Raw genomic sequence first — 57,671 nt, 5'->3', positions numbered from 1 at the left:
TGGATTTCTTTTCGAACTCCGATTCGATATGTATCCATTGTGAGATAGAGATCGGGAACGGCGCCTCCGGTGGAAGTCGGTATCGTTTGTTTGATCGGATCTCTTTCCAGAGTCGAAAGGTTTGAAATTTCAAAGTAAAGATATGTATTATAAAAGATCGAATCTTCGAAAAACCTTCCGATATTGTATTCGTATAACAATCGTATTCCGGATACAAAACGGGCTCGATTTCTGGTGGAGGAGATTCTCAATTCTTTTTCCAAAACGTCGAAATCGTAGATGCTGAATCCGACGTTGATCCCGATTCCTAAATTCCAATTTAGAAATTCTAAAAATGCTAGATAGATCGTCGCATACGCCTGATAGTCCGCGTAGAGATATTCCGCCTTTCTTCCGAAAGGATCCGGAAGAGGATAAAGGCCGTAAATTAAATGCTCCATAACGTTAGTCGCAACACGTCCGTCGTCCGGAAAGTTCAATAAGTTTCCGCGAAAAGTTCTCGGCGCGGTCAATGTAAAACCGTAGGCCATGTAGTTTAGAACTTTCAAATATCCTTCAAAAGGTGTTCCCGGAATTCTTCTCGGAATCGATCCGATCGTATAAAACGGCACGGATTTAAACGGATCTTGGTTTACGCTACGATCGTTGTTCGCGACGTCTTTGGTTCCGACGCCGGTGCGAACTACGTTTTCCAAAGGACTGTAGTGTGTGGAAAAAGTCAAACGTGTGGAATCCACACCACCCGTGAGGACGATCGTTTCAAAAAAGGATTCTAAGGTTCTGCAGGAATAACTGAAAGAAAGAAGAATTAGGAAAAACGAGAATCGTATTCTTTTGAACGAGAATGGAAAGAGGACGGAAGATCGGGAATTCTTCTTTGAAAGAGTCGTCATTTTTTGATTCCCGCGCGATTCGCCGTCGAATGAATGACGGAGGATCCTTGACCGAAGGGTTTAGAAAAAAAAATCTGGTAAGAAGTTGTATGATCGAACTCGGAACAAAAATTCCAAAACCGTATCCGGTTTCTCTGGCCCCTATGATGGACTGGACCGATCGTCATTTCCGTTATCTTTTTAGAATGATTTCCAAACATACGTTTCTTTATACGGAGATGATTCATACGGGTGCGATTCTTCGCGGAGATAGAAAACGATTCTTATCATACAATCCGGAAGAATTACCCCTCGCGATTCAGTTGGGCGGTGATAACCCAAGTTCTCTCGCTGAATGTTCCAAGATCAGTGAAGACTACGGATATTCTGAGGTCAATCTGAATGTAGGTTGTCCGAGCGATCGAGTGAGAGAAGGAAACTTCGGCGCTTGTCTGATGGAAACACCGGAGAAAGTCGCCGAACTCGCGGCCGCCATGGACGCCGCCGTTTCCATTCCGATTACCGTTAAGTGTAGAATCGGAATTCCCGGAAAAGAAAGTTTTGAGGATCTTTATCGTTTTGTGGAAACGGTAAAGTCCGCCGGTGTAAAACGTTTTATCATTCACGCAAGGATTGCGATCTTGGGAGGTCTTTCTCCCGCGCAGAATCGGCAAATTCCTCCTTTGCGTTATGCGGACGTGGAAGAGATCAAACAAAACTTTCCCGATCTGATCGTTGAAATCAACGGAGGAATCCGGACCTACGCTGAGATCGAAGAGAGATTGAAAAAAAACGACGGAGTGATGATCGGAAGGGCCGCCTATGAAACTCCCTTTCTTTTTTCGGAACTCGATTCTTTGTTTTTTCAAGACGATACTTTGTCTTTGAGTCGAAGAGAAATTCTGATACGAATGCAGGATTATATCGATCGTTTTCTCCGAAACGATACAAACTCAAAACCTCACTTTGTTTTAAAACATCTTTTGGGTCTATTTCACGCGGAGAAAGGAGCGCGAAGTTATCGAAGAATTCTTACGGAGAAAATGTTTTCCGATTATAGCCGCGATCTTCTGATCGAAGCGACGAGGGAGATTCCGGATTCCGCGTTAGATTTCATTCCTTCTCAAAAGAAAAATCGAAACTCGGCAGAGTTGGAATCTACGGTCTTTCCTTCGTAACGTTTCTTCATTCTTTTATTTCCAATCCAAATTTAACTTTACAGACGCATACGCAGAGTTAGTTTGATCCCCTCTTTTTGTATGAAACCGATTTTATTCGGATTAATCCTATTATGTCTAATTCCCTCCGCAGTATACTCGGAACCGATCGATCCGGAAAAGGTTCAGCTATTGAGCGAAGGATGGGAATACTATAACGTAGACGGCAGAAGTTTTAAGTCGATTCTTCCCGGTGTCGGTTTAACGAGCCAAGGTCTGGAAATTCCGCTTAAGGGCTATTATACGATTTCGATAGAATATCCGAATACGGCGCCTTCCGGGTCTCAGGGAATTTTTTTAGATAGAATTCAGTCCGCAGACAGGGTTTACTTTAACGGGAAACTGATCGGAAAAACCGGCGAGATCGATCCTTATTCTCCGGCTTGGTTTCGAAGTCGTTTGTATAAAATTCCTCTCGAATGGATCGAAAAGGGAAAAAAGAATACGATTCGAATCGAGATCGAATGCCAAGAGCTCGGATTTCACTGCGGAATTTTCAGAAGTATTCCCAAGTTAGGCGATTTCGACGAACTCAAAGACGCTTTGATTCAGGAAGACGCCCTCCAACTCGTGCTGATCGTTTTATTCTTAGGGGTTTTTTTACAACAATCGATTTCGTATTCTCTCAATCGTTATTCCAGAGCCAGTATCTTTCTTGCGTTATCCGCCTTTCTTTTCGTTTTTTGGAGATTGCCGCTTCTTCATAAAATGCACTATATAGACGTTCCTTTCGGGATTTTGTCCCGTTCTTTCTTTTTGGCTCAGACGGTTTTTCCGACTTGTATATTATATTTTCTGTATGCGTTGTTCCGAAAAAAAACGGGGACGGCGGCTAAAATGATCATGAAGGCGAGTCTTGTGATCGGAACCCTTCATCTTTTGGAACTCGACGGAACTCAAAGGGTTTTGCTCGTTTATGCGTGGGAAGGAATTTTGTTTTCCATGTTCTTACTTCTGGTTCCGATCTTTTACTCCGAGTTGAGAAAAAAACTTATGGAAGCTTTGATCATGGTGGGAGGAGTGGGCCTTCTCGCGCTGTTTGCGATCATCGACGTCGTTTTGGACAACGTTTCAGGAAAGAATATGTTTTTATCCCAATACGGTTTTTTCGCGCTTTTGATCTCCGGCGCCGTGAGTATTTCGTATCAAAACGCGAGAGCCCATTCGGAACTCAAAAGATTAAACACGACTCTCGAAGCCAAGGTGGAAAAAAGAACCGAGGAGTTGAAAAAACAAAATCGGATTCTTCATGAAGAATTGGGAATGGCGGCCAATTTGCAGACGAGATTGATTCCCCAACTAGACGGGAGAATTCACCGTTTATCTGTGAACTCGGTTTATATTCCCGTGGATCAAGTCGGCGGCGATTTTTTAGATTATTATATTCTAAATGAGAAAAAGGTAATGTTTATTCTCTGCGACGTTTTGGGTCACGGAGTCGCGTCGGCTCTGGTTTCTTCGATGCTCAAGGTTTCGTTTTTGGAACTGAGCCGTAAGATGGAGGAACCTTCCCGGATTCTTTCGGAATTGAACAACCGGATGTTTCAGGTTTTGGAGAAAAATTTTATTTCCGCTTTTGTCTGTTTATACGATCTCGAAAAGGAAGAATTTCGATATTCAGTTGCGGGACATCCTCCGCCCGTTTTGATTCGAGAAGATCTCGCGGAACCCGAATTTTTAAAAGGAAGGGGAATGATTCTCGGAATGTTGAAGACGATCGAACCCGAAACTTACACGATCGCGCTCAAAACCGGGGATCGATTTTTCTTTTATACGGACGGAGTCACGGAAGCGCTCAGTCCTGAGAGGGAAATGTTCGGGGAAAGGAGACTTCTGGAAGTTTTGAAGAATAATTTCTTTCGAAATCCTAGAAATCTGAACGAAGAAATTTTGGCTACGGTGCGATCTTTTTCCTCTTCTAAGATTCCGGACGACCTGACTTACTTGACTGTGGATATAATGTAGAATAAACTTTGCTCCGAGCAAAGAGATCCGGTTTACCGGGATTCTTAAATAGAAAAAACGCCTTGCGACGTTTGTAGAGGAATTTCGATTCTGAAATCAGGAGAATCTTTATGCCGCCTTTTGAGAAAGAACCCTTTCCCGGATTGTTTACGATCGACTGCGATTATATTTCCCCCGGCGTCGCTTGCGCTTATCTTGTTGTGGAAGGGAACGAGGCGGCCTTTGTCGAAAACAATACAAATCACGCGGTTCCGATTCTTCTGGAAGAATTGGCAAAGGTCGGACTTAAACCGGAAGACGTAAAATACATCATCGTAACTCACGTTCATCTCGATCACGCGGGAGGAACCGGACTTCTTGCAAAACACTGTCCGAACGCGACCATTCTCGCACATCCAAAAGCGGCAAAACATCTTATATCACCCGAAAGACTGGTCCAGAGTTCGATCCAAGTTTACGGAGAGGAGAATTTCAAAAAACTCTACGGTGAAATCATTCCGGTTCCGGCGGATCGAGTGAAAAGTCCGGAAGACGGGGAGGAGATTCGATGGGGAAAAAGAATATTCAAATTCTATCATACACGCGGTCACGCAAATCATCATTTTTGTATCTATGATTCTTTGAGTAACGGGATTTTTACCGGAGATTCTTTCGGTCTCGGTTATAGGGAATTTGCGGTCGGCAAAAATCCGGTTTTGTATCCTTCCACAACTCCGACCGATTTTGACGCGGAGGAGGCGATGAACACGGTGGATACGATTCTCGCGACTGGAGCCGATAAGGCTTATCTGACTCATTTCGGCGTTTGGAAGGATCTACCATCCGGCGCACGCCAGATGAAACAGGGACTTCACGCGATGCAAAACATTCTTTCCTCCGGGGAAAGATCGGGTTTGGAGGGAGAACCTCTTTTGGAATTTTGTACGGGAAGAATTCGTTCTTATTTGGAAAGAGAAATTTCCACACAAGGAATTGCCGTGGGGGAAAGGGAAGAAATGCTTCTTGGGTTTGATTCTAAGATCAACGCCCAGGGGCTGGTCTTCCAGATTGAGAGGAAAAAGCGAAAGAAGACCTGAAAAAGAATTGTCTTTTAGAATGATTCTAAATAGAATCCATTTTTAGAATCATTCTAAAATAAATAGAGAGAGGAACTGGTATGAAAAAATCTACATTCGGAGTCCTGTTTTTGGCGCTCCTCGGGGTTGTTTTGGTTTCCTGTGGGCCGTCTGAAAAGACGAAAAAACTGATCGAAGATTCCAAAAAAATCTTCGGAACCATTCCGGAAAAAGTTCCGGGCGGAGAAGGGGATACGCCTGAATTGGTCCAACTCGGGGAAAAGTTATACTTTGAAAAGAGACTTTCCGCAAACGACACGCAGGCTTGTAATTCCTGTCACAACGTCGCCGGGAAAGGCGCAGGCGTTGACAATCTTCCGACTTCTCCGGGAGCCTTTGGGAAGAATGGAGACAGAAATTCTCCTACCGTTTTGAACGCGGGTTTTCACATCGCTCAGTTTTGGGATGGAAGAGCGAAGGATTTGAAAGAACAGGCGAAAGGTCCGATTCTAAATCCTGTGGAAATGGCGATGCCAAGCGCAGCCGAAGTGGAAAAGAAAATCGGCGCGATCTCCGAATACCAGGATCTTTTTGGAAAGGCCTTTCCTAAAGACGATAAAAAAATCACCTATGAAAATCTCGCGGGTGCGATCGCCGCTTTCGAGAGAACCCTTGTCACGAAAGACCGTTTTGACGATTTTCAGAATGGAGATCACAAGGCCCTTTCTTCGGAAGAACAAGAAGGTCTGGAGAAGTTTCTGGCGACCGGTTGTACGGCTTGTCACGTAGGTCCTCTTTTGGGCGGAAATTCTTTCCGGAAATTAGGTCAGGTGAATCCGTATGAAAATACCACCGACAAAGGCCGCGTTGCGGTTACGAAAAATCCTGCGGATGCTTTTGTTTTTAAAGTTCCCTCTCTCAGAAATATTGCGATCACCGGTCCTTATTTTCACGACGGGAAAGTCGCTTCTCTGGAGGATGCCGTGAAAAAAATGGCCCATCTTCAGCTCGGGAAAGATCTTTCGGATTCGGATACAAAGTCAATTGTCACTTTCTTGAAGGCGTTGACCGATAAGAAGAGGTCTAATTAACTGGACTTACAGAATTGAAACCTATTCAGCCGGCGGTTGCTAACGCGATTGGCCGGTCTTTTTTGTACAAAGTGTGAGTTCCTACTTTTTCGAACTCCACAGAAAAACTTTGGTCTTCCGAGGAATGTAGGAACTCCATCGTTTTTCTTTTCGGGATTTGCCGTGAAGGGACGTCTCCGAGAAAAGTGTGAGTTCCTACTTTTCGAACTCCACAGAAGAACTTTGGTCTTCCGAGGGATGTGGGAACTCCCAAAAATCCTCGGCTTCGCACAAACCCGCCTTCCTTCAGCGCCTCTTAAGAAAACTTCCCTTTCAGTCCCGATAAACCTTTCCCGCTAGTATCCGCGTTCGCAAGGAGTTCCCGCAAATCTTCCGGAAGAGGAAGTGATGCAAGGATCGGAACATTCGCTCCACCCGTATTTCCTACCGGAACCCGATTGAAAAGAGAACCCAATCCTCCGACGGAAACCCGCAGGAGTTGACCGAAAAATTCTCTTCCATTTCCGGTTCTAACTGCGAAAACGAGCATTCTAAAATGAATCCCCGTATGCGGGACCGGATGGTATTGACCGATCAGATGAGCTCTCTCCAGAAATTTCCAAGCTTCTCTCCAATCCTTCTCTTTGAGTTTGGAACGATACGAAGCAAGTTCCTCTTTGTATGCGGCTTTGAAATGATTTGGCATTCTAAAATTCATAGAACCTCTTGGATGAAAGATCTTTCTATGATAGAACAAAACGAACGAAACGTCTTGAAGAAAGGGGCTGTTCTGAAGAAACCTTTTTCGATCGGAAGAAGAATTTTTACGGGAGAATCGCCAACGCCCTTTGGAAAATTTTCGACCATTTCTAACAGCAGTTTTTATAAGAATGGGGATTGGGATTGTATCAAACCGAATGTCGAGTGAAAAGAAACAAATCAGAGGACGGGGGTTGGAGATTCGAACGATTTTGGATCCGTGTTGAGAATCAAAACGAAACTATACTTTGAAAGAAGTATATTACAAAAGTGGAATCATTTCTGCAAAGACCGTTTTCCAAAAACCGGGATATTGGCTTTGTTCTCGGATTTTTTCCCATTCTTCTTCCGTATAAACGAATAAGTTCCACTCGACGGGAAGTTTTAGAAGTTCCGGAAAAAGTTCCTGTCTTTTTAAAAAGGGAAGATCCGTTTTTGTAATTACGATCAGGTCCACGTCGCTATAAGCGTGCTCCGAATTTCTTGCAACACTTCCGAATAAAAACGTCTTGTTTACTTTTTCCCGAAGAGACGATTGAATTTTTTGGATCAGTTCTTCTCGAGTCATTCCGCCGAGGGGATCTCTTTTCGGGAAAACGATTACGCTCATCGGAGTTTTTCTTTTACGATGCCGATCAATTTTTCCGCAAATGCGACGGCTTCCCCCACTTGCTGACAGACAAAACACGTCTGCGCAAAAAAACCCGATTGTAAAGAAGCTTCCGCTCATTCCAAATCTCTTTCGGCTTGGGAGAGCCAGTCTTTCCATCTCGGGTTCTGCATCGTAGTTTATCTTTCGGAAAGTGGAACGTATTTTCTTCCGATCTCTCCGGTATAAATTTGTTTTGGACGAGCCTTGCTGTAGTTACCGGAAACCCTTTGTTCTCTCCAATGGGCGAGCCATCCGGGGAGTTTTCCTATCACCTGCATCGCGGTAAAAAGTTCTTTTGGAATTCCGATCGAATTGAAAATCACGGCGCTGTAGAATTCAAGATTCGGATACAGATTCTGATTGATATAATATTCATCATTTTGCATGTATTCGTCGATCTTGAGGGCGACTTCGGCGATCGGATTGAGAGGATGTTTTTTGTAGAATTCGTGAAAGAGTTTTCCGGCGATGATCGCCCTTCTACTTTTTGCGGCGTAGGCCTTGTGACCAAAACCGTTTGAAAAAAGTCTTTCCGAATCCCCTTTGAACTTCTCGAAATATTCCGCGACCGTCTTTCTGGATTTGATGATGTCTTCGATCAGACCGACCGCAGCTACTTGACGCCCGCCTTCTCTGGAACCCCAGAGAGCGTTGATCGCGGAAGAAATCGAAGCAAAAAGATTCGCCTGAGTGGAACCTATCACTTGAACCGTAGTGTTGGAAACGTTCTGTTCGTGATCCGCGTAAAGAATCCAGAGTTGATTGAGAATCCGGTCCACGTCTTCGCTCGGAACGTGATCCTTGGAAGGTATCGAAAACAACATATAAAGAAAGTTCGTACAATAAGGATGTTTGTCCAAAGGATAAACAAAAGGTTGTCCCACGATCTTTTTGTAACTAAAGGCCGCGATCGTTCTGATCTTTGCAAGAAGTCTTGCGGAATGATCGATCCCTTTGTCCAGGGATTCTTCATATTCTTCCGGATAATAACTGGAAAGGGAAGTGACCATCACGGAAAGGACCGCGAGAGGATGACCTTTTCCTGGAAAGCCGTCGAAAAGATTGATCATGTCCTCGTGAATCAAAGAGTGTTTGGAAAGTTTTAAGGAGAAGTCCTTGAGTTGTTGTTCGGTGGGAAGTTTTCCATAGATCAAAAGATAGCTCGTTTCCACAAAGGTGGAATGTTGAACGAGGTCCGCGACGTCGTAACCTCTATAATGAAGATCCCCCGAATCCGGATCTCTTCTGGAAATGCGGCTCACTGCATAGGCGGTATTAAAAAAGCCGGGATCGTAGGAAATGAGTCCGGTTTTTTGATGGAGTTCACGAATATCGATTCCTTTTTTTCCATCCGTTCCGGCGATCAATGGCAACTGGTAGGATTTCTCCCCAACTTTGATTTCAACGAATTCACTCATACCGATAGGGAACCTCGGAGAATGGTATGCGTCAATTCTTCTAATTTTGCGAACGTCGATTTTTCCCGATTCTTCTGGACAAAACTTCGGGGTCGGCTTTCCTTCTCGCATTTCCTATGCACCCGATTTCAGCTCCGGATCTACTCTGGCTTGGTCTCCAATTTTTGATTCAACTTGGTCCGGGATATTGTATCCTCCTTTTTTTTACCGAGCTCGCCAAACACAAACGTGGAGAAGAATTTACGGGGATGTTTTTTTTGGCCTTTCTTATGGCCTCCGTGGAATCTCGGATCGGTTTGGTATCGGTTCCCGGAACGGGCGGGTATCCGTTTCTTTGGATCTTCTTTTTTTCGTCCCTCTTTGCGATGGGCCCCGTACTTCTCCTTGTCTTGGGAAGAATGCTCGAATTTGCACTGGAAAAAAAGATTCCCCTCAAGAGACATTTTTTTCCGGCGTATCTGGCGATTCTTTGCGAGATGATTTTTTTTCTTTTTCCGATGGATTCGAAATCGGAACTCATTCAGGACGCGTTTGTACATCGAGGCAAAAGTCCGATTTCTCTTCTGATCGGAATCGGTTATCTCCACCTAACGTTCTATTGTTTTTATTCGGTCTATCTTTTTTGGAAATCCTTTCGAGAGATCGACTTCCATCTATCCAGGCTTGCGTCCTGGATTCTTCTGATCACGATCGTATCGGTTCAACTTTCCGGAATCGGATTCTACCTTGATTTTCCAAAACTATTCGCGTTTGCTTCTGTTTTGATGACGTTTGGGAACGGACTCGTCTTTGTGTTCACGGCGCGATATCCGAACTTCTTCAATTCTCTCAAGTTGGAATTACAACAAAAACGATACGAGAAAACGCAGTTAGGCGGACTCAACCTGGATGCGATCCGAACTCGTCTGAACGAACTTATGGAAGAGGAAAAAATTTATCGAGAGGAAGAATTGCGGATGCAGGATCTCGCCGAAAAACTTCTCATCACTCCGCATCAGCTTTCTCGGATCCTCAACGAATTGTATGAAAAGAATTTTAACGAATTCATCAACGGATTCCGAGTGAGAGAGGCCAAAAAGATTCTTCTCGAAGAACCGGAAAAGACGATTCTTTCGATCGGCTTCGAGGTCGGTTTTAATACGAAGTCCACATTCAACGCTCAATTCTTAAAAATCGCCGGAATGACTCCCGCAGAGTGGAGAAAAAAAATCTAAAAAGCGGTCGGAAATCATAAGATTGGACGATTACTCCCGTAACATACGTTACAATCTCCGAACCGAACTCGCTTCCGAGAGTTTGAGAGGAGAGGAAGAATGTCTCGAGAGTATTATACGGCCGCCGATCTAAACGATTTTAAGAATGTGCAAAAACTTGCATACGATGCCGTGGAATGGGTCCGCGGCCGCCTCGTGGCCGGAATGACTGAAAAAACCGCGGCTTCTTTGATCGATTCTTATATTTACGAAAGGGGGGGAAAGAATTTCTTTCATTACGGATTTGCGTGGTTCGGAGATCGAACCTGCTTTCGAGGATTCAGAAGACCTCTCACTTGGAAACGGATCGGAGGCGAAGGACTTCTTCCGCACTTCGGATTTCAGTTTCAACCATCCAATCGAAAGTTAAAGGAAGGAATGGCGGTGATCCTGGATGTTGCGCCTAACGTGAAAGGTGTGACCGCGGACGTGGGATATTCTTTCTCCTTCGGAAAAAATTCCGAAGTGGAACAAGGACTCAAGGATCTCAAAGAATTCAGAACTCTCATCTTAGAATTGGTCCGGGCCGAAAAAAACATGGGCGATATCTATCAAGTCTGCGACGATCTCATCCACGATCTCGGCTATTCCAATTGTCATACGATTTATCCTAACGGGGTTCTTGGTCACAAAGTCGGAAAGGTTCCGGCTTCTAATTTTCCAGCGGGCAGGCTGCTAGGTTTTCCACCGCAGACCTTTCTTTATTTGGTTCCTCAGATTTTAAAAGGAATCTTTGCTCCTTCTTCCAACGCCTCTCCACTCTGGGGAGAATTTACAAAGTCCCGAGTAGACGCGGGGCTTTGGGCAGTCGAGCCGCATATCGGAAAGATCCATTCGGGTTCCAGAGCGGAAGAAAGTTTCGGAGTAAAATGGGAAGAGATCTTAGTCGTAAGCGACACCGACGCGTTCTGGCTCGACGAGGATCTTCCACACGTTCGTTTCTGGAAAGAATCGGAAAGGATTTCAAAGACGAAAAAGGTTTCCTCGTTGTCGAAGACGAAAACGACAAAACTCAAGGTAGGAGTAGCTTAAGACGGACTGAAATGTTTCTAAAAATTGAGATATTTTGGAAAGAAGGTTCCGTAAGGAAGAATGTCTCGATCTTATTTTTTATCCCTATGAAGTATACAATAAAAGAAGAATATTCTAAAATAAGAATGCGAATGGAACAACTATGAATCAGATCCAAAAACCGGATTATCCGGTCCGAAAACCCAGATTCCAATTTTCGAGCGACGTGCCAAAACATTGGTGCGGAGGAAACGCGTCTCTTACCCACGTATTGAACGCTTGGACGATTCTCTTTCCGGAAGGGGAAAAATACTTTATCAGAACGATTCAGAGACAAATACCGAAACTCAAAGAGGGCAAGGTAAAAAGAAACGCGATCGCCTTTGTGGGTCAGGAAGCTCAACACGCGGGGGAACACAAAAAGTTCTGGCAAAATCTCAAAGACCAAGGGTATCGATTCGAAGGTTTTATGAATTTTGTGGTTTGGTTCGCCTTTGGTCTTTTGGAAAAACTTTTTTCCGAAAGAATGAATCTGGCCGCCGTCGCCGGTCTGGAACATTATACTTCTCTCGTCGCGGATCTCGGTTTGAGAAGCGGACTTCTCAAGCCGGCTCATCCTGAGATGAGAAGGCTCTTTGAGTGGCACGCGGCCGAAGAGTTGGAACACAAGTCGGCGGCCTTTGACGTCTTGAAAGAGGTAACACAGAGTTATTGGATTCGTGTGATGGGAATGTGTATCGCGTCCGGAATTTTTTTCGCCTTTACGTTTGTTGCGGTTTTGCTGTTTCTCTGGCAGGATGGAATTCTTTTTCGATTTCAAACTCAGAGAGAACTCTTTCGACTTCTCTTTACAAAAGAGAAAGTTTTGCCTTTAACGATGCGGGCCGCGTTTCGATACTTTCGGGTTTCTTTTCATCCCGACGAAGAGGACAATCTCCACTTAGCCAAAGAAATTTTTTCATCCCAAGAACACCAATACAGAGAAGCGATATGAGCAAATTGAAAGAGAAAACGATCTTAATCACCGGAGCTAATGGAGGTTTCGGAAGAGAACTGACAAAACAACTTTTGGAAAAAGGAGCCGATCTGATTCTTACCGATCTAAAGGCTCCGAGTACGGACTCCGATTTTTATCTACAAAGAAAATGGCTTGAACACTACGGCAACGGATCTCAACAACAACACGTTGGAAAGATTCTCGGAAGTTTTTCGGGAGATCTGCAAACACAAGAAGGTTGTAAGGACGTATATCAGAATACTCTAAAGTTTTCTCCAAAGGGTGTGGACGTGTTGATCAACAACGCGGGACTTGCATTCAAAGGCGGGCTTTTGGATGTTCCCGATAAAAACTGGAATCTCATTCTGGATGTAAATTTGTACGCGCCGATTCATCTGAGTCGTTTGTTTGTTCCCGCGATGTTGGAAAGAAAACAAGGACAGATTGTAAACCTTTCTTCGGTTGCGGGTCATGTCGCCGCCGGAGAATTGATCTACTATTCCATTTCCAAATTCGGAATCAGGGCGATGGGAGAAGCGATGGACGCCGCTCTTCGAAAGAAAGGAGTCGCCGTTACGAATGTGTATCCGTTTTTTGCGGATACCGGAATTCTCAAATCGCAGCAATTCGGAAAACAACAGGATATTCCGATGGGAATCGTGGATAGTCCGATAACGGTCGTAAAAGCGATCGTAAAAGGAATGGAAAAAAGAAAACTTCACGTCTTCCCCGGAATCAAATCCAAGACTATCAGTTTTTTGAGTCGAATGACTCCGAATATCGTTCATAAGATTACGAGCTTGAACGATCGATTATAAAAAAAGTATATTAAGAATTAATTGTGCTACTTCCGCTCTTATCTTAAGAAGCGGCATTTTGCAGATGCCGATTGTTTTTAAACGAGAATTCGGAATCGATCTAAAAACGTGATCTGTTAGGAAAGGGAAGAGATTCTTAAAAATGGGAAAGGATATGATTGCTCTGTCATTTGAAAAACAAAAAACATTCCAAAAATCAAAAGCATCCCTCTCGTTTCAAACGACGTTTGTCCGCAACGGGAACTTGGATCTTTTTTTAAAATACAATACAACCGCCTTGGAAAGACCGGACCGGGAAACGATTCTATTTGTGCACGGATATCCGGACGAACATTCGACTTGGAATTCGCAGTTACAATTCTTATCCAAAGAATTCAACGTGGGCGCGTTGGATCTGAGGGGCGCCGGGAATTCGAGTAAACCGGAAAGACAAAAAGATTATAACGCTCGTATCGTGTTTCAAGACTTTGAGGCTGTGATTCGATTTTTAGGAAACGGAAAACCGGTTCATCTTGTAGCTCACGATTGGGGCGCCATCTTATCTTGGGCTTTTGTCGGTGATTTAGAATATTCTAAACTGATTCTTTCCTACACCGCGATGGGAGGACCACATCCGATTCTCGCGAGAAATCTGATGTTTCGTTATTTTTTCAGTTTTAGTCCGAGAAAGATTTGGATTTCGCTGAAACAATCCTTGAAGTCCTGGTATATCCTATTCTTCCAGATTCCGGGACTTCCGAACTTTTTACTCTCTAAGTTTACGATGTTTTTTTGGAAATATCTTATGTATACGGCGGAGATCCCGAAAGGAGATCCGATGCGGAATTTTACAAAAGAAGAAATTCTCAAAAGCGCTCTTTATCCGGTCAATTTATATAAAGAGCTCATTCAAGGAAAAAAATTTCCAACTCCTAAACGAATCATGATCCCGGTCCGAGTTTTGATTCCGTTACGCGACATGGCGATTTGTCCCGAAAGTTACGATTCACACGCGAACGTATGCGATTTTTTGGAAACAACTCTTGTGGATTCCAATCACTGGATTCAAAAAGAAAAACCCGACTTTGTAAGCGAAGAGATTCGAGTTTTTGTGAATCGAAATTCCGCCCGAAAAAATGGAAATCGGAGCTAAATCGGGAATCTAACTGCGTATATCTTGAGAGATGGATTTTCTCTCCGAGTTTGAGACGAAGTAAAAGAAAAAAACATAGCCGTGAGACCGACTCGCGTAATTTTAGTATTTTGATATACTAGATTAGAATTTTTCATCCTCTCAATGATATACGCACAACTTAGAAATCAAACGATTTCAATCCGGTCGATTTTCGGTGTTTTTCTTTTTTGTTTTTTAGTCCTTCCTAACGTTGCGGAAACAAAATCAAAAGATAAAGATTTACAAGACATCGTTCCCTTTGCTCAGGCAAACTTGGAGACAAAAACCGAACCCGTTCCGGCTAACGTAGATCCCAAAAAGGCCGAAGTTGAACGAAGGGTCGATCAACGCAAAGGGAACTGGAGTTTTCAGTGGGGTTACAACCGCGATTATTACACGCAGAGCGACATCACTTTTAAGGGACCAGGTTATAACTTTACGCTCAAAGACGTCGTCGCAAAAGACAAACCCGAAAAGTTCGATCCTTCGGTTTATCTAAATCCCAGTCTTTGGGAAATTCCGCAATACAACTTCCGTCTAACGTATTATTTCGCGGACCGGTTTTTTGTAGCCTTCGGTCAGGATCACATGAAGTACGTGATGAGTCGCGGTCAAGCGTCCAATATCACCGGTTACATAGACCCGCTTGCGATTCAAAGGGCGCATCTTGGGACCGCTTCCGATATGGCCGTTTATCTTTTTCTCTTTCCGGACGCATACAAACGATTGGAGGGGTATCACGGAGGAGAGACGATCAACATCACCCCCGATTTTTTGAAATTCGAACACACGGACGGTCTAAATTTTCTCTATCTGGATGTGGGAACGATTCAGCCTTTATGGGTTTCGTCTAACGGAGAAAACGCGTTGAGTTTTGTCTCTTCCGTAGGCGGAGGTCCGATCGTAGCCCGAAGCGACGTACGCCTGTTTGGCGAAGGAAAGAACAATCACTTTCACACGTCCGGTTACGGAGTATCCGGTTATGTGGCGGGAAGAGCGGATTTATATAAATATTTTTTCTTCGAATTCGGAGCTAAGGGAGGTTATATCGACCTTCCTAATATTTTTACGACCGGGCGTTCCAAAGACCGCGCGAGTCAGAATTTCGGATTTTTGGAGATCATAGTTTTCGGCGGAGTGAACTTTTAAAACGTCTAAACTAAAAATGTTTTCTTCCAAACTCGTTCTCTTTTTTACTCCGTGCATTTTCGCGCTTTGTTTTACGATCTTACACGGAGAAAAGAAGAATCCGGACGAATCCGAACTTCAGAATTACTTTCTTCTACAGCATAAAATCTCCATCGGTCCGCAAGATTCCATTCTTCTTTATAAGGAAGTTTATCGTTGGTTGGGAACCCCTTACAAAGATTATGGAACCGACGAATCGGGTATCGATTGCTCCAGCTTTACCAGTAAAATCTTATCAAAAGTCTACGGATCTAATCTGAGCGGGCCGAGTTATACGATGGTTCCTCGAACGTTTCCGATTTCAAAAGAAGAATTGAAGGAAGGAGATTTGATCTTTTTCACAATATCCGGAAATAAGGTGAGTCACGTCGGGATTTATCTCAAAGACCGGAAGTTTGTTCACGCTTCAGTAAAACGAGGTGTGACGATCAATTCCTTAGAGGAAGAATATTATAAAAAGTATTATACTTCTTCCGGGAGACTTTAGATTTAAGATTAGATCTCTGTGCGCGGTTTTTGATCCGAGTTTTCCCGGTCAGGAATAATAAATTCCGAAAACGGAATATTCAGAAAAAAGTATGTTCCCCGCCGGCGAATCAATCAGAGGGCGGGGAACCTTGGAAGACCGAGGTCATTCTCAAGTTGTTCTATTTGACTGTAACTGAACAATCACCTGAAATTTTATTATCAGTATCGATCTTGATATCGCATGCGACGTCGTAAGTAAACTTATCCTTATTATAAGTCCTGCTTACGTTTACGGAGCCGCCGCCGACTGAACCAGAAACAGAAACGGTTCCGGTTACAACATCCACATAACTTGCCTTGAACTTGAAGTTATTATTCGAAAAAGTAGGGGCTTCCGTAATCGTAGGTTTACTATTGAGTTCGATATTTACGTCTTGCGTAACGTTGACTGTTTGAGCTGAGCCGCCGTTTATTGCCAAATTAGGAGAAGTTGTAGTATTTTTTTCCACATATTTGATGGTAGCGGTCTGTGTAGCCATATCCATACTTGCAAATTCTACTTTAGAATCTCCTGTTAGAGTGATGTCTCCGCTCGAGACTGAGGTTGTCAAGCTCGGATAGTTGAACCAGTCGCTGCTTTGAGAGGCGCACTTATCCATTTTTACTTTTCCGTCCATGTTCATGGAAAAGGACATTCCACCCGCTCCCATACTGGCCGAATAAACAACTTTCATTTTGTCGAGGGTTGCGGTTCCAGAATTGTTGCCTCCGATCTTACAATCGACGGTTCCGTTTAACGTGGCAGAACAAGAAGTTGCGTTGCAGGTTCCAGACTCTTTGGAAAGAGCCGTAGGAAAGGATTGGAAACCTCGCTGTAAAACGGCTATACTCGATTTTTTTTGGACATAGGCTACCAATTTATTCTTTTCCATTTTTGGAATCGGAAAATTAAAATTCGTGGCAACGCCGCCTTGAATACTTGAGCTGATCGAATTGGATAAACCGGAAACTGCGGCTCTCACCTGAGTACTTGTTTTAGTCGCGTTTTCATTCGCGCTCGAAGCGATTCCAAGCAGAAGTAATGCGCTAATATCATCGGACTTCTCCTCTTTACACACGTAAAATTGACTGATCAATATCGTTAGGCAAATTATTTTTGTAAACTTTCTCATCGTTAACTGCACTTCCTTATAAGCAAAAAAGTGATAAAATGACGCGACCGTTTTGTCAAATAAATATTTCTGAAATAATACAACTTCGATTATAGGTCGCGCAAAAAAACTTTGATATAGCCGTAAGGAATCACCAATCCGATTTGGCTTCCTTCGGAGATGCCAATAGAAGAGCGGACGATTCCGAATACTTTTCCGTTTTCCAAAAAAACGCAGGAGCCGCTGGCGCCAGGATACGCAATCTGGTTTACTTGAATAAAAGGAATATTAGGAAAGGTAGGATCAAATTGAGTTCGTTCTACATGAGAAATATACCCGAAATAAATTCCCGGTGTTCCTCCGTAAGCCCCGGTCCATGCAAAAACCTTAAGGCCTTCTATAATTTCGGAGCGGTCGACGAATTCTAAATCATCTTTCGGAAAGATTTTCGAAGTTCCTTTGAGTTCGAGTAAAGCTAAGTCGAATTTTCTCTCTCTCTTAAGTAATGCCGCTTTGAAGAAATTCTTTCCATCATAGGAAACGAAAATTTCGTCATAAAGATCCCGAAGAATATGTTCAGTAGTCAATATCCGGTTATTTCCAAAGACACATCCGGTTCCTAACGGAGCTAAATTTTTATCTCTGTAAATCAAGACGGATCGATTTTTTTTATCTTCCCATTTTCCCGCGGATTCTTTAGGAAGTCGGCAATGAGTTATCAAAAGAAAAAGTAAAACACATAAGAAAGATATTTCTTTATATTTTTGCATGAATCGTCTCCGAGGAACTTTCGATACAACCAAAATGACCCCAAAGACCTCATCAAGAAAATTATTGTTTTGAATATCCAAAAATCAACGTTGAATCGTTCTCGATAAAAGTAGATTGTATGATAGTTGTTTTTACGCGGAATATTTCGCGACAAATTTTTGGATAAGGTCAGTCACTACTTTTGGTTGTTCTCTATGAACCCAGTGGTTCGAATCTAATTTATGAATTTCTAATTTTTCCACATAGTCCCTTGAATTCTCGTAAACTTCGGGAAGAACTATAAAGTCCTTTTCAGGAACGATCAATTGTACTGGAACTCGAATTGTGGAAGGTTCTGCAATCACGGTTTTACCGAACAATAATTCTCGGAAGAGGTGGATCGGAGCCATGGTCGCACTATAAATATCGTTTCGACTCATCTGTCGTAGGTGATCCTTTTTGGGAACACCTCCTAAGTCCATGACCAATTTGTAAATGGGTTCTCCGAAATTCTGCCAGAGAAACTCTGGTAACATAGGAATTTGATAAAACCAAATATACCAGGAACGCAAGCCTTGATCCAATACCTTTTTCCAATTTTCAAGTTTGAGACTGAAAATATCGTCGATCATCCTTTTGCCGGCGAGCCAGGGGTGCGGACCGGAGATCGCAGTAAAGGATCGCACATAACTTGAATATTCAGGATCACTAATGAGCAACCATCCTAGGGCGGCCCCCCAGTCGTGTCCCACAAGATGTATTCTTTTATCCTTGGAAAGAAATCGGATCGCTTCCAAAAGATCCGGAAGAATCATTGCATAATTGTATTCGGCTTGTTCCAAGGGTTTTGAGGATCTTCCAAAACCTCTCAGATCGATCGCTCCAAGTCTATAAGAAGTTTCCAGAGCTTCGATTTGTAAATCCCAGGTTCTATGAGTATCCGGATAACCGTGTACAAAAAGAAGCACGTCCTTGGATTCGGTTTCGGAATAAGTAAGAAACAATTTTACTTTTTGATTTTCAAGGTAAGTGTATTTCAAAAGTTCATCTCCAAGGTTACGAACCGAAGCTTCGTAAAAGGCCAGGCTATCCTCGATCTATACTGCAAATTTTCCAGTCTTTTTAAAGATTTTTAATTTTTGTTCTGGTTGGATTTTCGGGAGTAGATTCTATCTTGGTTTCATGTCAGAGAATGGATCCGAAGAAGCAAATTCGCTTAACGATTCCGGGAATCCGACGGTGATGTTTCGAAACCGTCTTTCCAGAATGTCCAAACACTGGAAGAAATGGGCTCGAAAACGGGGGCTTCAGTGTTTTCGAATTTACGACAGAGATATTCCTCAAGTTCCGGTGAGCGTCGATCTCTACGGACCCTATTGTCAAATCTCCGCCTATAAAAACAGCTATGAAATTTCGGAAGAGGAAAGAGAAAAAGAAAATCGAGAAATCGATAAAATCGTATCCGAAGTTCTAAACCTCGGTCCGGAAAATATCTTTTGGAAAAAAAGGGAACCCAAAAAAGGCGCATTACAATACGAGAAACAATCCGAACAATCGGAGTTGTTGGAAGTGGAAGAGAACGGACTTCGTTTTTATGTGAATCTTTCCGATTATCTCGACACCGGTTTATTTTTAGATCACAGAATCACCCGGGATCTTGTTCGTAAGGAAGCAAAGGATAAGAAATTCTTAAACTTGTTTTCTTATACCGGCTCCTTTACGGTTTATGCCGCGTCAGGCGGCGCTTCCAAAAGTCTCAGCATCGATCTTTCCAACACTTATCTCGCTTGGGCCGAAGAGAATCTCAGGGCTAACGGTTTATCTACGACAAAACATAGAATGTTGCGCGCCGACGTTATGGAATGGTTGAGGACCGAACGAAAGGAAAACGATCGTGAAAAATACGATTTGATCGTAGTCGACCCCCCGACTTTTTCCAATAGTAAGAAGATGATCGATATTTTCGACGTTCAAAGAGATCACGTCGAAATTCTTAATATTCTCTATCGAGACTTTGCGCTTCCGGGCGCGGTTCTTTACTTCTCCACCAACTTTAGGAAGTTTCAACTTTCCGAAAAATCGATTCTTTGGGATCAAATCGAAAACATTTCCAAAAAGACATTGCCCGATGACTTTAGAAACGAGAGAATTCATTTTTGCTGGAGAATGCAAAAACCGAACTGATTTTTTGCGAATGAGAACGAATTCGTTACAACATACAACAACACATTGAATCGTAATCAAAGAATATAATAATTTTAATATATATTAAAAATTGAATCTCTTTGTTCGATTTTCGGTTCAGGTTTTCATTGTACGGGAAAGGTTCGGGGCACAGTCAAACTTTTTGTTTTACACCGTGAGCTCGCGGGGTGTCGGCTAAAACCGGGATTTGATTTTTAGAAATTCTTAAAAACTCAGACTAAAACGTTCTTTGTTTGAAAAAGGTATCCTTGAACGAGAGGGAATCGCATCTCCGATGCCAATCGAAGGTCATCGGCCGTTTCGATTCCTTCTAAGATACAAAGTATATTCGAATCCCTGGCAAAATCAAGAAAACCCCAGAGTAAGTATTTGTAAGACTCTTTTATTCGGATGAGATTCAGCCAATGTTTATCAAATTTAACAAATTTAGAATATTCCAAAAATTCAAAACAGAAAAGGTTCTCTTTTCCGCCGACGTCGTCCAGGGCCAACGGAATATCCGCTTCGTATAACGTTTTTAAACAGAAACGTGTATCCGAAACCAGAGTAGAATCCGTATTTTCAATAATTTCGCACACAATATTTTTTTCCCCGTTAAGCAGATCGCGCCAATGTTTGGCATGGTTTTCGTTTTTACAAACGTGCGGATCCAGATTGAGAAAAAGACGTTTGTTATAAGGGCGATTCCGAATTTGGAAACGTTTTAGATTCTTTTCAAATTCGAAAAAGAGTTCTTCCTGATTGTGTAATTCTTTGAATACGAAATCCGGTGAGACATTTTGATCTTCGATCTTAAATCGAGCCAGCGCTTCGTAAGCGAATATTTCCCCATTCTCGAGAGAAATGATCGGCTGGTATTCGGTATGAAAATTTTCCTTTTCTAATATTTCCAATACGGTTTTTAGGAGGATCTCCTTTTCGACTTTGGAGGAGGGAGGATTTGAATTCGGTGACGGATTTTCGGTTAACAAATCGTTTAGAACGTCGGTCACGATTACCCGTTCCGGATTTAAGGAGAAAAGATTTTGAAATACTCTTCGATCTAAAACGGAAGCAGATTCAAACTTCAATAAATCAGTGTTAGGTGCAGATCTAAAAATTCCCATACAAAACCTCATTTTTCCAACCTATGAGGACTTGTAAAAAAGTCAAGATAAATGAGAATAAGTCTCAATATCATAAAATGTTCTTTATTCCCTGCGTTCGTCGATCTGCGTATGAATAGATTTCTCATTTCACAACTTCTAGTTTCTGTAACTTCATCGGTGAACTTTTTCCAATTTACGAGTTCGGCTAGGAAATGAATTGTCTCAAAGGATCCCTATGAAATTCAATCTTCGTACTTCGGACTTCTTTGCGCTTTCCGCGCTCGCACTTTTTATTCTATTCTATCCTTGGGCTCTTCGTTCGGAGGAGTCGGCTTCTTCGCCGATCGGAAATCAGAATGAACGAAGAGCTCAGAAACGTTTTTACATCGGCGGTTTTGGAATCAACGAACTCTCTTGGTTTCAAGCCGGCTATAATGTTGGCGAGCGTTTCTCCGTTTCCTTTCTTGCTCATCAAAGACACCGTGCGGATCATTTTGATTTGGATCGGACCGGATATCAAACGAGTGCGCTTGCTTTTTCTTTGCAAAACAAAAACTTTACTCAAAATCAATACACGATCTCGTTAGAATGGTTTCCGTTTACGATTCCTTATTACATCAGTATCGGTGTTGGTCAGGAATTTTATTTTCAAAGAGATCGTAAGAGCGAATTTACGGTTTATTCCGATGGAAGCGCGGACGGGAAAACATGGCAATATTCTATCTCCAATAAAAGGGCGTATATCGCTCCCGGCGCGGGCTTACGTTATGTGTTCTCTTCGGGGATTTTTTTGAACGGAGGTTTTAGCGTTTTGCTTTTTACGAACAGTTCCGCTCATATTCAGAGAGAAGAAATCAGTTTTTTTAATTTAAAACCGGATCCGGCTATCTTGGATAGAATCTGGAGGGACGCGAAGGAAAAAGAATTGGATCGTGCAAAGGGGATCGGAATTCAACTTTTTTTATCCGCGGGTATTTCGTTTTAATTCGATATAATTTAATCAGAAGTTGACGACGAGTCTATATCCGACTCCCGGTTCGGTTAAAAGCAATTCCGGATTGGACGGATCCGCTTCGATTTTTTTCCTGAGACTTGCAACGTGAACTCTCAACGGTCCGGATTCGTTTTTTGCCAAGGGACCCCAGATATGGCGAATGATTTGTTCCTGAGTCAATACTTTTCCCGCGTGTTGGATCAGTAAAGAAAGGAAAGAGAATTCGATCGGGGTCAAATGAATCGTTTGACCCGAAACTTGAACGATTCTTCCGGCTAAGTCCACGTATAAATTTCCGGAAATAAAAATCGGAGATCCGGGTTCTTGTGTTTTGTTGCGAAGCGCCACTCGGATTCTCGCGAGAAGTTCCCCCATACTAAACGGTTTTGTAATGTAGTCGTCGGCTCCTGTGTCTAAAAGATTGATTTTTTCGGGATCGGAAGATAACACGGATAAGACGATGACCGGAGTTTCGCTCCAGGTTCTGATTTCTCTCAGTGCATCGATTCCGTTTCCGTCGGGAAATTGAAGATCTAAAAGAATGACGTCCGGAGATTCTCCAGCGGCTTTTTGAATCGTTTCTCGAACCGAATTCGCTTCTATCACGTCGTAGTGCGAAGCCGTGAGACTGATCCGAATCATCTTTCGAATTCGATCGTCGTCGTCCGCTACGAGAATTTTAGAATTCATGGGTTCAACCCGGTTTTACAGGAATATCGATACAAAATCTGGCGCCGCCTTCTTTTCTATTTTCAGCGATCAAAGTTCCTTGGTGAGTTTCCACGATGGATTTGCTGATGGAAAGACCGAGCCCGCTGCCGACGTGGTTCCGATTCTTACTTCTATAAAACTTCTCAAAGATTTTTTCAAGATCTTCTTCGGCGATCCCAGGTCCGTTATCTTCGACGATGTATTGAATTCTTTCCTTTCCGCAAATCAATTCGATCGAAATGGGAGAACCCTCCGCAGAAATTTGAACCGCGTTGAAAACGATATTAAAAAGCGCCTGCTCCATCAAAGTAAAATCCATCCAAACCGGAATCGGATTTTCCGGAATATGAATCACACAACGGCTGTTTTTAACGGTCTGTCTGAGTCTTCTTACCACGACGTGAATCAAATCGGAAGGATCGTGCCAGTCTTGTCTGAGTTTTAGAAAACCGGATTCAAAACGGCTCATGTCCAAAAGGTTTCCCAGTAATAGATTGAGAATCATACTACTTTCATTGATTTCGTTTAACAATTCTTTGCGCGCTTCGCTGGAATCGCCGATTTCAGGTTCTAGAAGCGCTGTAACCGCGCCTCGTATCGCAGAAAGGGGGGTTTTTAATTCGTGAGAGAGGGAATTAAAAATGATCGTATAAAGTCTTTCGGATTGATTTGCAAGATATCTGGTTCTTGTCTCTTCGGATAACAATTCCCTTTCGAGAGCGAGAGCGATTTGATTTCCCATCGTAAGCAAAAAATTTTCCTGATCGAGATTGAGCCTTTCTTTTAAAATAATTCCCAATACGCCGATGATTTTACCCGGCGCTACCATGGGAAAGTAGGTGCCTATGGACATCGAAAGAGTGTCCGAATATTTTCCCGCGTTCGTTTTGTTTTTATAAACCCAGTTTGCGACTGCGGTTTCTTTTGAATCCGGAATAAAATTTCCGGTTCTCGGCGAATTTGAATCGATAGTGCCTTGGTTCTCCAAAAGTATCGTTACGTCGGTTTGGAAAACTTTTTTTAGATATTCGGCCCCGATCTCCGAGATCTGACGAATCTCTCTCGCGTGTCCCAATTCTTTAGAAAGCTCGTATAACGTTGCCAATCGTAACTCCCGATTGACGAGGGCCTTTTCTTTTTGTCTCAGTCTGGAAGTGACGTTTCCGATGATGATCGAAATAAAAAGAAACGATCCGAACATCAGAACGTCTTCCAGCTTTTCTATATAAAACGTGTATTTAGGCGGAATGAACAAGAAGTCCCAGAAAATGCCGGAAAGAAGTCCCGCGAGGATCGTGGGCCCTTTTGAAAAAAAAGAACCGATTCCCGAGACGAAAAAAAGATAGAGAAAAGAAATGCTCCAATATCCGGTGATCGGTTCCAAAAAAAGACTAAGACTCGTAGCCAAAAGAATCAACGCAACCGAAGCGAAGTATTGTTTTCCTCCGGAAGAAGTTCTTAAAAAACGGTTGAGAATCGATTCCTCACCCGAAAACAAAGTATGATCGTATGGAACCAAACACAACTCGAAGTTGGCGGTGATTCTCGCGAGTTTGGAAGCCGGAGAATTCCATTTCTTCCACCAGGACATCGGCGGTTTGCCGAGTACGACGCGTGTGATATTTTTTTGTTCGGCGATTCTAAGGATTGCATCCACCGGATCTTCATCGGCGGAGTATAATATTTCGGAGCCGAGTTCTCTCGCAAAACTCAGGTTTTTCTCGAGTTGACTGATGTTTTCTTTGGAAAGATTTTCTCTCGTTTGATTGTAGATGGAATACAATTCACCGTTTCTTTCATAGGCTAGTCGTTTCGCATAACGTAGCAATGAGTAAGAATTCGGACTTGCGCTGATCGCCACGAGGATTCTTTCCCTGAATCTTGTCGCATCCGGCGAAGTATTAACGTGTCTCGCGGTGTAGTTTAACGCGGTTTCACGTAGAAACGAAAGATTCTCCTTTTTGAAAAAATGATCACCCGCAAGATTTGCTTTTTCCGGAACGTAGACTTTTCCTTCCTGCAAACGTTTGCGAAGATCGTCCGGAGATAAATCGATCAACAGAATTTCATCCGCGATGTCCAAAACGGAATCCGGAATTGTTTCCCGAATTTTTACCGAGGTTGTCTTTTCAACCGCTTCCACCTGACTTTCCAGGTGTTGAACGTTGAGAGTCGTAAAAACGTCAATGCTGTGTTTTAAGATTTCGAGAACGTCTTGGTATCTTTTGATATGTCTGCTTCCGGGAATATTAGTGTGGGCAAACTCGTCCACTAAGACAACTTCGGGTTTTCTTTTGAGAATGGCGTCTATGTCCATCTCTTCGAACTGAATTCCCCTGTGTTCGATGATTTTGCGCGGAAGAATTTCGAGTCCTTCCAAAAGTTCTTCCGTTTCTTTTCTGCCGTGGGTTTCGATATAACCTACGACCACGTCGACTCCTTCTTTTCTAAGAGTACGAGCGGCGTTTAACATCGCGTAGGTTTTCCCGACTCCCGCGACCATCCCGAAAAAGATTTTTAATTTTCCGGAGACGGATTTTTGTTCTTCAGCTTGAATCTTTCTAAGAAGTTCGTCCGGGTCCAAACGGGATTTATCTTTCCATTCGGTCATGGATCTATTTTTCCAAATTTAGAATTCAGATTCAAGTTCAATCTTAAAACGTTGATTCGTTTCTCTCCTATAAACCCGAAGGAAGGTTTTTCGATCGATTCTTCCAAGAGTTTTTTTAATTCTACGGTTTGTTCCGAACTCAGTTTTCTTGCGGTTGCGATCCTCTGCATTTGAAAAGAGGCCGCGGCCGGGCTGATATGCGGATCTAAACCCGATCCCGATGCGAATAAAAGATCGGGAGGAACGGTCGACTGATCCGGATGTTTTTTAAGAAGAAAGTCTTTTCTTTCGTCCACCTTTGCCTTTAAGGAAGCGTTAGTCGCGCTAGAGTTGGACGCCCCTGAAGCCATCGTTGCAAAGTCGGCGGCGGAAGGTCTCGGCCAGAAATATTCGTCTTTTGTAAATTTTTGAGCGAGTAATTCCGATCCCACGATTTGTCCGTTTATTCTGATCAGACTTCCGCCGGATTGTGAAGGGAAAAGCCGTTCCGAAAAACCCGTTACTACGATCGGATAAAAGATTCCCGTCACGAAGATAAGAAAAAATAAGGTTCTGAGTGCGATGAATACCGTGTTTAACATAAAATTCTCCTCAATTGAGTCCTAAAAATACTAAGATCCAGTCGATCAACTTGATTCCGATAAACGGAGTTACGATACCGCCTAAACCGTAGATCAAAAGATTTCGTTTGAGAATGGTGTTCGCGCCTAACGGCTTGTAAGCGACTCCTTTGAGTGCGAGAGGAATCAGCGCTGGAATCACAAGGGCGTTAAAGATCACCGCGCTTAAAACTGCGCTTTTTTGAGAACTCAGTTGCATTAGATTTAGGACGGAGAGAGGACCGCCTAACGCGTCGGAGGTGGCGTAGAAGGTTCCGAACAAGGCGGGAAGAATCGCGAAATACTTTGCGACGTCGTTTGCGATGCTAAAGGTAGTAAGAGCTCCTCTTGTCATCAAAAGTTGTTTCCCGATCTCGACGATTTCGATGAGCTTACTCGGATTACTGTCGAGATCGATCATATTACCGGCTTCTCTCGCGGTCTGGGTTCCGGTGTTCATCGCAACTCCGACGTCCGATTGTGCGAGGGCAGGTGCGTCGTTGGTTCCGTCTCCGATCATCGCGACGAGATAACCTTTCGCTTGTTGTTCCCTGATTCTTTTGAGTTTGGTTTCCGGCGTGGCTTCGGCGAGAAAATCGTCCACACCGGCTTCGGCGGCGATGGCGGCTGCGGTGAGTTGGTTGTCACCGGTGATCATTACGGTGCGGATCCCCATTTTTCGAAGACTCGCAAACCTTTCTTTCAAACCGCCTTTTACGATGTCCTTAAGTTCGATCACTCCTAAAAGTTTACTGTCTTCCGTTACTAAAATCGGAGTACTTCCTTTTTGAGAAATTCTTTGAATCGTATCTTCCATATCGGAGGGGATTTTCTGACTGAAGTTGTAAAGATAGGTTTTGATCGCGTCACCCGCTCCTTTGCGAATTCTTCTCACTACCCTTCCTTCTTTTTTGAGATCGATTCCGCTCATCTTCGTGGACGCGCTAAAGGGAATAAACTCTCCTTCCATTTCCGCAAGGTTCCTTTCCCGGATTCCGAATTTCTCTTTTGCTAATACGACAATGGATCTTCCTTCCGGAGTTTCGTCCGCTAAAGAAGAAAGTTGGGCCACATCGGCGAGATATTTTTCTTCAACACCTTGTGCCGGGAAGAATGCTCTGGCTTCTCTGTTGCCTAACGTGATCGTTCCGGTTTTATCCAAAAGAAGAATGTCGATATCACCCGCCGCTTCGATCGCCTTTCCGCTTTTAGAGATCACGTTAAAACGAATAAGACGTTCCATTCCGGAGATGCCGATCGCAGAAAGTAACCCGGCGATCGTAGTCGGAATCAAACAGACAAGAAGCGAGATCAAAACAGGAATCGAAAGATCAGCCTTTTGTCCTCCTTCTCCGGCGACAAATTCCGCAAGAAAGGGAAGGCTGATCACCGCGATCAAAAATACAAAAGATAAACCGGAAAGGAGCATCGTAAGAGCGATCTCATTCGGAGTTTTCTGACGTTTAGCGCCCTCCACGAGCGCGATCATTTTATCCAAGAACGTATTTCCCTGTTCCGCCGTGATCGAGATTAGGATCTTGTCGCTTAACACTCTGGTTCCGCCGGTCACCGCGCTTCGATCTCCGCCGCTTTCTCTGACGACCGGAGCCGATTCTCCCGTGATTGCGGATTCGTCCACGCTGGCGATACCCTCGATGATTTCTCCGTCTCCGGGGATTAAATCTCCCGGTTCGCATAACACGCGATCGCCGATCTTCAAGGAAGTTCCCGGAACGGGTTGGACTTTTCCGTCTACGATCTTTTTGGCGACGATGTTAGTTCTAGTCTTTTTGAGACTATCGGTTCTTGCTTTTCCGCGACCTTCCGCGATCGCCTCGGCGAAATTCGCGAAAAGGACCGTGAACCATAACCAAAGACCGATCTGAAGATTGAAGGAGGAATAAATTCCGCCGCTCATATCCTTGAAAAAGATCCAAGTTGTGAACAACGCGCCCAAGAATACGATGAACATGACCGGATTCTTAGCTTGAGCTCGAAAGCTCAATTTCCTAAAGGTATTGATCGAAGCTTCTTTTAGAACTCCGGATTCGAAAAAAACTTTGGATTTACGACTCATCCGATTCTCCTTAGAACGTTCTGCCTTGTAACATTAGAAAATGCTCAAGTATTGGGCCGATTGTCAGCGCCGGAAAAAAAGTCAGCGCTCCTACGATGATGATAACCGATAAGAGAAGAATATAAAACGTACCTCCGTCCGTCGAAAAAGATCCTTCCGAAATCACTTCGGATCTTTTTTTAGAGGCGACACTTCCGGCGATCGCCAACGCGGGAAGAATGACTCCGAATCTTCCGATCAGCATCGCAAGTCCCAACATAGAATTGTAAAACGGAGTATCGACGGCTAACCCCGCGAAGGCGGATCCGTTATTCCCCGCGCCCGAAGAGAATGCGTAAAGAATTTCGGAAAGACCGTGAGGCCCTCGGTTTGCCAAGGAGGATAAGCCTTGCGGAAGGCTGACCGCGATCGCGGTGAAAAGAAGGATGACGGTGGAAGGTAAAAGAATTCCCAATAGGGACATTTGGATTTCCCTTTTTTCGATTTTTTTCCCCATATATTCCGGGCTTCTCCCCACCATGATTCCGCTCAAGAATACGGTAAGAAGAATAAACAGAATCATTCCATACATCCCAGCGCCGACGCCTCCGAAGATCACTTCTCCGAGTTGTATATTCAACATTCCTATTAAACCGCCGATGGGTGAAAAACTGTCGTGCATAGAATTCACCGATCCGTTAGACGCAACCGTAGTGGACACTTCCCAAATCGCGCTGTTTAAGATTCCGAAACGTGTTTCCTTTCCTTCCCAAAAACCGCTTGTTCCCGAAAGAGGATTGAACGAGGATTCGGACGTCCAAACCGTCAAAACTCCAATGAGGAAAACGGTCGACATAACGCAGAAGATGACCCAAGCGTGTTTGACGTTGCCTACGATTCTTCCGTATAAGAAAACACAAGCTCCCGGAAGTAAAAGAATCGAAAGCATTTGAAGAAAGTTGGAGATCGGAGTCGGATTTTCAAAAGGATGGGCGCTATTGACTCCGAAAAATCCGCCGCCGTTTGTTCCGAGTTGTTTGATCGCGATTTGAGAGGCGGCCGGACCCAACGGAATGATTTGTGTGTTTCCTTCCAAAGTGGCGGCGGTTAAATATTCCGAGAAGGTCTGAACCACCCCAGTGCCTACCAATATCAACGCCAAAAGAAAAGAAAGCGGAAGAAGAATATAAATCGTTCCCCGTATCAAGTCCCTCCAAAAGTTACCGAGCCCGGGGTTTGTGTTGGAAGAAAGTCCACGTGCCAGCGCCAAGAGAACACAAAGGCCCGTTGCGGCGCTGACGAAATTCTGAACGGTAAGTCCTAAGGATTGCGAAAAATAACTCAACATCGCTTCGCCGGAATATGCCTGCCAATTCGTGTTCGTCATAAAGCTGACCGCGGTATTAAAGGCCAAAAACGGGTTTAGACCGGCCAGGTTTTCAGGATTCATGGGGAGAATATTCTGAAATAATAATATTCCAAAAAGAACCGCAAATCCGAAAAGGTTGAATAATAGGAGTGAAATTGCGTATTCCTTCCACTCCATATTCTTCTTCGGGTCGATTCCGCAGATCTTATAAATGACTGTTTCGGCTTGCGGCGTTTCGGATGAGCTAAAAACTTTATAAAGCCAAGCTCCGAGTAGAGGAGATAAGATTACGATCGAAAAAAGAAAGATCGAAAGTTGGATCCATTCCGTTGCCATAAATTCTCCTTAAAATTTTTCCGGTCTAAAAATCGAATAGACGAGATACGCCAGACAAATTCCGCCCAGGGAAAGGGCCATGGTTGTTTCTAAGTTCATAATATTCTAATTCCTGAATTTGATCGATGTGAAAATTTTATCTGTTCCGAGTTCCTATTTTTTACTAAACCTAAAAAATAGGGAACTGATGAAGATTGATTCATGCTCCAAGTAGATCATGAACGGAGCTTGCGGTCAATCTCTGTGTGATTAAGGAAGAGAAAACGAAGTTAAGAAGTTGTTAAGTTTATAAAACTTCGACGGAAAGGAAGGTGATATCGTCTTGGGTTTTTTGCCCCGAAAGAAAGGCTTCTAAATCTCCGAATATGGACTTTACGAGATCCGGAACCGATTTGGAGGATTCCTTGAGTATCGAATCCAGCAGACGTTCCTCGCCGAATTCTTCTTCAAAAGCGTTGAACTCTTCTACGATTCCATCCGAAAAGAAAAACATCTTATCACCCTTTGAAATTTCCAAAAACTGAGACTGGTATTTTACTTTTTCGGAAATTCCTATGATCGGACCGCTTTTGGAAAGTCGAGTAACCGTACTTCCGCTGAGACAGAATTGATCGGGATGTCCCGCTGCGGAATAAGAAAGTGTTCCTTCTCCCGTGTCCACGTCTGCGATGAGACAACTGAAGAAGGACTTGATCGCGCTGTATTTCGTTATAATTTCTTTGTTCAGCTCCGAAATGACCTCTCCGGGAGGAAGATCCAAATACTTTAAACTTTCATATTCGGATTTGATCAACATCGTGACTAACGCGGCTTGGACGCCGTGCCCGGTCGCGTCCGCAAGGAAAATTCTTATTCTGCCCGGGGATATCTCAGCGTAATCGTAGATGTCGCCGCCGACTTCGTTCATCGGAATGTATTTAGTGAGAATGTAAATTCCGCCTAACGTCACTTCGGGTTTTGGAAGAATTCGATCCTGAATTTTTTGCGCGTAGAGCAAATCCTTTTGTATCAATTTGATAGTGTTGTTGAGTTCGGAAGTCCTTTCCACAACCTTCTCTTCCAGTTCCGCGTAGAGATTTGCGTTTTCGATCGAGATCGCCGCTTGTCCGGCTATCAATTCCAAAGTTTGAATTCTATTTTCGGTGAAAATCCCTTTGACGAGTTGGTTCTCGAGATAGAGGACTCCTTTAAGTCCGCCCGCGTGGACCAAAGGAATACAAATTACCGATTGAGGTCTTTTTTCTTTGATGTATTGATCCGTAAAATCTTTGATCGAAGAAGAATCGAATCCGTTTGTAGAAATCATTTTTCCGGTTCTAAAAACGTAGTTGAGATAAGATACAGGATACTGGGTTTCTTCGAGCTCGGGAAGATTTTCAACTACGATTCCGTCCTCTCCGCTCTGACCGGCCAAATAGACCATTAGATTTTTATTGTGTAAGTGAAAGTAGATGGCACGGGTTGCGCCCGCGGTTTCCATGGCGATTTGAATCAACTTCTTCAAAAGATTGTCCAATACGATTTCACCGGAAAGTAAATTATAAGTTTTTAATATGATTTCCTGATCCAGATCGGGGGTTTGGTTCTGCATCTTTCTTCCGATCGCTTCTGGAGAAAGGGAAAGGTCGAGTCTGTTTGAAAATAGGTTTTCGAGATCTTCGACCTTGGTCGTGGCTCCCCATCTGGAATATGAGTCGATCGCGTGTTGAATGTAATGATTTCCTAATGAAAAGTTTCCGTTTTTATAATGGAACTTGGCGGCGATTTCGCAAGTAAGGGCTTGAAAGGAAAGAAAGCCGGACTCTTGAAAGAGTTTGATCGCCCTTTCGTAGCCCGAAATCGTTTCGCCCACTTTGCCCTTGTTTCTATCCCATTCGGCTCTTAAAAGTTCCAAATGCCCCATAAAATTTTCGGGGCAATCCTTGCTCCAGTTTTCGAAAAGTGTAAAAATCTTTTTCAACTTTTTGGAGAATCGGGTTCTATCGGAAAAAGATAAATCCTTAAAGTTATCGAGAATGGTAAGTCCGTAATAAAACCAAAATTCCGCATAGGGAATCAAACCGAACGCGTTTTGGATTAGTTTTTCGCCTTCTTGCCCCGCCTCCAGTCCCTTTTGGGAATTTCCGGAAAAGTAGTATAACTTCGTCAGATCGTGATAAAAGTAGGAGAGAGCCGTGAAATTCTTATCTTCTAAAATTCTCTTTTCAAATTCCTTGCTGTGAAAGTTTTCGTCGTCGAGAGAATCGGGTGATTGTGTCTTACCAGAGAGGGCTTTTATAAATTGATGAGAACTTTTTGCTATCGTAAAGGCAAAGTTGTCTCTAGACGCCGTAAAGAATTGATCTGCGTTTACGATGTCGTTTAACAATTCTTCGATCGGAAAGGATGCGAATATCTTTTTCTGAGTTTTGGCCTGCATGCTGAACCCTGCGTAAAAAATATCCCCGTTTTGCAAAGCTCCGTTGTGTACGTCGTCGAGGAGGCTGATGTCCAGGGTGATATGCCTTTTCCAGTGACAAAGATACGCCGAATAAACGTACTGCACCTTCCATTTTACCAAATCGAAAGGTATCTTGTCGTTGAGATTCATCGCCAGTTTTGAATAACGAATCGCTTGATCTAAATCTTTGAGAGCTTGATTTACTATCATCCCGTAACCGCTATATGCGATCGGACTACTTCTGGAAACTCCCTTTGTTAAAGATGTATTAAACATTTTTAATACGATTAAGGCAAAGAGATTTTGATTGTAAGTAAACGCCGAAGGTCCGAGGTCCGCAAAAAGATCGATTAAGGCCTGATATTCCTGCTCCCCGTTTTCCCGAACGTTTACGAGTTCGATATCGGTTTTTCCTTTGGAAAGAATCATGGAAAGAAAAAGTTCCTTAAAAAGAACCAGAGTTACTCTAAACGGAGAGGAGGGGATATTGATCTTAAAACGTCTCATGGCTCGAAGACCTGCGAGCACCGCATTCTCCACTTTGTTCATTTTGGAATAAAGCCTAACTTGAATTGCGTCGGCGCGGATATGTTGCAGATCGGGGAGATTCAGATTTTCCAACGATTCTAAAAGTTGCATCGCCCGTTCGTAGTCGTTCAAAAGATATTCGGTTTCTGCGGTTTCCAGAATTACGTTGGAATACAATTCCAAATCGTTGATCATAGCGGCTTGATCCAGAGAGCCCATCGCAAAATTCAGATATTGAAGAGAACTTTCGTAGGAGCCGGAGCTCTTGGCCTGTAAGCCCGCTTTGTAATTCAGGAGAGTGAGTTTTTTTCTAAGCGTTTCCTCTTCTATGATTTCTTGAGATTGGTTTAAGTGATTCGTAATTTGAAAAAGAACCCTATTTTTAGGATCGGGTCCGTGTAAGTTCAGAAGAGCGATTCCGACCTTTTTGTGAAATTCCTTTCGTTTTGAATCTTCCAAAAGGCTGTATGCTGCTTGTTGGACTCGGTCGTGCGAAAAACCGAATGCTTGTTCGGCGGAAATATTCTCTTCAAAAAGAGAATGGTCTTGGTTGTGAGAAGGAGCTAAAAGTCCTTCTCTTACCGCTTCCCATAAGATTTGATTGAGCTTTCCTGCGTCGAAAAAATGTAATTTAGAAATGAACCCGGAAGTAAATCTTTCTCCGAGACAAGAACATACGCCTAAAAGTTCCTGAACGCCTGGAGAGAGATCTCTGATCCTTTGACACAGAAGACTGATTACGTTATCCGCAACCGGAAGCTGAAGGGCTTTTTCAGTATCCCATTTCCAGAGTTTTGTTTCAAATTGGTATGAAATCGAGTTCGTCTTTTCCGATGTTCGGAGCAGCTGAACGACCGCGAACGGGTTTCCCAGAGTTTTTTTATGAAGAACCGAAGATACGATTCGGATCTCATCCGTCGGACCTGGGGCCAAATCTTGCAAGAGGCGATAGATACTTTCTTCGTCCAAAGGATGAACCGTGACAAGACTCTTCTGGACCTTGTTACTTTCTAAAGATTCCAAGATTTTTGAAAACAGATTGGATTTTTCGGCCGCTTCGGGACGATAGGAAAGAATACATAAGAAATTCTTAATCTTTGAATAGATTAAAAAAGTTTCTATCAGTTTTAAACTCGCAGGATCAGCCCACTGGAGATCGTCCATATAAAGAACGAGAGGCCGACTCATTTCGGAAATGGCTCTGATAAAATTTCGAAGCGTAAAGTAGAATCGGTTTCTGTTTTCATCCGGAGGAAGTTCCGCCAATTCGGGTTGAGGTCCGATAATAAATTCCAGTTCGGGAATTTGATTTAATAAAATTTTTCCGTTTGCTCCCGTGTACTGCTGAATGAGTTTTTTAAACTCTTTGATATCCTTTTCCGGTTTGGATAAAAAGATCGAAACGAGATCCCGAAGAGAATGGATCAATCCCCCGAAAGGAACTGAAGTTTCATACTGATCGAATTTTCCCTGAACTACGATTCCACCCCGTTCGGAAATACTTTTTAGAAAGGATTTTGCCAAGGCCGATTTTCCGGATCCGGATTCCCCGGTGATTAAAACCAGCCCCGTTTCGCCTCGAAATACCCTATCCAGAGACGATTCTAAAATTCCCTTTTCGCGATCCCTTCCGTAAAGCGCGGAAGGATCGAACGTCAATTCCGGGATATCCCTTGTCCCGGGGATAAATACCGTTTCGTTATCCTTATCCCGGAATTCTTTGAGGGAAAGTTCCAAGTCGTATATCAATCCGTTAATGGATGCATAACGTTGTTCCGGATCTTTTTCTAAAAGTTTCGCGATGATAAGCGAAATGGAAACGGGAAGATCGTCCCGAAGAGTATGGACCGGAGCCGGTTTTCTTGCAAGATGGGCGTGCAAAATTTCGTTTCTGTCCTTCGAAACAAAAGGCAAGATTCCGGTGATCATCTGATAGAAAATGATACCCAAAGAATAAAAATCGGTTCGAAGATCCAAAACGCGAGAAAGTCTTCCGGATAATTCCGGAGGAAGATACGATAGAATTTCGACCGATAGATCCGGGGTAATGGAGGGTGACGTGTCTTTCCCGGAAAAAGTCGCGGCTGAAAAATCGGTGATTCTTGCGAATCCCGTCTCGGGTTGTATCCAGATATTTCCCGGACGTAAGGCTTGGTGCAAAATTCTTTTTTCATGAATTTCTTTGAGAGCTAAAGATATAGTCATGGCAATCTCAAAAAATTTTTCTACAGAATTAACACCATTTGGATACATTCTGGAGAGGGGAACCGATCCGTTGTCTTCGATGACGAGAACCGGAAGATCTTCATGACGGATTAATTCCAGGGAGTTTTGAATTCTTGGTCCTTTAGCAAAACTAGAAATTCTAAAATCGTGATGAATCTTTTGGATATCTTTGCGTGAAGGATTTTTCTGACGAAGAATTTTGAGAAGAACGTGTTTCCCCGATCTTTGATCCAGAGATCTGTATATCAGAAACTGATGATCAATGGAAAAGGATTCGAAGGTTTCAAAGCCGGGGAGTTCCATCCTGGAAGAACTGTGATATTCTCCCTAGGATTAAAATCAAAAAGAAAAAAATTGATTTTAGAAAATCAGAGGAAACATTTTGCCGCTTCGATTCCGCTCACAACGGTGCTTTCTACACAACCCGCGTTCAAGATCGGATTTTGTATCCAGTCTCCCGTGATGACAAGGTTCGAATATCCGTTCATTCCTGCCGGAAGCCTATATTTAGTCGATCCTTTCGCCGATAAGACATATCTTTCGGTGGGCTGAATGTTTAAACGGACAAACTGGCCTTCGATTCTCGTTTCTCCGTTTTTCCCCGGTTTATCGAGAAGAAGATTCCAGTCGAATCCGCCTCTGGCTCCCGTCGCGGTTGCCGCAGGCCAAAGCGTGCTTACGTCTTGATTTAAGAAGTTAGCGACTCTTGCTTTTAATTTTTTCATCTCTGCCTCGATGTCAGGGTTGGCAAGAGGATTGCTCGGCGCGGTTCCCGGAGGAGAAGGTCCGCAAAAGTAGGCGATATGATTCGGGGTCATCGAGTCCGGCCAAGATTCTCGATTGATGAGATGGCTCATGTCGCACCAAGTATCGAAGGGTTCCACAAAAGAACCGAGGATTGGAGGTTCGTTCTTCCAATACTTCCATCCTAGACCGGCAGTGTCCGGAAACATCCAGAGTTGAAACGCGTCCGTCAAACAGGTTTCGATCGTATCCGTCATCTGTTTCCACTGCGGATTTGTGTTTAGAATTTGAGGGCATAAGAATGGAATAGCCCCGATCGAAATTCCGAAGACGATCCGATCATAGTCTTTTCCGTATTCTAAAACTATCTCCTCTCTGTCCTTCCAGTCTGACCAATAGTTTTCGAGATCTACATTCTCTTTTTTTAATATTTCTCCTTCTACGATTTGGTCGTAGAGGGGCTCCGACGGCCAACAGCCAAGACCTTTAACGTCGATTAGGGGGGAATATTCTTCCGATTTTAACGTTACTTGTCTTCCGATTCGGATTCTCTGAATGTTCTCTTTTCCGTCTGCGGATCCGGGAACGAGTTCACGAACTCTATGAAAAAATTTGATCTTTACTCCTTTTTGTTTTAGAATTTCGTAAAGGGGAGTCATAATCGTATCTCCCATTCCCGCCTGCATCCTATACGCGACAGCGCCTTTGTATGTGAAGACCATACGAAGCGCTCCTTTGAGAGCCGTTCCCGCCGCAAAAGTATATTGGTTGACTCCTCCGAAAACAAGACCGTAGATCGCTTGGACGATCGCGGAGTTGATCGTGAGTTCGCTCGCTCCGTGATGTCTTAGCCATTCTCTATAGTCGTAGTCGTCGATACTTTCAAAACCTTTTTCGAAAACACGATCTTCGATCATACCCTTGATGTTAGTGAGGGAAAAATCGACCATGATCCAGAAACGTCTGGCTTCCGTATCGGATTCGATTTTTTTCTCGACCTTTGCCCATAAATTTTTCATAAAGAGGTCGAGAATTTTTAGAAAACGATCCTTTGGAAAATCCCCGCTGAGTTTATCCAAAAGCGTTTTTAAAATCAGGATCGTCTTTCCGATCATGTCGAGTCCTATGTCTTCTATAGTTTCTTCAACCCATTCTAAGATCTGATTCCAGATCCCGCTTTTGTTCTCGTCTTCTTTTTCCGGAAAGATCGTGTCCGCGTTTTCGTTGTAGTATTTTCGCAAGTAGTTTAGAATCAGAGACGGATACGTTGTCGGATCGGGAAGATCCAAAGTGTCGCCAGGGACTTGATCGTTCATCGGAAATTCGATGGGCCAAGGAACGTATCCTTCGTTTACCTTTTCCTCCAGGACAAAATAATTAGCGGGTTTAAACGCTTCTTCCCAAGTCGCCAAAGGTTGTGTGAGAGATCTGCCCGCTTCCTGATAACATTTGCGGATGAGTTGAAATGCGTGGTCGTAAAAGCCGAACCAGATATGAAGACCGTGTTCTTCGATACGGTTGTAGATTTGCTGGTTTCTTCCGCTGGCGCCTTTTCCTCCGAGTCTCCAACCCATGTGATACAAGGTAAGATCGTATTTTTGATCCCAACCCGGTTGGGAAGTGATTTCGTAGGCGGTTACGAGCGAACTCAAACCTCCTCCTAAAATAACAACTTTTTCTTTTTTGTCGGCCATTTTTCTACCTAACTTATATTTAACTCTAGTATATTTAATTTTAAGAATATTCTTAAAATATTATGTATTTTGGTGAATGATTTTTCCGGGAGAAAAATCGAAATCGAAATCACACCAGATTCCGAATTGAACCGGAACCGAGGTTCCTTTGAGACCGAAGTCGGCGACAAAAGGGAAATACGGATTGTCTAAAAGATCCAAAACGTAATTACCTTCCAAAAGTCCGCCTTTGCGAAAATGGGTTACGTTGCTGCTCGCTTCCACGATGGCTTGATAACAAGCCAAGGTCGGATTTGCGGCGTCCCTGAATTGTTTTAAAAAAACCATTCCCAGTTCGGGTGAGAATAAGAAGTCCAATAGGTTTACTACGAGCCCCATACCTGGGATTGCGATCTTAGAAGGATCTCCAAAAAGAATCTCCGCAAACTTACTTCCGATCTTTGAAAAATCGTCATAGGATTCTTTTTTTGTGGAACCGCCCGGAGGACAGGTCAGAGTGAACATCCTCTGGGAAATCGCTTGTCTGTCTTTCCCGCGCGGTGTGACGGCATCGACGGAGAAATATTCCGGCGGAACTTGCAAAGAGGGCATCTGAAAGTCGCCTTGAATTTTATGAAACCCGTAGATTTCTCTTCCGGTCGCCATTGCGGTGGGAATGTCCACAAAAAGATAAGGTTGATAAAAACGAATTCTGAGAGGATCCTTTGCGAAAAGCGGAATCCAAAATCCGACGTCGGTTTCTTCCACCCAGCCGCAATCGTTCCCGGGAACCAGGTATTGTTGTTTTGCAAAGACAAGAAACAATTTATCGGTAAACGCGGAATAGTGTGCGGATCCGTTCGCCGGACCGTTTAGATCACGATCGACAATCGTTTGAATCGCATTCTGATTTCCTTCTATACAAAAAGAATAAAATTCCACCTGTTTCATTTGATAGGGTGGCGGTAATTCCTGTTCTCCACCGCGTACAACGTAGTTTGCCATGAGTTCTCCTGTTTTGATCGGGGTTCATGGTTTCTTAGAAACTTAAAATATTGTAAATAAGAAAATTACGAAAAAATGATGGTTCTTTTGTCTCTGGTTCCGTAGGCGTTTCCGGAAAGGAATTTCCGAATTTTGTAAAGGAGCCGGCCCGTCCTGAAACGAAGACCTAAATTAAAAGCGAAATAAAAAGAAATAACCTTTTTCAACGTTCTTCGGCTTTCCGCATGGAACGAAAATTGTGGAGAAAAGTTTTCCAAGCACGGGTTCATTTTAAAAACGTTTAGCGTATCCGAAAGAAGCCGCATCGTATTCTCAGGAGTTTACGGTCTTCGGCTCAAGTGAAAAATTGAGACTAGGATTGGCGTATCCGGAATTGCATAAAACTGCAAGTATTTATTTCGACTGAATCATAAAGTGCAGAAGAGTCTGTTTATGATAGATTCAAAAAATGGTATATATTGTATTTAGAATACAATGTCCTATTTTTTGCGATCGTATATTTTGTTTTTATGTATTGTCTCTAAGATGATGATGTATTATAGAATGATAAAATTCAACATGTCTCTCCAAACCTATTGATCTATAAGTGGACAGAGGAAGTTGTCAAATTCGACGCTAATTTTAAAGTCTTCTTTGTTTTAAGAACGATGTCCTCAAAAAACGAATTTAGATTCGTAATCTTGGGAACCTAAGAAAATAAAACGAAGAGGTGGATGAAATGAAACATTTCTTGCTATTGCTTGCTGTTCTTTTTCCGTTTTCGCAAACGATTTTTGCGGAGAATTGGCGTGAATCGGGAAGTTTTTTGCTGCCTATTTTTCCGGGCGTGAATGAGTCTCTTGGGACTAACATCCGATTGATTACGATAAAAAATACGAATTCCGATTCTTCCGCGGTAGGAAACGTCGCGCTCGCTTATGTAGAGGCTAACAACGAACGGAATACCACTCCTCGTCCGATTCGGGTCAAAAAACTTTCTAGTTACAAGGGAGGGGGACCGTTTTCTTCTTCGCTCGATACTTGGATCGCTCTTGGAAATGCGGGTTTTACAAACCGAGGATTTTCTTTTACGGGATATGCGGATTTGGAAGAATACAACTATGAGATCGGCGGGACCAGTCTAACCAGTCCTATTTTAGGTTGTTTTGACGCACCTTGCGCCGGTTTTCAAACGTTAGGAGTTGTTTCCACCATAGTTCCCCAGATAGAACCGGCTTTCGCTTATCCGAACGAAAAGAGTAATACGGATATGATCTCCACCGAAACTCACGATTATTTTGCCTATCCCGATCAGACTCTGGGAGGTAAGGTAACGGTCGTTAGGCGAGAGCATACCGGCGGTTCTTTGTCGAGCGGAGCTTGGGAAGTCGTGGCTCAACCGGGTTTTTCAGGAGCAGGGACGATCGCCCACATTCGACTCGCATATAAGCGAGGAAATGAAATCCGCGTAGTGGTCGCTACGGATAACGGTTCTTTATCCGCGATTCAAGTATTTCGTTTATCGCGAATTCAAATCATGGGAATACCTCCGTTTTCTTTTTGGGTGCAGGAAGGAAATACGATTTCGGCCTCTCATGTAATTATGAGTGATCCTTCGCTTCCGAATTTCAAATACTATGCTCATCCGGATTTGGAAATCGATAACAATGGAATTCCACATTTGTTGTTTACCCGAATGACATCCGCTTCCGAAGGAGGAAGGATTCAGTCCACAGTTCGAATTCTGAGCGGAAATACTTGGGTCAATTTTGTGGACCCATTTATCGGAAATTTAACCGGCGAGGACAATGTGTGTACGGACATGACATTCGATACGATCACAAACAGACTATTTGTTGGATGTGTGAACGTAACACACGCGAGACCGATGGTAAAAACACTGAGCGGTTTTCTAATAACCCGTTGGACGACCTTGGGAGATATCCTTTCGGAAGCAGGAAACAAAACTGCGTGTATTCCCTTTTTTCCGTCGGCGGATACCGGGATTACGTACGACCGTGGAACTAACGCGTTGTTCTTTGCTTATTCGAGTTGCGGCGGTAATACGAGCAATGTTCCGAATGTCCGCGTTGTAGCGAAGGACTTGGATTAATCTAGGAATCCTGTCACTGCGGAAAGGCTAAGGCGAAGTTTTCGACCTTAGCCTTTCTATTTTTTTCTAGTTTAGAAAATAATACTCGGTTAAAAAAAAACGGTTTAAGAATCGTCTTCACGGCAAAGGTTTTCTTCCGGTTAGTTTATGCCAGAGTTCGATCTCTTCGGTTTTCTTTTTTCGAAATCGAATGAATTTTTTTTTCGAAACCGGATTCCATATTAGAATTTCATATTTTTCGCAATAGATGCGTCGGTCCGGTTCGCCGAATTCTTCCTTTAATGTCTTTTCATTCAAACCCGGAAGGACGGCAAAGTTATATTCTTCCTTTGGAATTTTTGTATACCAGTTCCAGGAATTCTGCCAGTATTCGGGATGCAGGTCCTCCAAATAGTTATCGGCGCGCAGATCCGTTCGGGAAAAAATTCTGATTCTTCTTGAATCCCAAAAGTTGGAGAGTCCCCTCGAAAGAGAATGGATCTTCCGGTTTTTATCCAGACAAGACGTTAAAGAATCTTGATAAAGCCTCGGTCGTAAATCTCCCCAATACAATGAACAAACGCCGATCGTCAAAAAAAGAAAACCCAGTATCCGAGAGATCCGTTTTGGATAGGGAAGAGACAAACGGAAAAGCGCGACGATAACAAGGGGAATCCAGAAAAAAAGAAGAGGTAGCAGATAACGTATGGCGACCCCTTCCTTTTGAAAAATTCCGCTGACGCTTCCGGAAATCAAAATTCCGAAAGAAGAAATAAAAATACTTCCTATGAGAAAAAGAGAATGTTTTTGGAACGAGTTTTCGGAGTTTTTATTTTTCTTTGAGAATCGGAAAAGGATCCAAATCGAAAGATAAAGAGCAAGAAGAATTCCGAAAGAATACGGTGTGTTTACGATTTGGTTTTGTAACGTGATCCACAGAGGAGAAAAAAAGTTCCATGAAAATTCTCCCTTGTAATAACCTGTAGGAATAAAAATCAGATCCGATTTTGTAAGACTTCGGTAACAATAAGCTCCGATCCCAAAGTTAAAAATCAATAGTAAAAAAGAATTTCGACCATCGGGGTCTTTTGTCCTTTTCCATTCCGATCCCAAAAAAAACAGACATGGAAGAGAAAAATAAAAGAGATACAAAGGATCGGATACGATCAACAAAATCTGCATCACCCCGAATAAAAGCCAAAATAAAACTTTGTGTTTCCATTTTTCTTTGGAAAGCCAAAGACCCGAAGAGAACAAACTAAAAACGAGGGCTCCTCCGTGGGCCGCAAAACCGAAAACCGGAAAAAAATAGGAATAAAACGAAAAGGAAATCAAAAAAATAGAATATACAAAAAGTGTAATTTTTGAGACTATAATTTTGTTTTCCTCAGAGTCGGTTCCGGAGCGCAAAAAGAATAAAAGTGCGGTCAGAAGCCCCAGAGACTGTAAAAAGAAAACGAGGTAAAGGCTCAAGACCCCGTCCGTCACAAAAAGTTTGATCAGAAAAAAAAGCGCAGCATCGGGAAAAAAATACGGAGAAGGAGTGAGGCTCCAACCGAAAAAAGTGTTCCCGTCCGTGATAATATCCTGATAGAGAACCGCCGGATAAAGGATATCGGCGTTAAAGACAAGAGCCGAGATTTGAGTCTGATTGTTAAGCGAAGTCAGAAAAACAAAAAAGGAAATCGTAACGAGTACGATTTCCTTTTTGAACTTCCCGATCATTCGGTTTTATTGAGGAGCGGCAGTATTGGATGCGGGTTGTGTTTTTTGATTTGTCGAAGTGACGGGAGGAGCCGCCACTATCGGTTCCTTGTCTACGACTGTGATTCCGTTCTTTTTGTCGACGGTTCCGCCTTCCACCATCACTTGCAGGGAGCGAAGTCCCGGCTTGTTGCTCGAAAGCCATTTTTGAAAGTTGGAAATTTTCTGAACGCAATAGTGGAAACCTCTGTCCGTTGAAATTTCCGAACCGGGAGACCAAGGGAACAAATCTCTTCGGACGGAAATGGTTCTCACAACCATCGATTTATCATCTACAGGAAGATTGATAAGCGAATTCTTAAATTCCTGCGGATAGGCAAAGTATTCTTCCGCATTGCTGAAGTAGATGATTCCGACTTTATGCCCGGCTTTTTTCAACGTATTTCCGATTCCAAGAAGAGTCGTATTACCGAGTAGATTTCCCTTTACCGGAAAAATTCTATCTTCGACCGCCAACTTTCGAATATAAGAATATTGTTCATCGTCCGTCTGAAACATCTTATAGTCGTATTTTTTGGAAAGCATCAGGTTCGTTCTATGTCGTTTCCGAATAAAAGGAGAAGCTTGTTTGTAAACCTTCTTATATACTTCCGGATTGGGAAGAGATGTAGAAATCAACTCGAGCGCATCCTTCTCGCCCTCCTTTCCCCAATAGCGGATAAAATCCTCTTTTTTCTCGCCCTTTTTTAGGAAAAGAACCGTGATCTCGTTTGCATGAACCACGATTTGGGTGAAGTCCATCAGATAAATAAAATCCGATTTCGCCCAAGCCGCGATCGTAAGATTTTGTTCCGAACCGACTCCGACATAAGCGTTGCCTACGTTTTGAACGTGGGGAATGAGAAGGTCCAATCTATCTTCGTTGGAAACCGTCGTGTCGCCTACGTCCCATTTTGTCGGCACGAGGACTTCTTGCGGAGTTTCCCTGAGGGTTCCGATTTTGGAAGCGAGGTTTTCTTCGTTGAGGGAACGGTTTTCTTTTACCTTTTCCGAACCGGAACAAAACGAAAATCCGAAGGAGAGAAATGTAAGAATAAAATAAATTCCTAATTTAGAATTGTTGAACATATTATTTGTTTGCGTCCTTTGCACAACGGAATCCAAAGTGATGGTATTCCGGAAAATTTTCTGGGATATGAGCTCTTCTTTTGGAACCTCTCGCGTAACCGGCGGGCCACCACCAGGATCCGCTTTTCAAAACCTTTTTTGTAAAACCGGGACAGGATTCTTTTCCAGCACAAGGGCCTTTGGGATCCTTTCCCCTGCAAGCGTCTCCGCAGGATTTAAACGAAGACGAATACCAATCCTGAGTCCATTCCCAAGAGTTTCCGGCCATATCGTAAAGCCCGTAGACTCCGGGAGCTCTTGTTCCCACGTTTGCGGTCGGCATCAAATGCGGTTTTTCCGTTTTTTTTGCTACACATCCCTTGATATCTCCCACTTCGATGATCGCCCTTTCGCAGGTTGCCGGTTCGTTTCCCCATGGATATAAATTTCCGTTGGGGCCTCTTGCTGCTTTTTCCCATTCGGCTTCGGTGGGAAGACGTTTGCCGGCCCATTCGCAGAATTCCTTCGCCGTGTACCAGCTGATTCCTGCGGCGGGTTGTTTAGGTCCTAAATACGGTTTACCATAACGTGGTCCGATATAGTTGCACTTTCCCGTCTTAAGACATTCCTGGCACTTGCCTGCGTTTTTGCATTTGTCGAATTCTTCGTTTGTGACTTCATAGATATCCATATAGAAGTCGCTCACATAAACTTTCTCTTCGGGTTTTTCATCCGCGTCGTGTGTGTTGCTCCCGCGTAAAAATTCTCCGGAGGGAATACATTTCATTCCGGGAATTTCTAAACCACCGCAGGCGGAAGAGTCCGCGAGAAGTTTGCAGTCGCATTCCATACAAACGGCCGAAACGATAACGACCCAAAGAAGAATGTTCCGAATTTTCGATTTCATTGAAGGGTTCCTGTCCCAAAGGATTCTCTCACAAAGAATCTTTTAGGTTGAGGATAGACTGGAAAAGGAAACGGACAAATCAAGAGAAAATTCCCTTCGATTTATCGATGGGCGCTTTTGTATCGAGGAAAAAAATATCTGGATTCTGGAAGGGATAGAAGCAAAGTAGTTCCAGTCTTAGAAACGAATGAAACCGCAATTTGCTCCTGTCATCCGGGCCTTATTTACCCTCAGTCTGGGTTTGGTTCTATTAGTTTCCTGCGCGGGTTTTTTTCGAAAGAGGATTCCGAATTCTCCTTTAAACGATACAAGAAAGATGCTTCTTGTAAAAATCGAACCGGGACGTTTGGGAGAATTCAAAGAAAGAACCAAAAGAAAATATCGGATCAGTTATCAGGAATCGGACGCATATTATTCCGTGATGAGCAAAGAAGACGTTGAAAAAAGCGGGTTTCCGTCTCCGGGGATCGCGGTGATCAAACAGAATTATCCTTTCAAATATTATTCCGGGAATTATCAGGAATTGATCAACGAAACCTTTAACGGGCTCGAAGATCTCAAAAAAGGTTATAAAGATAATATATTAAATATTCATTATTTGCTCGGGATTGCCAATCATCATTCCAAACTCGCGCGTGTGGAAGTGATCGGAAAAAGCGCTCGGGGAAGGGAGATTCCGGCCTTACTTCTTACCGATTCGAACTTCCCGGACAAGGATAAGATTTCCGTACTTTTTAACTGCGCCCATCACGCCAACGAAGCGATATCGATCGAACACTGTTACGATATCGTTTATTCCATTCTTTCCAAACCGAAAGAATATGAGGAAATTCTAAAGAAGATGAAAGTCTGGGTCGTTCCCATAGTCAATCCGGACGGAGCCAGACATTTTTGGCACGTTTCCAATCTGATGGGAAGAAAAAACGGATATCCCGGAGTCGGTCCCGTAAACGACAAGGTCAATCCGGGAGTGGATATCAATCGTAATTATCCTTTTTTCTGGGGTAAAACCGGAGGCGGTTATTCGTCGTCCAATCCCGCGAATTATTTTTATCGGGGCCCGTCCGCCGGTTCCGAACCGGAAACCAAGGCTATGATGGATCTCGCATATAAGGAGAGATTTGTCGCATCCATTAGTTATCATGCATATGCAAATTGTCTTTTGATTCCGTATTCGATCGATTCTTTGAACAACCCTGAACCCGATATGGCCTCCGAGCTTGGAAGAAAGATCGCCTCCTCGGTCGTTAGTTTGAACCCCGAAAAGGAATTCGAAGCGAGAAAAAATATTTATCCCATCGACGGAGTGGATCAGGACTATTTATACTTCGTTTACGGAACCTTGGCGTATCTTTTAGAAACGACCCATCTCAATCCGGTTTATAAAGAAGTGGAGAAGGTGAATCTAAGCCTGAAAGATTCCTGGAACATTTTGTTAAACGAAGTTATAGAGGGCAGAAAGATATTTCTAAAAATCACCGACGAACAAGGGATTCCTCTCGAAGCGAGAATTGAAATCGGAAGAATGAAATACTATCAGGAAGAAACCAGATTCTCCAATCCTAAAAACGGATTTTTCTTTCAGTTGTTTCCGGACCGGAAAGAATCCAAAGTAAAAGTATCAAAAGAAGGATACGAACCCTATGAGTTTCAAATCCGCCCGAATCGAAGTTGGGAACCGTTCAAAATTCTACTTAAGAAAAATAGAATCTGATGTTGCGCTCCGGTAAATTTGTAAACGAAGCCGCTCTGGTTTTTTGTACCCTAATTTGGGGCGGAACCTTTACGATGACTATATTTGGACTCAGGGACACTTCTCCTTCGGTCTTTTTGGGTTTACGTTTTGGAATCGCAAGTCTGATTTTTTTACCCTTTGCCTGGAAAGAATTTAGAAAAGGGAAATTCTGGTATCCGGGCGCCTTTTTTCTGGGAATGTTTTTGTTTTTAGGATTCGCCTGTGAAACCGTCGGACTTAAAACCACAACTGCGACTAAATCGTCTTTTTTAATCGGAACGTTAGTCGTCATTACTCCTTTTTTGGAATCGGTCCTCAAAAGAAAAATTCCTTCCAAAGGAAATCTTTTAGGAGCTTTGGTAGTTTTCGCCGGAATCTGTCTTATATTTTTAGGCGAGTCAGGAAAGGAAGGTTCGTTGCAGATTGCGACCGGCGACTGGATCACGTTAGGCGGCGCACTTTTTTTTTCACTCTATATCATTCAGATGGATCGTGTGAGTTCGGGGACTCCGATCGGAGTTTCGGTTTTTTATCAGTCTTTTACGGCCGGTCTTTTTGCATTCGTTTCCGTGATCGTTCTGCACTTGACGGGATTGGAAGAGTTAAGATTGGATTTTAACACACGTCTGATTCCCGGAGTTCTTTACAACGCTCTTTTGGCCTCGGTGTTGACCACATTCTTACAAACCAAATTCCAAAGATTCGTTTCGCCGACACGAGTGGGAATTATCTTCTCCTTGGAACCGGTATTTTCAACCATCATCGCCTATTTTTTGTTAGGCGAAATTTCCGGTCCGATCCGGATCGCGGGCTGTTCCGTCGTCTTTGCGGGTTTGATTCTCGCAGAAATGTTGGGAAAAGACCGGGAACCGGAGTAAAAAACTTAGACTATAAATTTTTCCATCAGGGATTTCACCCTCATGGATTGAGTGTCCAGAAGTTTGGCACCGGACGCGATTTCTTGAGAGCCTGAAGAAATCAATTGTGCGCCCTTAGAAAGATCCTGGATCGAATTCTGGATCGAGTTATATGCAGATTTGTTCTCCAAAGAGGAATTTTCCAAATCCGTAATGTTTCCAGCGATCGTGTGCATCCTTGTGGAGCAGGAATTTAGACTCGCTTCTTGGTTACGCATGTCTTCCAAAAGTTGAAAGCTGAACTGCGCCATAAACGATGTGTCCGACTGAATCGTTTTGAAAAAATCGGAGAATTGGTTCATCTCCCCGTCTCCCAGTTCCACGTTGATTCGTGTCGATTCGATTAAGTCCTTGATCTCCTTCGTACTTCTCATCGTAAGATCCGCGAGTTGCGAGACTTCTTCCGCGACCACCGAAAAACCTTTTCCGTGTTCGCCGGCTCTTGCGGCTTCGATCGAAGCGTTTAACGCAAGCATGTTGGTCCGATTAGAAATTTCTCCGATCTTCTCGAGAGTTTCCTTAATTCTTCTTACGCTATTTTTCGCCTCCTCGAGGGATTTCTGAACTACGTCGACTTTTTCCCTTCCCTTGATCGCGGTTTCGGACGATTCTTTCGCTTTTATCGTAAACGAATTCAGGGATTCCGTGACGGCTTGTAAGGATATTAAGTTTTTCTGAATTTCTTTTTCTAAATTCCTAAGATGCTCTGCGGAATGTAAAATTACGGACGTGTTTTTTTCTACAAGGTGGCTGAGGCGATCGATCAGGTCGGCAACGTTTTGAGAATTGTTAGCCTGAGTTTCCGATGTCGCGATAAATTCCTTGGAAACCTTTGAAAATTCCCGGCTTGTTTTTTCCGAGCTTGAGATGGAGATTCTCGCTTCTATGATGATTTCCCGAAGAGAGGTTTCCATTCGTTTTAGGAATTTTAATAATTCCCCCATTTCGTCCGGACTTTCGTTTTGAATTTTCGTATTTAGATTTCCGTTTTCGATCGCAGAAGCCAGGTCGATCGCTTTTTTTAAGGGGGTAGTGATCGACCTGACGATGGATCTTGAAAAAAATATCCCGGCGACCGAAGAAAAGAGCGTGAGAATCGCGATTAAATACAGGGAGAATCTAAGCTGGGAATCCGCGTCGTCGCCGTTTTGTCGAGACGATTCATTTTCGGATTCCACCCATTTTTTGATCGTGTCCTGCATCGATTCGCTCAAAGGATGAATTCCCCTTACGTAAAGAATCTGCGCTTCCTGTCTTTGATTTTGTTTCCAGAGACTATGGATGGTTTCGTTGAATTGAAAGAATCGATCGAGTTGTGTTTTTAGAACGTTTAGATTCTCCGTTTCCGATTTGTTGAGAGGATAGTTTTTAAATTGATCGAGATTGTTTTTTAATTCCTCGAATAACTTCTGGGTTTTGTTGTATTCCTCCTCCGAAAGAAGGGAGTCGACTGTGGAAACCTTGGATGAGATTTTTAACTCGATTAGAATGATCTTTTCCAAGGTCAGATTGAGGAGCTGGAACTTAGGCTGTGAGTTGTCCATCATCGAACGAATCGTTTTTCTATAAGCGAGTGTGCTCGTCGCGATCACGATCGACGAAATTATAAAAACGACGATAATCGTTCCGAAACTGAGTCTGAGTCTGGATTTGATGCTGAGATTGCTGAGATTGCTGAGAGAGTTCACTTTGTTTTGAAAATTCCTAAAACCTTTATTTCGTTTTTGAAATGAAGTTGATGTATGAAATTACGTCTTTGATCTGCTCGTTTGAAAGTTCGTCCTTCCAGGGAGGCATAAACGGAGAACGATTGACTCCCATTCCTCCCTTTCGAATGATCTCTTCCTTTTGCGCGTCGTTTAACAACGTTTTGGTGAGATTTGCCGGAGGAGGGATTTTTCCTTCCGCCAGACGGCCTTTGCCGTCCGCGTTTTCGCCGTGACAAAGGACGCAATAGGTTCTGAAAACGATACTTCCTCGGATCGCGGATTTATCGTTTGCGTCCAGAGCCGAAAGATTCGAGCTCAAGGATAAAAAAAGAATCCAAATAAGAATTTCGATTTTTCTCATGGCTGCACGTCGATGGTCATCTTCATGCCCGGATGAATCGCACATTCCACGAGAATTTTTCCCGCTTTGTCAAACTTGACCTTTTTGGTTTGACCTTGAGAATAAGACCCTAAATCGAAAATCTTTTCCGATGACAAGGAATAGATGTTGTGAAAGAAGGAATCGTAGTTTGGAAAACTCACGACGTCTCCGACTTTGACCTTGAGGTTTTCTACCGTGAACTTCTTTTCTTTTTGGCCGACTTCGTGTTCTACGGCGGATAAACTTCCCGCCAAACAAACCGCAAATAGGAAGGATACTAAAATTCGACGAAACATTGGGACGCTCCTGGATTGATTTTATATTATAAGAATTCGTTTTCATTGATAAGAAAAATAAAATATTCTAAATTTCTTAAATTCTTTTCGCATGTCTTGGATTTATCTCGGAAGATCCGGAATCAGGATCGGTTCCTTTTTTCCGGTGAGGGAACGCAGAAACGCGGCTAAATCTTCCTTTTCCCGTTTTGTGAGATGAAGGGGTTTCATATTCGGATCCAGATTGGAACGATCGTCTCCTCCTCGATCATAGTGATCGATCACTTCCTCCAAGGTCGTATAACTTCCGTCGTGCATATAAGGACCGGTGAGCGCGGCGTCGCGTAACGTCGGAGTTTTGAAAGCGCCTTTCATCGATTTGACGGGAACCAATTTGAAACGACCCGGATCTTTTTCCTTGGATTTGATTCCGATATTGTGAAATCCGTCGTCCGTAAAATTATTTCCGAAATGGCAGGCGTTGCAGTTTGCCTTTCCTTGAAAAAGGGCGTGCCCTCTTTGCGCCGATTCCGAAATCGCATTGTTGTCTCCTTGGATCCATGCGTCAAAAGGAGATTGAAACGAAAGAATACTTCTTTCAAAACTTGCGATCGCCTTTGAGATCGTTTCTTTGCTGATTCCTTCGTTCGGATAAGCGCGGTCAAAACGTTCCCGATAACCTTTGATTTTTTGGAGCTCGAGTACGAGTTCGTCCGGATCCTGATTCATTTCATCGGGAGAAGAAACGGGGCCAAGGGCTTGTTGTTCCAAAGAGTCGGCTCTACCGTCCCAAAACATCTTGTTTCCGAATGCGGAGTTAACGATCGTTGGCGTGTTCTTTCCCAGTATTTTCATGTTATGACCCACGGCTGTTTTAAGACCGTCCGTCCAACCGAGGCCGGGGTTATGGCAGGTAGCACAACTGATCCAATTGGAGCCGGATACGATGGGATCGAAGAATAGAATTTTTCCCAACTCGATCCGAGCGGGAGTCGGTTCGTTGTTTTTGGGAAACGGATAAACGATTTTAAGAACCGATTTGTCTACCTTCGGAAGCTCTTCGGCTTTCGGTTTACAAACGGAAAATAAGAAACAGAGGAAGATACAAAATGCGATCGATACAAAACGTTTCATTGGCTTTACTCGTAATTCAGAATTTCTGAATGCTCTTTGAATTCGAATTTCAAACAGAGGGTTCAAAGACTTAGGGAACAAAATTCAGAAGGCTCCAGGAAATCTATCCGTTTTTCGGATTCATTCTTCTGACTTTATAATATGGCAGAGGATTACTTATAAAGTATTGCCGAAGGAGTGGATTCAAGGTATGAGGTTTCTTAAAAATCGGAATGATTGGTAATTTGGTAGAATCCGACTTTGTTTTGCGACATCCTATAGAGGAATCCGGAAAACCGCGCAAAATAGTTTCTAAAATTTGAATATCGTTTTAAAAATCGATAGTTTTCGTTGTTGATTTCATACTCCTGAATTCTCCGGATTCTGCCCGCAAAAAATACAATTCGATTTGTTGTAATCTTGTGATTCGTTTCAATTTCACTTTTGGGACGGGGATAAACAAATTATTAATTCGGGAATCTTATTTTCATGATACGCAATTTCATTTATCGAAAAGGAAAATCTGAAAAATTCTGGTCGATCGAAACTGACTTAAAAAATTTCTCCATACGTCAAGGCCAAAGATACGGAGAACCAAAATCCACTACTGAAAAGTTCGCAACAGAAGAACTCTGTCAAAAAGAAGCGGACCGGTTGATCGTCTCAAAACTCAAGGAAGGTTTTGAAGAAGTTCCGATCGCAATCAAGAACGTAAACGTCTTTGATCTAAAGTTGATAGCCGACGCAAAAAAACAAAAGAGCGAACGTTTGAGTATCAACGTTCAGGGTTCTTCCGAACTCTTTGAAGAAGTCTGCACGTTGGATTGGTTGAAACATTTGGAGTTGCAGAATGTGGCTTCCGTATCGGAGAATATTGGAAATCTTAAGAATCTCAATCATCTCGAGATCAAAGAAAGCCCGTCTCTAAAATCCATACCGGAATCCATCGGAGAATTAAAAACTCTCACTTGGTTGAGTGTCGAACGGACCGCAATCCAATCTCTTCCGGAATCGATCGGAAAACTTTCCAATCTGCAGCGTTTGAACGTTCAGCACAATCAGGATCTTAAGGAATTGCCCGAGAGTATCGGTTCCTTAAGATCTCTGGAAACTCTTTGGGTAAGTTACAATCGGGAAAACGATCATTCCGGCGGAAAGAAAAAAGGTCTTACTTCGATTGTTATTCCCGATTCCATCGGAGATCTGGAACGTCTTACCGAACTGTCTTTAAACGCAAATTTTCTTTCCGATCTTCCTATAACGTTAGGCAAACTCAAAAATTTAACGGATTTGGATTTGAATTTCAACCGGTTCACTGAAATTCCCAAATGTATTTTCGAACTGGAGAATCTGGAAACTCTTGAAATGATCTATTCTCCTTTAAAAAGGATTCCATTAGAATTCTCTCATTTAAAAAATCTTACCCGCTTCGATATAGAAGGAAACGAGATTGAAAATGTTCCGGAAGAAATCCTCGATCAAGGAATCGAAGCGATTCAAAATTTTCTAAATCCGGCTCCGATTTCTAAACAGGAAAAAGTTCCGAACGCGGATCCGCAGGAGTTTAAGGCGAGTCTGGAATTACACAAAGACAAGCTTGAAAAATTCTATCGTGCGGTTCGGGATAAGGCGTATAAGGAAGATACAAAAAAGAAACTGACGGCGCTCCAAAACTTTTTTTCCGGAGAAACAAACGAAGTCCCGAAAGCGATCAACGAGGATCAATATTACTTTCGGGATCTTCCGAGTGTTCTGGCTTCGTTTAGGGAATGGACGATCGTGGATTTTCGAATTCTTTCCTACGTTACCCAAGGAGCCTGGTCTTTTAAAAAGAACAAAGAAGGTTTTTTCGAATCCTTTTACCGATGGTTGAAAAAGGAAGTTCTCGATCATCCGGAAGACGATAAACTTTTTTCGGACGTTTTGGATACTCTAAAAGAATACGGAGTGGACGAAACAAAAACGCTCGTTGAAAGAAAATACGAGATCGGGGAAATGGCCCTGACTTCCGACGGTAAGATCACCTCTTTCGGAAAGTATCTTCTGATTCATTTCGATTCTTTGATAAACGACTTTGTAGAAGCCGGACTTCCCTCCCAGTTTGTGGAACTTTTTGTCAAAGAAGAATCGGCAAAAATAGAGAATCAGATTCCAAAGATCACGCGGATCAAAGAATACGAAGGGACCGACGGTAAAAAACACGTTCCTTACGAGACGATCGAAATTCTATGCAAAACTTCTCCGAAATCGATGGAACCGATTCTTATAAATCATATTCAAAATATTGATTGTGTTTCCTGTAGGGCGGAGCTCGCTCGAATCCGTTATCAATTTTTCGGAGAAAAATATAAAACTCAGACGATCGACTTCGCTAAAGAAGTTTTGAGTTATATATCCGATAAAAAAAATAAGAATCTGGATCGAGGATACAGTTTTGATTGGTCTACCGGAAAAGGTTATTATCGAGACGATACTCCCGACTTTATCGAGTGGTTGTTAAAAACCTTCGGAAAAGAAGTAAAGGACATGGTTTTTGAATATGTCGAAAAAACAAAAGTCCTCGATTTAAACGTTGTCGGAGTTGCCGTAAAATTTCTCGGTCAAGAGGCGATCGATATCGCCGGAGAAGCGCTCGATATGACGATCAAGGACGACGAGATCGCGGGTCATTTTCGGCAGATTTTCAACATTCTTTCCGGGCTGGATTATTCAAAATACTACGATAAAACCTGGGAAATCGCCAAGAGTGAATTCAAAAAGGTAAGCGAAACCGCGTGTTTGGCCTTGAGTAAACTTCCCGAAAAAACGGTAATTCCGAAAGCATCGGAGCTTCTGAACGAGAAACAAACGCATCTGAGAGAAACGGGAGCCTTGATTCTCAATTTAAAACGAACTAAAGATTCGATTCTGGCTCTCAAACCTTTGCTTGAAAACGAGAAGAACGACGAAGTCCGTAATCTGGCGGTGGAATTGTTTTACGAAAAGCCGGATTCCATTTCGATCGCGGAAGCGAAGAATCGAATCGGAATCGCGAAGAAGCTTGGAAAACTCGAAAAACCTTTGGCGAAGTGGTTGGACGAAACGAAACTTCCGAAAATTCTCTGGAAAGATAAGAAGGCATTGAGCCCGGAAGAGGTAAGATATATTTTTTACAGACAAAAAACACGTTCCGAAATTGTTCTCGATCTTGAGCTACGGGACGTTGTCGAACAAATCGATAAAAATTCCTGCGAGTCCTTTTCCAAAACTCTTTTTCAGACGATTCAAAAAAACGGAGGTTTTAAGGCTCCGAATCGGTTTGCGATTTCCATTCTTGGAATATTCGGAAATGAGAATGTAATTTCCGATCTGGAAACGATCGCAAAAAAAGACACCAATCTCAACGCCTGTGCTTGTCTGGGTTTGATGGATACGATGGGAGCGGCCCGCGCTCTGGATCGGATCTCACAGACGTTTCGAACAAAATATCCGAACGTTCGGGAAGCCGCAGAACAGGGGTTTGCCTCGATCGCATCCAAAATGTCCTTAACTCCGTATGAATTGCAGGATCGGATGTTGCCGGATTGGGGTTTTGAAAATCTGTGTAAAAAGGTAAAAATCAATAAAGTTGAATATACTCAGAGAATTTCAAAGGACTTGAAATTTACTTATTGGAACGATTCCGGTAAGGAGATAAAAACTCCGCCGAAAATGAGCGAAACCGAAAAGAAAAAAAACAAAGAAGACTCCGCTTTGCTCAAGGATTCCATCAAACAGTTCGGCATCAACATGGAATATTATCTTGTCGTTCAGAGGAGATGGCCTGCAGAGGATTGGAAAGAATTGTTTCTTAAAAATCCGATCGCAAACGCGTTCGCCAGAAATTTTATCTGGGTAAAAATTTCTAAAAATCAGGAGAAGGAATGTTTTTACGTTTCCGAAAACGGTTCGATTTTGAACGTCGAAGATAAACCGTCGGCGATGGAAGAAAAATACAAAATTCTTCTTTTACATCCTCTTTCCGCAAACGAAAAAGAAAGAGAACTGTGGACCTCGAAATGGAAGGATCTTAAGATAAATCCTCCCTTGTTTCAGTTTGAGAGGGAGACGTATTTGGTTCCGGAAGAGGATCGAAAAAAGAAAATCTCCTTCCAATTTGAAGACAAGTCCATGTCCGGAAATACGTTTAAATACAGGGCGGAAAAATACGGATGGAGAAGGGGATCCGTCGTAGACGCGGGCGGAGTTTCCTCTTATCGTAAATTGTTTCCGAATGAAAACGTGGAAGTGTTTCTAAAAATCGAAGGTTTGAACGTGCAGAGTTACGATTTCGGAGAACCGATGACGTTCAAAGAATTCTTCTTTGTAAATCGAGGATCCATCACCACGGGAAGTTATGTTTACGACGAACCGAGAGGAGAAGAGGATCACAGACTGCTTTCGTTCGAATCCGTAAATCCGATCGTCTATTCCGAAACTCTCTACGACCTTCACAGAATTTTACAAACCAAAAACGAAGAAGAATGAAACGGGAGTTGGATCTCGAACAACGATGTAAACTGCTCGTAGGCTCGAAGATCCAAGTCGTTCAATACTACGGTCGTTTTCGAACATTCGAAAAAGCTCATGGAGTTTCGAAGGCGATCTATTGTATCACCGGCGAAAACGAAATTTTTAGGTTCAGCTTTGAGGATGAATTCTCCTTACGCTGGGGTTTCGGAATTTCCGTCAAAAAAGTGAATCGAATTTTTCCGGACGATCGTGAGGAAGAATTTCACGACGTAACTTCTTTGTGGAAGAATCCCTGTGAGATCGTCGATGTCCGATTACACTGGAGATATATAAGCGACAGTCACCGCGTGCTTTGGCATCACTACAATCGTTCCGATTATCCCCAGGATATCGAATTGTTTCTTTCCAGCGGGGAACGTATTTATATCGGAGTCACCGAGATTCTCAACGAAAACGAATGCAAACTTTTTACGAATCACCTTACCGTATTTTTTGATCCCGACCTGCGGGAAAGGATGTATGAAAGCGCGATTCTTTGGTAATCTTTTTCTGCGTTAGGAATAGAACCGGCTCCGTAGATTTGGTAAAATTAAAAATAAGAATATTCTAAAATTTGAATCCGCTCCGTTTGATCTTATTCAAAGTGGATTTGTTTTCATTGAAGAACGTTTTGATTTCGATGATAAAAATCCGGTTTCGGTTCGTAAAGGAGGACGAAATTCTAAATTCGAAAAAAAATGAAAGTTTACGATTGAGTGAACGGTTTTTCGGAATCAAACGCATGTATCAGGGAATGAACGGGCTGAAAGAAAGACGAGGGATTTTAATCCCCTGAAAAAAGTTGCTCATGAACGGTTATTAAAAGTAATTGCACCGGTTGTGCGTCTGTGTCCGAAATCGAAAGTGATACAAGTTACGTTAAACGCGATTGACTGGATTTCGCAAAAAATAGAATCGGAAGAGTGAGTTTTATGAATTTTAAGATTAAATATTTTCTTTGTCTGTCCACGACGGTCTTTTTAGCGGCGACCGGGTGTGCCGAAAAACCGAACGAGGCCGCCGAAGCCGATATGTCCGGCTTAGCGTTGTTATTCGGAAATACGATAGCCGCTAACGTTTCTTTTTTTCCGGCGGAAATGCAATCGGTTTCTCCCGAAGACAAGGGGAAATTCAAATCCGCTTATACGGAATCGGGAATCCACTATTCCTCAAATCAGTGTCAATCCGGCGGAACCTTCACTTTGGAAAAGGTGACTCCATTGGATCGGATTCGGGTTTCGGCCGTTTTTAAAGAGGATATTTCGGAGGGAACGCTTGTGATTAAGAAATCGGGAGTTCCGATCGACGGCGTCGTCGATCGTCCGGATTTAAGAACGATCCGTTTTGTATCGAATTCTCCGGGAGATTTGTATCAAAAATATCAGGTAACAACGACCGGAGTCAAACTCGCGTTAGACGATAAACCGGTTTTAGACGCGTTTTGGTCCTTTCAATACGACTTAAACGGGGAACGCGGAACTACTCCCAGTCGAATCGGTATCACCTGTTCGGAGACAAACGGCACTAACGTGTGTAATTTCGTAGCAAAGTATCATCTGGGAAGAATGGATAAAGGAAATATTACTCCACAATCTCTCTTTGAACAAGCTGTTCCCTATTTTAGAACCGACGTAGGCGTACAGGGATTTGACGGGCAGTTTATCACGGTTTGGTCTTACGAGGTCTGCGAAACTACTTCGGCGGGAATCCCCGCAAAACCGGCCGGGACTTTTCTTTTTGCAAAGATGACCGGTCCGGTACCTTGGGAAATTCCACGAACCGTTGTGGAAGCCAATCCATTCTATGTTGGATCCATGACTCAATCGTTTCGGAACGTTCTCAATCAAACTTACTTCCATGCGATTTATCCGGAAGAATTGCCGACGGTTCAAGCCACTCAACAATAGAATTTAGATTTAGGAAAAGAATCAGGGAAGCCCTCCCTGGTTCTATGTTCTTCTTTGTTCCTTTCTTTTTTAGATTAGAATCCGTTCTGGATCATCTCTGCTTGCTCCAACGGTCGTAAATCTTTGCGATTTCTTTCAGTTTTAGGACAAACACGTATCAAAGCGGGGTTTTAAACGGATCCTATGATTTTAATCCGAATCCTTTTCTTCCTTCGTCGACGAGTTTGATAAAAGTAAATTCTAAATATAGAATATTCTAAATTTTGAATTCTATTTTTAATAGACTTATCGGTCTATTAAAAAAGCCTGTTTGCGGCGTCGGGTTGCCTCGGTTAAGGGCCGTAAACCGAAATCAGCCGAGTCGTTTTTATGAAAAAAAAGGCATTCTGCGGGAAGTTTTTCTTCCGAATTCGGAATAATTTTTACAATAATTGCTTGCCGTAGCGCTTCGTTTTCTTACATTGGTTTTTACGAAGAAATCACCGCATGGTGAACTTCTTCGAACCAAGCGCTCAACTGTCCTGCTTCTTTTTTTCGTTTGCGAGTAATCGCGGACCAGATAGAGGAATCGGGCACGGGAAACGCAATAGATCTTTTACAACATATATACTGCGATAGAGAGGTTTTCAAGAGTAGAGGTGCTCTTGGGAACACAAAATGTAAAGATTAGTAAAGACAATTTTGATTGAGTTAATCGATCCGACAGAAGAGATTCAGGATCGATCATATCTCGAACGAATCGGTAATTTCAAAAATTTTTACAGCTACACATCATTCTACATGGTTAAAAACAATGCTTCTTCTTGAAAGAGAAGATAGCCCTTGAGACTGACTTGGAAAGTGAACAACTGCGAGGTTGTTAATTTCGTAATATGGTCAAGTAAGAAAGGGCGTACGGGGGATGCCCGGGCATCAGGACGCGATGAAGGACG

Annotated in this window: 44 protein-coding genes and 1 pseudogene (1 of these 45 running past the window's edge); 20 read left to right on the top strand and 25 right to left on the bottom strand. The window is 43.0% G+C overall.

Annotation, left to right across the window (positions count from 1 at the left end):
* Positions 1 to 893, bottom strand: partial view of an LIC10647 family lipoprotein gene (locus JWG44_RS08805; protein ID WP_232371568.1) — the 5' portion only. Its footprint begins 103 nt before the window's first position; only the first 893 of its 996 coding nucleotides appear in the window; its start codon is at positions 891 to 893; its stop codon lies off the left edge, out of view.
* A gap of 89 nt (positions 894 to 982) precedes the next feature.
* On the opposite strand from JWG44_RS08805, the gene dusA reads away from it, so the two are divergent.
* The 4 genes from dusA to JWG44_RS08785 all read left to right on the top strand — a co-directional run bounded on the left by dusA (position 983) and on the right by JWG44_RS08785 (position 6,200).
* Positions 983 to 2,050: a tRNA dihydrouridine(20/20a) synthase DusA gene (gene dusA, locus JWG44_RS08800; protein ID WP_205274635.1), complete on the top strand. Its 1,068-nt coding sequence runs from the start codon at positions 983 to 985 to the stop codon at positions 2,048 to 2,050.
* A gap of 81 nt (positions 2,051 to 2,131) precedes the next feature.
* On the top strand, positions 2,132 to 4,054 hold the full coding sequence (locus JWG44_RS08795) for a PP2C family protein-serine/threonine phosphatase (RefSeq protein ID WP_232371567.1): 1,923 nt from the start codon (positions 2,132 to 2,134) through the stop codon (positions 4,052 to 4,054).
* A 110-nt stretch (positions 4,055 to 4,164) separates the two neighbouring features.
* On the top strand, positions 4,165 to 5,130 hold the full coding sequence (locus JWG44_RS08790) for an MBL fold metallo-hydrolase (protein ID WP_205274583.1): 966 nt from the start codon (positions 4,165 to 4,167) through the stop codon (positions 5,128 to 5,130).
* An 80-nt stretch (positions 5,131 to 5,210) separates the two neighbouring features.
* Positions 5,211 to 6,200 carry a cytochrome-c peroxidase gene (locus tag JWG44_RS08785; protein WP_205274582.1) on the top strand — a complete coding sequence of 330 codons (990 nt, stop codon included), beginning with the start codon at positions 5,211 to 5,213 and terminating at the stop codon, positions 6,198 to 6,200.
* Positions 6,201 to 6,495: 295 nt separating this feature from the next.
* On the opposite strand, the gene JWG44_RS08780 is transcribed toward JWG44_RS08785, so the two are convergent.
* Entirely contained in the window at positions 6,496 to 6,885 is a 390-nt protein-coding gene (locus JWG44_RS08780; protein WP_232371566.1) for a DUF3703 domain-containing protein, read from the bottom strand.
* Here JWG44_RS08780 and JWG44_RS08775 point away from each other — a divergent pair.
* Entirely contained in the window at positions 6,874 to 7,107 is a 234-nt protein-coding gene (locus JWG44_RS08775) for a hypothetical protein (RefSeq protein WP_205274646.1), read from the top strand. The genes JWG44_RS08780 and JWG44_RS08775 overlap by 12 nt on opposite strands.
* A 93-nt stretch (positions 7,108 to 7,200) precedes the next feature.
* Here JWG44_RS08775 and JWG44_RS08770 read toward each other — a convergent pair whose 3' ends face one another.
* The 3 genes and pseudogenes from JWG44_RS08770 to JWG44_RS08765 form a co-directional block, all read right to left on the bottom strand.
* Complete coding sequence (locus JWG44_RS08770) at positions 7,201 to 7,548, bottom strand: nucleotidyltransferase domain-containing protein (protein ID WP_205274580.1); 348 nt, start codon at positions 7,546 to 7,548, stop codon at positions 7,201 to 7,203.
* Between the two features lie 50 nt (positions 7,549 to 7,598).
* Positions 7,599 to 7,721, bottom strand: a pseudogene (locus JWG44_RS22635) (HEPN domain-containing protein); the annotation flags it as partial.
* A gap of 6 nt (positions 7,722 to 7,727) precedes the next feature.
* On the bottom strand, positions 7,728 to 9,008 hold the full coding sequence (locus JWG44_RS08765) for a citrate/2-methylcitrate synthase (RefSeq protein WP_205274579.1): 1,281 nt from the start codon (positions 9,006 to 9,008) through the stop codon (positions 7,728 to 7,730).
* A 116-nt stretch (positions 9,009 to 9,124) separates the two neighbouring features.
* On the opposite strand from JWG44_RS08765, the gene JWG44_RS08760 reads away from it, so the two are divergent.
* The 7 genes from JWG44_RS08760 to JWG44_RS08730 all read left to right on the top strand — a co-directional run bounded on the left by JWG44_RS08760 (position 9,125) and on the right by JWG44_RS08730 (position 15,915).
* A complete protein-coding gene (locus JWG44_RS08760) occupies positions 9,125 to 10,222 on the top strand; it encodes a helix-turn-helix domain-containing protein (protein WP_205274578.1) in 1,098 nt (365 codons plus the stop codon).
* A 99-nt stretch (positions 10,223 to 10,321) separates the two neighbouring features.
* A complete protein-coding gene (locus JWG44_RS08755; RefSeq protein WP_205274577.1) occupies positions 10,322 to 11,293 on the top strand; it encodes a M24 family metallopeptidase in 972 nt (323 codons plus the stop codon).
* A 142-nt stretch (positions 11,294 to 11,435) separates the two neighbouring features.
* A complete protein-coding gene (locus JWG44_RS08750) occupies positions 11,436 to 12,266 on the top strand; it encodes a metal-dependent hydrolase (protein ID WP_205274576.1) in 831 nt (276 codons plus the stop codon).
* Positions 12,263 to 13,087 (top strand): SDR family NAD(P)-dependent oxidoreductase, encoded by an 825-nt coding sequence (locus tag JWG44_RS08745; protein WP_205274575.1) that lies wholly within the window; start codon positions 12,263 to 12,265, stop codon positions 13,085 to 13,087. Before JWG44_RS08750 ends, JWG44_RS08745 begins: the two co-directional genes overlap by 4 nt.
* A 154-nt stretch (positions 13,088 to 13,241) precedes the next feature.
* Complete coding sequence (locus JWG44_RS08740) at positions 13,242 to 14,219, top strand: alpha/beta fold hydrolase (protein WP_232371565.1); 978 nt, start codon at positions 13,242 to 13,244, stop codon at positions 14,217 to 14,219.
* A 144-nt stretch (positions 14,220 to 14,363) separates the two neighbouring features.
* Positions 14,364 to 15,389 (top strand): hypothetical protein, encoded by a 1,026-nt coding sequence (locus JWG44_RS08735; protein ID WP_232371564.1) that lies wholly within the window; start codon positions 14,364 to 14,366, stop codon positions 15,387 to 15,389.
* Between the two features lie 16 nt (positions 15,390 to 15,405).
* A complete protein-coding gene (locus tag JWG44_RS08730; protein ID WP_205274573.1) occupies positions 15,406 to 15,915 on the top strand; it encodes a C40 family peptidase in 510 nt (169 codons plus the stop codon).
* 160 nt (positions 15,916 to 16,075) lie between these two features.
* Here the strand turns inward: JWG44_RS08730 and JWG44_RS08725 are convergent, their stop codons facing one another.
* From JWG44_RS08725 to JWG44_RS08715, 3 genes are all read right to left on the bottom strand, one after another.
* Positions 16,076 to 17,068 carry a hypothetical protein gene (locus tag JWG44_RS08725; RefSeq protein WP_205274572.1) on the bottom strand — a complete coding sequence of 331 codons (993 nt, stop codon included), beginning with the start codon at positions 17,066 to 17,068 and terminating at the stop codon, positions 16,076 to 16,078.
* Positions 17,069 to 17,157: 89 nt separating this feature from the next.
* Positions 17,158 to 17,817 carry a S1 family peptidase gene (locus JWG44_RS08720; protein ID WP_205274571.1) on the bottom strand — a complete coding sequence of 220 codons (660 nt, stop codon included), beginning with the start codon at positions 17,815 to 17,817 and terminating at the stop codon, positions 17,158 to 17,160.
* Between the two features lie 132 nt (positions 17,818 to 17,949).
* A complete protein-coding gene (locus JWG44_RS08715) occupies positions 17,950 to 18,837 on the bottom strand; it encodes an alpha/beta fold hydrolase (RefSeq protein WP_205274570.1) in 888 nt (295 codons plus the stop codon).
* 142 nt (positions 18,838 to 18,979) lie between these two features.
* Here JWG44_RS08715 and JWG44_RS08710 point away from each other — a divergent pair, with 142 nt between their 5' ends.
* Positions 18,980 to 19,981, top strand: a complete 1,002-nt coding sequence (locus JWG44_RS08710) for a class I SAM-dependent methyltransferase (protein ID WP_205274569.1) — start codon at positions 18,980 to 18,982, stop codon at positions 19,979 to 19,981.
* Between the two features lie 233 nt (positions 19,982 to 20,214).
* On the opposite strand, the gene JWG44_RS08705 is transcribed toward JWG44_RS08710, so the two are convergent.
* Positions 20,215 to 21,108, bottom strand: a complete 894-nt coding sequence (locus JWG44_RS08705; RefSeq protein WP_232371563.1) for an EAL domain-containing protein — start codon at positions 21,106 to 21,108, stop codon at positions 20,215 to 20,217.
* A 217-nt stretch (positions 21,109 to 21,325) separates the two neighbouring features.
* Here JWG44_RS08705 and JWG44_RS08700 point away from each other — a divergent pair, with 217 nt between their 5' ends.
* On the top strand, positions 21,326 to 22,075 hold the full coding sequence (locus JWG44_RS08700; RefSeq protein WP_205274567.1) for a hypothetical protein: 750 nt from the start codon (positions 21,326 to 21,328) through the stop codon (positions 22,073 to 22,075).
* A 15-nt stretch (positions 22,076 to 22,090) separates the two neighbouring features.
* Here JWG44_RS08700 and JWG44_RS08695 read toward each other — a convergent pair whose 3' ends face one another.
* The 9 genes from JWG44_RS08695 to JWG44_RS08655 all read right to left on the bottom strand — a co-directional run bounded on the left by JWG44_RS08695 (position 22,091) and on the right by JWG44_RS08655 (position 38,382).
* The gene (locus tag JWG44_RS08695; protein WP_205274566.1) at positions 22,091 to 22,774 is read right to left on the bottom strand and encodes a response regulator; all 684 of its coding nucleotides are present in this window, start codon (positions 22,772 to 22,774) and stop codon (positions 22,091 to 22,093) included.
* A gap of 4 nt (positions 22,775 to 22,778) precedes the next feature.
* Entirely contained in the window at positions 22,779 to 25,406 is a 2,628-nt protein-coding gene (locus JWG44_RS08690) for a sensor histidine kinase (RefSeq protein WP_205274565.1), read from the bottom strand.
* Positions 25,403 to 25,987 carry a potassium-transporting ATPase subunit KdpC gene (kdpC, locus tag JWG44_RS08685; protein ID WP_205274564.1) on the bottom strand — a complete coding sequence of 195 codons (585 nt, stop codon included), beginning with the start codon at positions 25,985 to 25,987 and terminating at the stop codon, positions 25,403 to 25,405. Before kdpC ends, JWG44_RS08690 begins: the two co-directional genes overlap by 4 nt.
* Positions 25,988 to 25,997: 10 nt before the next feature.
* The gene (gene kdpB, locus JWG44_RS08680) at positions 25,998 to 28,082 is read right to left on the bottom strand and encodes a potassium-transporting ATPase subunit KdpB (RefSeq protein ID WP_205274563.1); all 2,085 of its coding nucleotides are present in this window, start codon (positions 28,080 to 28,082) and stop codon (positions 25,998 to 26,000) included.
* 10 nt (positions 28,083 to 28,092) lie between these two features.
* Positions 28,093 to 29,766, bottom strand: a complete 1,674-nt coding sequence (gene kdpA / locus JWG44_RS08675; protein WP_205274562.1) for a potassium-transporting ATPase subunit KdpA — start codon at positions 29,764 to 29,766, stop codon at positions 28,093 to 28,095.
* A 9-nt stretch (positions 29,767 to 29,775) separates the two neighbouring features.
* Positions 29,776 to 29,865, bottom strand: coding sequence for a potassium-transporting ATPase subunit F (locus JWG44_RS08670; RefSeq protein WP_205274561.1), 90 nt, complete (start codon positions 29,863 to 29,865; stop codon positions 29,776 to 29,778).
* A 187-nt stretch (positions 29,866 to 30,052) separates the two neighbouring features.
* Complete coding sequence (locus JWG44_RS08665) at positions 30,053 to 35,263, bottom strand: trifunctional serine/threonine-protein kinase/ATP-binding protein/SpoIIE family protein phosphatase (RefSeq protein ID WP_205274560.1); 5,211 nt, start codon at positions 35,261 to 35,263, stop codon at positions 30,053 to 30,055.
* A gap of 65 nt (positions 35,264 to 35,328) precedes the next feature.
* Entirely contained in the window at positions 35,329 to 37,398 is a 2,070-nt protein-coding gene (locus JWG44_RS08660; RefSeq protein ID WP_205274559.1) for an NAD(P)-binding protein, read from the bottom strand.
* A gap of 60 nt (positions 37,399 to 37,458) precedes the next feature.
* Complete coding sequence (locus tag JWG44_RS08655; RefSeq protein WP_205274558.1) at positions 37,459 to 38,382, bottom strand: hypothetical protein; 924 nt, start codon at positions 38,380 to 38,382, stop codon at positions 37,459 to 37,461.
* A gap of 805 nt (positions 38,383 to 39,187) precedes the next feature.
* Here JWG44_RS08655 and JWG44_RS08650 point away from each other — a divergent pair.
* Entirely contained in the window at positions 39,188 to 40,474 is a 1,287-nt protein-coding gene (locus tag JWG44_RS08650; RefSeq protein WP_205274557.1) for a hypothetical protein, read from the top strand.
* A 117-nt stretch (positions 40,475 to 40,591) separates the two neighbouring features.
* On the opposite strand, the gene JWG44_RS08645 is transcribed toward JWG44_RS08650, so the two are convergent.
* Genes JWG44_RS08645 through JWG44_RS08635 form a run of 3 tightly spaced genes read right to left on the bottom strand, consistent with a single transcriptional unit; the run spans position 40,592 to position 44,171 of the window.
* Positions 40,592 to 42,178, bottom strand: coding sequence for a hypothetical protein (locus JWG44_RS08645; protein ID WP_205274556.1), 1,587 nt, complete (start codon positions 42,176 to 42,178; stop codon positions 40,592 to 40,594).
* Between the two features lie 6 nt (positions 42,179 to 42,184).
* Positions 42,185 to 43,285 (bottom strand): LIC_10091 family lipoprotein, encoded by a 1,101-nt coding sequence (locus tag JWG44_RS08640; protein ID WP_205274555.1) that lies wholly within the window; start codon positions 43,283 to 43,285, stop codon positions 42,185 to 42,187.
* Position 43,286: 1 nt separating this feature from the next.
* Entirely contained in the window at positions 43,287 to 44,171 is an 885-nt protein-coding gene (locus tag JWG44_RS08635; RefSeq protein WP_205274554.1) for a formylglycine-generating enzyme family protein, read from the bottom strand.
* A gap of 187 nt (positions 44,172 to 44,358) precedes the next feature.
* Here JWG44_RS08635 and JWG44_RS08630 point away from each other — a divergent pair, with 187 nt between their 5' ends.
* Together JWG44_RS08630 and JWG44_RS08625 are read left to right on the top strand one after the other, a co-directional pair.
* The gene (locus tag JWG44_RS08630; RefSeq protein WP_205274553.1) at positions 44,359 to 45,885 is read left to right on the top strand and encodes a M14 family zinc carboxypeptidase; all 1,527 of its coding nucleotides are present in this window, start codon (positions 44,359 to 44,361) and stop codon (positions 45,883 to 45,885) included.
* Positions 45,885 to 46,784 carry a DMT family transporter gene (locus tag JWG44_RS08625; RefSeq protein ID WP_205274552.1) on the top strand — a complete coding sequence of 300 codons (900 nt, stop codon included), beginning with the start codon at positions 45,885 to 45,887 and terminating at the stop codon, positions 46,782 to 46,784. Before JWG44_RS08630 ends, JWG44_RS08625 begins: the two co-directional genes overlap by 1 nt.
* 5 nt (positions 46,785 to 46,789) lie before the next feature.
* Here the strand turns inward: JWG44_RS08625 and JWG44_RS08620 are convergent, their stop codons facing one another.
* The 4 genes from JWG44_RS08620 to JWG44_RS08605 all read right to left on the bottom strand — a co-directional run bounded on the left by JWG44_RS08620 (position 46,790) and on the right by JWG44_RS08605 (position 50,323).
* Positions 46,790 to 48,478 carry a methyl-accepting chemotaxis protein gene (locus tag JWG44_RS08620; protein ID WP_332460783.1) on the bottom strand — a complete coding sequence of 563 codons (1,689 nt, stop codon included), beginning with the start codon at positions 48,476 to 48,478 and terminating at the stop codon, positions 46,790 to 46,792.
* A 58-nt stretch (positions 48,479 to 48,536) separates the two neighbouring features.
* Complete coding sequence (locus JWG44_RS08615) at positions 48,537 to 48,893, bottom strand: c-type cytochrome (protein WP_205274550.1); 357 nt, start codon at positions 48,891 to 48,893, stop codon at positions 48,537 to 48,539.
* Positions 48,890 to 49,210, bottom strand: a complete 321-nt coding sequence (locus JWG44_RS08610; RefSeq protein WP_205274549.1) for a methylamine utilization protein — start codon at positions 49,208 to 49,210, stop codon at positions 48,890 to 48,892. Before JWG44_RS08610 ends, JWG44_RS08615 begins: the two co-directional genes overlap by 4 nt.
* A gap of 102 nt (positions 49,211 to 49,312) precedes the next feature.
* On the bottom strand, positions 49,313 to 50,323 hold the full coding sequence (locus JWG44_RS08605; RefSeq protein WP_205274548.1) for a cytochrome-c peroxidase: 1,011 nt from the start codon (positions 50,321 to 50,323) through the stop codon (positions 49,313 to 49,315).
* Between the two features lie 468 nt (positions 50,324 to 50,791).
* On the opposite strand from JWG44_RS08605, the gene JWG44_RS08595 reads away from it, so the two are divergent.
* From JWG44_RS08595 to JWG44_RS08585, 3 genes are all read left to right on the top strand, one after another.
* Complete coding sequence (locus tag JWG44_RS08595) at positions 50,792 to 54,808, top strand: leucine-rich repeat domain-containing protein (protein ID WP_232371562.1); 4,017 nt, start codon at positions 50,792 to 50,794, stop codon at positions 54,806 to 54,808.
* Positions 54,805 to 55,335: a hypothetical protein gene (locus tag JWG44_RS08590; RefSeq protein ID WP_205274547.1), complete on the top strand. Its 531-nt coding sequence runs from the start codon at positions 54,805 to 54,807 to the stop codon at positions 55,333 to 55,335. Before JWG44_RS08595 ends, JWG44_RS08590 begins: the two co-directional genes overlap by 4 nt.
* Positions 55,336 to 55,764: 429 nt before the next feature.
* Positions 55,765 to 56,739: a hypothetical protein gene (locus JWG44_RS08585; protein WP_205274546.1), complete on the top strand. Its 975-nt coding sequence runs from the start codon at positions 55,765 to 55,767 to the stop codon at positions 56,737 to 56,739.
* The last annotated feature ends 932 nt before the right edge of the window (positions 56,740 to 57,671 follow it).

The sequence above is a fragment of the Leptospira ainazelensis genome (assembly GCF_016918785.1).
Classification (GTDB): domain Bacteria; phylum Spirochaetota; class Leptospiria; order Leptospirales; family Leptospiraceae; genus Leptospira; species Leptospira ainazelensis.
The sequence above is the reverse complement of the archived record's forward strand: the minus strand, read 5'-3'. Positions and strand labels throughout refer to the sequence as shown.

What these genes read in the sequence shown, in the direction of transcription:
- JWG44_RS08760 (WP_205274578.1), top strand. Translation starts at nt 9,125, where the DNA reads ATGCACCCGATTTCAGCTCCGGATCTACTCTGGCTTGGTCTCCAATTT.
- JWG44_RS08750 (WP_205274576.1), top strand. Translation starts at nt 11,436, where the DNA reads ATGAATCAGATCCAAAAACCGGATTATCCGGTCCGAAAACCCAGATTC.
- JWG44_RS08695 (WP_205274566.1), bottom strand. Translation starts at nt 22,774, where the DNA reads ATGAATTCTAAAATTCTCGTAGCGGACGACGACGATCGAATTCGAAAG.
- JWG44_RS08740 (WP_232371565.1), top strand. Translation starts at nt 13,242, where the DNA reads ATGATTGCTCTGTCATTTGAAAAACAAAAAACATTCCAAAAATCAAAA.
- JWG44_RS08770 (WP_205274580.1), bottom strand. Translation starts at nt 7,548, where the DNA reads ATGAGCGTAATCGTTTTCCCGAAAAGAGATCCCCTCGGCGGAATGACT.
- JWG44_RS08595 (WP_232371562.1), top strand. Translation starts at nt 50,792, where the DNA reads ATGATACGCAATTTCATTTATCGAAAAGGAAAATCTGAAAAATTCTGG.
- kdpA (WP_205274562.1), bottom strand. Translation starts at nt 29,766, where the DNA reads ATGGCAACGGAATGGATCCAACTTTCGATCTTTCTTTTTTCGATCGTA.
- kdpC (WP_205274564.1), bottom strand. Translation starts at nt 25,987, where the DNA reads ATGTTAAACACGGTATTCATCGCACTCAGAACCTTATTTTTTCTTATC.
- JWG44_RS08785 (WP_205274582.1), top strand. Translation starts at nt 5,211, where the DNA reads ATGAAAAAATCTACATTCGGAGTCCTGTTTTTGGCGCTCCTCGGGGTT.
- JWG44_RS08700 (WP_205274567.1), top strand. Translation starts at nt 21,326, where the DNA reads ATGAAATTCAATCTTCGTACTTCGGACTTCTTTGCGCTTTCCGCGCTC.
- JWG44_RS08660 (WP_205274559.1), bottom strand. Translation starts at nt 37,398, where the DNA reads ATGGCCGACAAAAAAGAAAAAGTTGTTATTTTAGGAGGAGGTTTGAGT.
- JWG44_RS08625 (WP_205274552.1), top strand. Translation starts at nt 45,885, where the DNA reads ATGTTGCGCTCCGGTAAATTTGTAAACGAAGCCGCTCTGGTTTTTTGT.
- JWG44_RS08755 (WP_205274577.1), top strand. Translation starts at nt 10,322, where the DNA reads ATGTCTCGAGAGTATTATACGGCCGCCGATCTAAACGATTTTAAGAAT.
- JWG44_RS08690 (WP_205274565.1), bottom strand. Translation starts at nt 25,406, where the DNA reads ATGACCGAATGGAAAGATAAATCCCGTTTGGACCCGGACGAACTTCTT.
- JWG44_RS08720 (WP_205274571.1), bottom strand. Translation starts at nt 17,817, where the DNA reads ATGCAAAAATATAAAGAAATATCTTTCTTATGTGTTTTACTTTTTCTT.
- JWG44_RS08655 (WP_205274558.1), bottom strand. Translation starts at nt 38,382, where the DNA reads ATGGCAAACTACGTTGTACGCGGTGGAGAACAGGAATTACCGCCACCC.
- JWG44_RS08790 (WP_205274583.1), top strand. Translation starts at nt 4,165, where the DNA reads ATGCCGCCTTTTGAGAAAGAACCCTTTCCCGGATTGTTTACGATCGAC.
- JWG44_RS08775 (WP_205274646.1), top strand. Translation starts at nt 6,874, where the DNA reads ATGATTTGGCATTCTAAAATTCATAGAACCTCTTGGATGAAAGATCTT.
- JWG44_RS08605 (WP_205274548.1), bottom strand. Translation starts at nt 50,323, where the DNA reads ATGAAACGTTTTGTATCGATCGCATTTTGTATCTTCCTCTGTTTCTTA.
- JWG44_RS08645 (WP_205274556.1), bottom strand. Translation starts at nt 42,178, where the DNA reads ATGATCGGGAAGTTCAAAAAGGAAATCGTACTCGTTACGATTTCCTTT.
- JWG44_RS08780 (WP_232371566.1), bottom strand. Translation starts at nt 6,885, where the DNA reads ATGCCAAATCATTTCAAAGCCGCATACAAAGAGGAACTTGCTTCGTAT.
- JWG44_RS08795 (WP_232371567.1), top strand. Translation starts at nt 2,132, where the DNA reads ATGAAACCGATTTTATTCGGATTAATCCTATTATGTCTAATTCCCTCC.
- JWG44_RS08670 (WP_205274561.1), bottom strand. Translation starts at nt 29,865, where the DNA reads ATGAACTTAGAAACAACCATGGCCCTTTCCCTGGGCGGAATTTGTCTG.
- JWG44_RS08640 (WP_205274555.1), bottom strand. Translation starts at nt 43,285, where the DNA reads ATGTTCAACAATTCTAAATTAGGAATTTATTTTATTCTTACATTTCTC.
- JWG44_RS08615 (WP_205274550.1), bottom strand. Translation starts at nt 48,893, where the DNA reads ATGAGAAAAATCGAAATTCTTATTTGGATTCTTTTTTTATCCTTGAGC.
- JWG44_RS08635 (WP_205274554.1), bottom strand. Translation starts at nt 44,171, where the DNA reads ATGAAATCGAAAATTCGGAACATTCTTCTTTGGGTCGTTATCGTTTCG.
- JWG44_RS08610 (WP_205274549.1), bottom strand. Translation starts at nt 49,210, where the DNA reads ATGTTTCGTCGAATTTTAGTATCCTTCCTATTTGCGGTTTGTTTGGCG.
- dusA (WP_205274635.1), top strand. Translation starts at nt 983, where the DNA reads ATGATCGAACTCGGAACAAAAATTCCAAAACCGTATCCGGTTTCTCTG.
- JWG44_RS08765 (WP_205274579.1), bottom strand. Translation starts at nt 9,008, where the DNA reads ATGAGTGAATTCGTTGAAATCAAAGTTGGGGAGAAATCCTACCAGTTG.
- kdpB (WP_205274563.1), bottom strand. Translation starts at nt 28,082, where the DNA reads ATGAGTCGTAAATCCAAAGTTTTTTTCGAATCCGGAGTTCTAAAAGAA.
- JWG44_RS08590 (WP_205274547.1), top strand. Translation starts at nt 54,805, where the DNA reads ATGAAACGGGAGTTGGATCTCGAACAACGATGTAAACTGCTCGTAGGC.
- JWG44_RS08735 (WP_232371564.1), top strand. Translation starts at nt 14,364, where the DNA reads ATGATATACGCACAACTTAGAAATCAAACGATTTCAATCCGGTCGATT.
- JWG44_RS08745 (WP_205274575.1), top strand. Translation starts at nt 12,263, where the DNA reads ATGAGCAAATTGAAAGAGAAAACGATCTTAATCACCGGAGCTAATGGA.
- JWG44_RS08705 (WP_232371563.1), bottom strand. Translation starts at nt 21,108, where the DNA reads ATGGGAATTTTTAGATCTGCACCTAACACTGATTTATTGAAGTTTGAA.
- JWG44_RS08725 (WP_205274572.1), bottom strand. Translation starts at nt 17,068, where the DNA reads ATGAGAAAGTTTACAAAAATAATTTGCCTAACGATATTGATCAGTCAA.
- JWG44_RS08730 (WP_205274573.1), top strand. Translation starts at nt 15,406, where the DNA reads ATGTTTTCTTCCAAACTCGTTCTCTTTTTTACTCCGTGCATTTTCGCG.
- JWG44_RS08665 (WP_205274560.1), bottom strand. Translation starts at nt 35,263, where the DNA reads ATGGAACTCCCCGGCTTTGAAACCTTCGAATCCTTTTCCATTGATCAT.
- JWG44_RS08585 (WP_205274546.1), top strand. Translation starts at nt 55,765, where the DNA reads ATGAATTTTAAGATTAAATATTTTCTTTGTCTGTCCACGACGGTCTTT.
- JWG44_RS08710 (WP_205274569.1), top strand. Translation starts at nt 18,980, where the DNA reads ATGTCAGAGAATGGATCCGAAGAAGCAAATTCGCTTAACGATTCCGGG.
- JWG44_RS08630 (WP_205274553.1), top strand. Translation starts at nt 44,359, where the DNA reads ATGAAACCGCAATTTGCTCCTGTCATCCGGGCCTTATTTACCCTCAGT.